Annotated in this window: 28 protein-coding genes, 1 tRNA gene and 1 pseudogene; 28 read left to right on the top strand and 2 right to left on the bottom strand. The window is 62.3% G+C overall.

The annotated features are described in order from the left end of the window. The 4 genes from AC1P6P_RS02910 to AC1P6P_RS02895 form a co-directional block, all read left to right on the top strand. Nucleotides 1-365, top strand: a 365-nt coding sequence (locus AC1P6P_RS02910; protein ID WP_481400932.1) for a C40 family peptidase, incomplete at its 5' end; no start/stop codon positions are given. A gap of 18 nt (nt 366-383) precedes the next feature. After that, a complete protein-coding gene (locus tag AC1P6P_RS02905) occupies nt 384-4223 on the top strand; it encodes a baseplate multidomain protein megatron (protein ID WP_481400931.1) in 3840 nt (1279 codons plus the stop codon). Beyond that, nucleotides 4213-5820: a DUF2793 domain-containing protein gene (locus AC1P6P_RS02900; protein ID WP_481400930.1), complete on the top strand. Its 1608-nt coding sequence runs from the start codon at nt 4213-4215 to the stop codon at nt 5818-5820. The genes AC1P6P_RS02905 and AC1P6P_RS02900 overlap by 11 nt, the downstream gene beginning before the upstream one ends. A gap of 36 nt (nt 5821-5856) precedes the next feature. Beyond that, nucleotides 5857-6315: a hypothetical protein gene (locus AC1P6P_RS02895; RefSeq protein ID WP_481400929.1), complete on the top strand. Its 459-nt coding sequence runs from the start codon at nt 5857-5859 to the stop codon at nt 6313-6315. 38 nt (nt 6316-6353) lie between these two features. On the opposite strand, the gene AC1P6P_RS02890 is transcribed toward AC1P6P_RS02895, so the two are convergent. Both AC1P6P_RS02890 and AC1P6P_RS02885 read right to left on the bottom strand, forming a co-directional pair. Continuing rightward, nucleotides 6354-6827, bottom strand: a complete 474-nt coding sequence (locus tag AC1P6P_RS02890) for a hypothetical protein (RefSeq protein WP_481400928.1) — start codon at nt 6825-6827, stop codon at nt 6354-6356. A 185-nt stretch (nt 6828-7012) separates the two neighbouring features. Further along, a complete protein-coding gene (locus tag AC1P6P_RS02885; protein ID WP_481400927.1) occupies nt 7013-7426 on the bottom strand; it encodes a hypothetical protein in 414 nt (137 codons plus the stop codon). A gap of 156 nt (nt 7427-7582) precedes the next feature. Here AC1P6P_RS02885 and AC1P6P_RS02880 point away from each other — a divergent pair, with 156 nt between their 5' ends. From AC1P6P_RS02880 to AC1P6P_RS02765, 24 genes and pseudogenes are all read left to right on the top strand, one after another. After that, entirely contained in the window at nt 7583-8122 is a 540-nt protein-coding gene (locus AC1P6P_RS02880; RefSeq protein WP_481400926.1) for a PepSY domain-containing protein, read from the top strand. A gap of 3 nt (nt 8123-8125) precedes the next feature. Further along, the gene (locus AC1P6P_RS02875) at nt 8126-8803 is read left to right on the top strand and encodes a response regulator transcription factor (protein ID WP_481400925.1); all 678 of its coding nucleotides are present in this window, start codon (nt 8126-8128) and stop codon (nt 8801-8803) included. Beyond that, nucleotides 8760-10169 (top strand): ATP-binding protein, encoded by a 1410-nt coding sequence (locus tag AC1P6P_RS02870; protein WP_481400924.1) that lies wholly within the window; start codon nt 8760-8762, stop codon nt 10167-10169. The genes AC1P6P_RS02875 and AC1P6P_RS02870 overlap by 44 nt, the downstream gene beginning before the upstream one ends. A gap of 78 nt (nt 10170-10247) precedes the next feature. Next, nucleotides 10248-11645, top strand: coding sequence for a hypothetical protein (locus AC1P6P_RS02865; RefSeq protein WP_481400923.1), 1398 nt, complete (start codon nt 10248-10250; stop codon nt 11643-11645). Between the two features lie 89 nt (nt 11646-11734). After that, nucleotides 11735-13168: a CoA transferase gene (locus AC1P6P_RS02860; protein WP_481400922.1), complete on the top strand. Its 1434-nt coding sequence runs from the start codon at nt 11735-11737 to the stop codon at nt 13166-13168. Continuing rightward, nucleotides 13137-13478, top strand: a complete 342-nt coding sequence (locus tag AC1P6P_RS02855; RefSeq protein WP_481400921.1) for a hypothetical protein — start codon at nt 13137-13139, stop codon at nt 13476-13478. Before AC1P6P_RS02860 ends, AC1P6P_RS02855 begins: the two co-directional genes overlap by 32 nt. Before the next feature lie 254 nt (nt 13479-13732). Beyond that, nucleotides 13733-15292: a DegQ family serine endoprotease gene (locus AC1P6P_RS02850; protein ID WP_481400920.1), complete on the top strand. Its 1560-nt coding sequence runs from the start codon at nt 13733-13735 to the stop codon at nt 15290-15292. Nucleotides 15293-15414: 122 nt separating this feature from the next. Further along, a complete protein-coding gene (locus AC1P6P_RS02845) occupies nt 15415-16092 on the top strand; it encodes a response regulator transcription factor (RefSeq protein ID WP_481400919.1) in 678 nt (225 codons plus the stop codon). Further along, on the top strand, nt 16079-17494 hold the full coding sequence (locus tag AC1P6P_RS02840; protein ID WP_481400918.1) for a sensor histidine kinase: 1416 nt from the start codon (nt 16079-16081) through the stop codon (nt 17492-17494). Before AC1P6P_RS02845 ends, AC1P6P_RS02840 begins: the two co-directional genes overlap by 14 nt. A gap of 239 nt (nt 17495-17733) precedes the next feature. After that, the gene (locus AC1P6P_RS02835; RefSeq protein WP_481400917.1) at nt 17734-20631 is read left to right on the top strand and encodes a bifunctional [glutamine synthetase] adenylyltransferase/[glutamine synthetase]-adenylyl-L-tyrosine phosphorylase; all 2898 of its coding nucleotides are present in this window, start codon (nt 17734-17736) and stop codon (nt 20629-20631) included. A 159-nt stretch (nt 20632-20790) separates the two neighbouring features. Further along, nucleotides 20791-20865: transfer RNA gene (locus AC1P6P_RS02830), tRNA-Gly, on the top strand. Nucleotides 20866-21650: 785 nt separating this feature from the next. After that, nucleotides 21651-22244, top strand: a complete 594-nt coding sequence (locus AC1P6P_RS02825) for a sigma-70 family RNA polymerase sigma factor (RefSeq protein ID WP_481400916.1) — start codon at nt 21651-21653, stop codon at nt 22242-22244. Continuing rightward, nucleotides 22219-22356 (top strand): annotated as a pseudogene (locus AC1P6P_RS02820) (FecR/PupR family sigma factor regulator); the annotation flags it as partial. The gene AC1P6P_RS02825 and the pseudogene AC1P6P_RS02820, both read left to right, overlap by 26 nt. A gap of 18 nt (nt 22357-22374) precedes the next feature. After that, the gene (locus tag AC1P6P_RS02815; protein WP_481400933.1) at nt 22375-23202 is read left to right on the top strand and encodes a FecR family protein; all 828 of its coding nucleotides are present in this window, start codon (nt 22375-22377) and stop codon (nt 23200-23202) included. 86 nt (nt 23203-23288) lie between these two features. Further along, entirely contained in the window at nt 23289-26795 is a 3507-nt protein-coding gene (locus AC1P6P_RS02810; RefSeq protein ID WP_481400915.1) for a TonB-dependent receptor, read from the top strand. A 268-nt stretch (nt 26796-27063) separates the two neighbouring features. Further along, nucleotides 27064-29361 carry a GH92 family glycosyl hydrolase gene (locus AC1P6P_RS02805; RefSeq protein ID WP_481400914.1) on the top strand — a complete coding sequence of 766 codons (2298 nt, stop codon included), beginning with the start codon at nt 27064-27066 and terminating at the stop codon, nt 29359-29361. Between the two features lie 40 nt (nt 29362-29401). Beyond that, nucleotides 29402-30340 carry an ROK family protein gene (locus AC1P6P_RS02800; RefSeq protein WP_481400913.1) on the top strand — a complete coding sequence of 313 codons (939 nt, stop codon included), beginning with the start codon at nt 29402-29404 and terminating at the stop codon, nt 30338-30340. Nucleotides 30341-30415: 75 nt separating this feature from the next. Beyond that, nucleotides 30416-31708: a sugar MFS transporter gene (locus AC1P6P_RS02795; RefSeq protein WP_481400912.1), complete on the top strand. Its 1293-nt coding sequence runs from the start codon at nt 30416-30418 to the stop codon at nt 31706-31708. A gap of 112 nt (nt 31709-31820) precedes the next feature. Continuing rightward, nucleotides 31821-32882, top strand: coding sequence for a glycosyl hydrolase (locus AC1P6P_RS02790; protein ID WP_481400911.1), 1062 nt, complete (start codon nt 31821-31823; stop codon nt 32880-32882). A 16-nt stretch (nt 32883-32898) separates the two neighbouring features. After that, the gene (locus tag AC1P6P_RS02785; RefSeq protein ID WP_481400910.1) at nt 32899-34107 is read left to right on the top strand and encodes a glycoside hydrolase family 130 protein; all 1209 of its coding nucleotides are present in this window, start codon (nt 32899-32901) and stop codon (nt 34105-34107) included. 27 nt (nt 34108-34134) lie between these two features. Beyond that, complete coding sequence (locus AC1P6P_RS02780) at nt 34135-35550, top strand: glycoside hydrolase 5 family protein (protein WP_481400909.1); 1416 nt, start codon at nt 34135-34137, stop codon at nt 35548-35550. Nucleotides 35551-35588: 38 nt separating this feature from the next. Further along, nucleotides 35589-36839 carry an AGE family epimerase/isomerase gene (locus tag AC1P6P_RS02775; protein WP_481400908.1) on the top strand — a complete coding sequence of 417 codons (1251 nt, stop codon included), beginning with the start codon at nt 35589-35591 and terminating at the stop codon, nt 36837-36839. Between the two features lie 37 nt (nt 36840-36876). Next, entirely contained in the window at nt 36877-38829 is a 1953-nt protein-coding gene (locus AC1P6P_RS02770) for a sodium:solute symporter family protein (protein ID WP_481400907.1), read from the top strand. Nucleotides 38830-38844: 15 nt separating this feature from the next. Beyond that, nucleotides 38845-40554 (top strand): GH92 family glycosyl hydrolase (locus tag AC1P6P_RS02765; protein WP_481400906.1); only part of this gene is annotated, 1710 nt, incomplete at its 3' end.

Below are 40554 nucleotides of genomic sequence, written 5' to 3'. Positions count from 1 at the left end.
TGCATCAGGCCTCGCTGAAAGGGGTGGGCTGCGATTGCCTCGGCCTGCTCGTCGGCATCTGGCGCGAACGTCACGGCACGGCGCCCGAAACCATCCCGCCTTATCGTTCCGATTGGGATGAGACCGGCGAGTGTTTGCGCGATGGCCTGGCGCGGCATCTGACGCCGGTCGCGCTCGACGCCATCCTGCCCGGCGATGTCGTGCTCTTCCGCATGGTGCCGCGCGCGGCCGCCCGCCACTGCGCCATCGTCGGCGAACAGGGCGGCGCCCTGACCCTGATCCACGCCCGCCAGAACAAGCGCGTCGGCGAAGAACTGCTGTCGCCATTCTGGCGCCGCAAACTCGCTTACGCCTTCCGTCTCTAACCAGCCAAAGGTCTGCTCATGGCTTCTCTCGTTCTCGGCGTTGCCGGTGAAGCGGTTGGCGCCTCGCTGGGTGCGTTCTCGGCGTTCGGATTCGTCGTCAGCGGCGGCGAGCTTGGTGCCATTGCCGGCGTCAGCCTCGGCCTGATGATCGATGGCGCGCTGACCCCGCCGATCCGGCGCACCGGCTCGCGCCTGTCCGACATTTCCATCCAGTCCTCGGTCGAAGGCAAAGCCATCCCGCGCGTCTATGGGCGGGTGCGCGTCGCCGGCCAGATCCTCTGGGCCTCGCGCGCCAAGGAGACGAGCGCCACCTCCGGCGGCAAGGGCCTGGCGGCGCGCAGCGTCGAGACCACCAGCTATGCCTATTCGATGTCGTTCGCGGTCGGGCTGTGCGCCGGGCCGGTCACCCGCATCGGCCGCATCTGGGCCGATGGCAATCTGATCGATCCCTCCGCCTACACCTTCCGCACCTATCTCGGCAGCGAAACCCAGATGCCCGATGCCGCCATCACCGAGATCGAAGGGGTTGGCAATACGCCGGCCTATCGCGGGCTTTGCTATATCGTGTTCGAGGACATGGCGCTGGCCCCGTTCGGCAACCGCATTCCGCAATTGCAGTTCGAGGTCGTCCATGCCCTGGCGCTCGATGATCCCGACGCGCTGGAAAACCGTCTCGCCGCCGTGGCGCTCATTCCCGGCGCTGGCGAGTTCGTGTATGCGCCCGATCTGGTGCAGGAAAACGACGGCCTCGGCACCACCGCGCCGCTCAACGCCCACAACGGTGCCGGCGGAGCGGATTGGACCGCGTCGCTCGACGAATTGCAGGCGTTGGCGCCGAATTTGAAATCGGTGTCGCTGGTGGTCGGCTGGTTCGGCACCGATCTCAGGGCCGATCATTGCACGGTGCAGCCCGGGGTCGAGGAAAGCGTGCGCCGCACCACGCCCGAAACCTGGAGCGTCGATGGCACGGCGCGGCGCGATGCGTACGTGGTCTCGCGCCAGAACGATCGCCCGGCCTATGGCGGCACGCCCGCCGACGACAGCGTCACCGCGGCGCTGGCCGATTTGAAGGCGCGCGGGCTCGCCGTCACTTTCTATCCCTTCGTGTTCATGGACATCGCGAGCGGCAACACGCTGCCCGATCCATGGTCGAACAATGCCGCCACGGCGGGCCAGCCGGCCTATCCTTGGCGCGGCCGCATCACCATCAGTCCGGCGCCGGGTTTTGGCGGCAGTCCCGATCAGACCGCTGCTGCCGCGACCCAAGTGAACGCGTTTTTCACCAGTGGCTACCGCCGCATGGTGCTGCATTACGCCCAGCTGTGTGCGGCGGCGGGCGGCGTCGACAGTTTCCTGATCGGCTCGGAATTGCGCGGCCTCACCCAGTCGCGCAGTGGCCCGGCGACTTATCCCGCGGTGGCGGCGCTAAAACAGCTCGCCGCCGACGTGCGCGCCATCCTGCCGGCCGCCAAGATCGGTTATGCCGCCGATTGGAGCGAGTTCCCGCCGCATCAGACCGGCAATGGCGCCCTATGCTTCAACCTCGATCCGTTGTGGAGCGATGCCGCTATCGACTTTCTTGGCATCGACAATTACCTGCCGCTCAGCGATTGGCGCGATGGCAGCGCGCATCTTGATGCGAGCGCCTATGCCTCGATCTACGATTCCGCCTATCTCACCGCCAATATTCGCGGCGGCGAGGATTACGACTGGTACTATGCCTCCGACAGCGCCCGCGCCGCGCAAACCCGCACGCCGATCAGCGACGGCAAGGCCAAGCCGTGGGTGTGGCGCGCCAAGGACATCTGGTCGTGGTGGGCGTCGGCGCATTTCGACCGCCCCGGCGGCATTGAAGCGACTTCGCCCACCGCCTGGGCGCCGCAGTCGAAACCGATCCGCTTCACCGAGCTGGGATGTCCCGCCGTCGACAAGGGCGCCAACCAGCCCAACGTGTTCCACGATCCCAAGTCGGCCGAAAGCGCGTATCCCTATTTCTCCAGCGGCGTCCGCGACGATCTCATCCAGCGCCGCTTTCTCGAAGCGCATCTGAATTTCTGGCGCCAGACGGCCAACAATCCGGTGTCGTCGGTCTATCACGGCGCCATGCTCGATCCCGACCGGATGGCGGTATGGTGCTGGGATGCGCGGCCTTATCCCTATTTTCCGGCGCTCGGTGATGTCTGGGGCGATACTGCCAATTACGCCACTGGCCATTGGCTGAATGGTCGCCTCGGCGACGTCCAGCTTGCCGATCTCGTTGCCGCGCTCTGTGCCGACAGCGGCGTTACGGTGGATGTCAGTCAGCTTCACGGTGCCGTCACCGGCTTTGCCATCACCGACACCATGAGCGTGCGCGAAGCGCTGGCGGCGCTGATGGCGGCCTACTTCTTCGATGCGGTGGAAAGCCAGGGCGTCATCCGCTTCGTGCCGCGCGGCACCGTCCCGCCGCTGGGCGTCAACGAGGACAATCTCGTTCCGGGCGAGGATTCCACCTTCGCCCTGACGCGGGCGCAGGAAAGCGATCTGCCGGTTGCCGCGCGCCTCGTCTATGTCGATGCCGACACCTCCGAGCAGGCGGTCAGCGAGGCGCGCCGGCTGGTGACGACCTCGGATCGCATCGCCACGTCGACCCTGCCGCTGGTGCTCAGCGCCGACGAAGCCTCCGCGATCGGCGAGCGCATGCTGCAGGATGCCTGGGTAATGCGCGAGAGCGCGCGGTTCGCGCTGCCGCCGTCGCTGCTGGCGCTCGAGCCGACCGACGAAATTCAGCTCACCGCCGCCGGCCGCGTCCGCCGCTTGCGCCTCTCCTCGATCGAAGATGCCGGCGCGCGCAGCGTGGCGGCGGTGGCGACCGATCCCTCGCTGTACGACGCTTTCACGGGCGCGGCGCGCTCGGTCGCAGCAACGGCGAGCCTGCGTCCGCCGGGGCCGGTGCTGGCGGTGTTTCTCGATCTGCCGCTTCTCGCCGACGGGCAGAATCCGAATGCGCCTTACGTCGCCGCTTTCGCCGATCCCTGGCCCGGTCGCGTCGCGCTCTACAAGGATCAGGCGCCGTGCCTGACGCTCGACCGCGCCGCCACCATCGGCGAGACGCAGTTCGATTTCTGGCCCGGCCCGGTCGCCCACTGGGATGGCGTCAACGCGCTGTATGTCAAGCTCTACGCCGGCACGCTCGGCTCGGTGAGCGATGGCGATGTCTTCGCCGGTGCCAATGCGCTGGCGCTGCAGAACGCTGATGGTGATTGGGAAATCGTGCAGTTCGCCAACGCCGAGCTGACCGCGCCGAGCCAATGGAAGCTGACGCGATTGCTGCGCGGCCGCCAAGGCACGGAACAGGCGATGGCTTCCCCGCTGGCGGCCGGGGCGCGCGTGGTGCTGCTCGACGACAGCATGCAGCAGATCCCGCTCGGTCAGGGCGACGCGCGCCTGCCGCATAGTTTCAGCTATGGCCCGTCCGGCGCCCCGGTGGCGGGCACGAGTTTCCAATCCGAGACCCTCAGCTTCACCGCGGCCGGATTGATTCCGCCAGCGCCGTGCCACGTCGGGTTCACCTGGAACGCCAATGGCGATCTGACGCTCTCCTGGATGCGGCGTGACCGCGCCCCGGCGGCGGGCCAGATTCTCCTCGCCGAAACCCCGCTCAGCGATGCGGCGCTGTTCGATGTGGAAATCCTCTCCGGCACCAGCGTCGTGCGCACCTATGCCAGCGTGGCCGGCAATACGCAGATTTACAGCGCCGCCCAGCAAACGTCTGATTTTCCCGCCGGAGTTCCCAACCCCCTGACGGTCCGCGTCACCCAGCGCTCGAGCGTTGTCGGCCGCGGCCGTTCCAAGACGGAAACCCTCTATGTCCGATGATACCGCCCGCCTGCATCTCGCGCAGCTCCTGTCGTTGCAGGAACTCAACGCCGTCACCTGGAACGAGGCGCTGGCGAGCCTCGATGCGATGGTCGATCTCTATCTGCTCGGCCAGTTCGTCAACACCCCGCCGGCGTCGCCGCAGGATGGCGATGTCTATCTGATCGGCGGCGCCCCGACCGGCGCCTGGAGCGGCTATCCTTATAAGCTCGCCGCCGCGCTCGATGGCGGCTGGCGCATTCATATGCCGTTCAACGGCCTACGCGCCTATGTCGCGCCGACTGCGGCGTTCCTTCTCTATCTCAACGGGGTGTGGAGCGATTGCAGTGCGCTGATTTCGGCAAATGAGATTTCGATCGCCTCGGCGGCGACCTGCGATCTCGGCGCCGCCAACGCCCTGTTCGTGCAGGTCACCGGCACCACGACGATCACTTCGTTCGGCAGCGGCACCAGCAAGCTGCGCTACGTCCGCTTCGCGCAAAACCTGACTCTCACCCATAACGCCACATCGCTGATCCTGCTCGGCGGCGCCAGCCGGATCACGGCGGCGGGCGATCTCGGCGTTTATGCGTCGGACGGTTCCGGCAACTGGCGCGAACGCCAGTACTGGCGCGCCGCCACCAATCCCGGCGATGTCGCCACCAAGAGCGGCACGGAAACGCTGACCGGCAAGACCCTCGGCGCCACGGGCCTGCCCGGCAATGGTGCCATTACCGCGTCGGGCTGGATCGGCATCGGCACCTCGCCGAGTTACGGCCTGCATGTCGAAACCGGATCGATCAAGATCAACAACGGCATCACCGGCGCCGGACAATCGGGCACGATCTATCTCGCCGATGGCTCGTTCACCAAAGCTTATGGCGGCGGCTGGACCTTCAACGGCGGCATGCAGGTTTCGGGCGGCCTCGGCTTGAGTTCCCTGATGGGCGACATCCGGCCCTATTACGACAACACCAATGCAATGGGCGTCGCAGCGTACCGTTGGAGCGTCGTCTATGCCGGCACCGGCACGATCAACACCTCAGGCCGCACCACCAAGACCGCCATCCGGGCGCTGAACCAAGCCGAGATTGCGGTCGCCCGGGCGCTGGCGCGTTCTGTGCGGGTGTTCCAGTTCATCGATGCGGTGGCGAAGAAGGGCGATGCGGCGCGGTTCCATGTCGGCATGGTCTACGAAGATGTCGTCGCCGCCTTTGCCGCCGAGGGTCTCGATGCGATGCAGTACGGCATCGTCTGCCGCGATCCGGCCATGACGGCGGTGGAGAAGGTGCGGACGGTTTCGCGCCCGAAGAGCGAAACGGTGGCGGTGCAGGTCGAACGCGTCAGCGTCGAGGACGGCCACGCCGTGCTCCGCCTCTCCGAGGAACGGCGCGAGGTCCCGGTGGTCGCGCGCATGACGGTGGTCGACGACACCGGCCAGCCGGTGCTGGCCGCGGACGGCACGCCGCGCTTCCATGACGAGCCGGTGATGGAATGCGTCGAAGAGCGCTTCCTCGAAGACGTGCCCGACCGCGACGCGGCCGGCCAGCCGAAATGGATTCTGGGCCTGCGCTACAGCGAGTTGGCGCAGTTCCTTGTCGCCGGCATGGCGTCATAACGGCGCTCCGGCGCCACGAACAAAGGAGTATGTGCAATGGATATCGGTTCTCTGTTCGATACCGGCCTGACCGGCGGCCTGTTCGGCCTGCTCGGCAACGTCGCCGGCAAGGTGATCGGCATTTTCGAATCCCGCGAAGCCTTCGCGCAGAAGAAGGAGGAATGGGGCCACGACGAGCGCGTGCTCGACATGCAGACCAGGGCCAAGGCGGCGGAGACCGAACAGGCGCTTGCCGTCAGCGCGTCGTCGGGCTCGTGGAGCGGCCTCGGCGACAGCCTGAAAGCGGAAACCGCGATCGGCTCGACCTATGCCTGGGTCAATGCGGTGCGCGCCTTGGTGCGGCCGGCGCTGACCTTGGGGCTCGGCGGCTTTTTGGGTGCCGCGTTTTTCGCCACCAGCGGCACGACGCGCGAGTCGATCTCGCAGTCGCTGGTGTTTTCCGCCGTCACCGCGATCGTGTGGTGGTTCGGCGACCGCGCGCCGAAGAAGGCGTAAAGGCCCGCGGGTTTCCTCGCGGGCCTTTCGAGGCGGACTCAGAAGCGCAGGACGCCGATGAATTCGCCGGTATAGGGATTGAGTTCGACGATCACCGGGCGGCCCCAGCGGTCGAAGGACTTGACCACGAAGTGGCCGCGGAACCAGTAGGGTTCGCCGTCGAAGCGATTGTAGTTGTGCTGCCGCAGGACGATGAACAGGCGATCCATCGGCACGAACCCGCCGCGGAAATCGGGACGCCAATAACGGTCATGGTCGCGATGCCAGCCGCCGTGCTCGTCCTGCCACTGCCAGTCGCCCGGCCCTTGGTTCCAGCCCGGTCCGCCGCGGAAGACGGGTCCGGCGTGCGGGCCGTTGACCGGTCCAGCGTGCGGGCCGCTCATCGGGCCGGACATATGTTCGTCCATGCAGTGTTGTTGCCCGGGCGGGCATTTCGGATGCGGCGGTTCGGCCGCGGCACTGACAAAGACCAGCGCAGCCGCGCCGGCCAGAAGCATGAGTCTGGATGTCATGATGTGGTCCCCTAAGAGTCCCCTCGTGCGCCTGTTTACCACGCTGGCTGCGATCAGCCCGGGAAACATCGTAACAAGCTGTATCAAAGGCCCGCGACGGCAAGATCGCGGGCCTTCGCTTGATCACCGTGCGGCCCTGCAGGGAGGGGCGAACTGCGGTCCGCACGGCCCAAGAGCAATCCAGTTCAGAAGCGGATGACGCCGATGAAGGCCCCGGAATAGGGGTTCATCTCGACGAACACCGGCCGGCCGAAGCGGTCATAGCTGCGGACCACGTAGCGGCCCTGGTACCAGTACGGGGCACCGTCCCAGCGATTGTAGTGATGGCGGCGCAATTCGAAATAGACGCGGTCGGGCGCGACATAGCCGCCGAAGCCCTGGTGCCAATAGCGGTCGTGGTCGCCATGCCAGCCGCCACGGTCGTCGCGCCAATGCCAGCCGGGGTGGCCGCGCCAGGCGTCGTTGGTGCCGTCGTGGTCGTGGCGCTCGGCCCAGCCATGGTCGGGGCGCCCGTCGTGATCGCGGTCGCTTGCCGCGGCGGCGGTGGTGCTCAGGATAACGGCAGCGACGGCCGTCAAAAGAAGTTGCTTGATCCTCATTGTCGTCTCCTTTTTTCGGGCCGTCCCGGCCCCGCTAACCGTCGGCGCGATTTGGTGCGCCGATGGGATGGGAGTAAGACTAGGATGGGCTGGCTGAACGCGCCGTGGATGGGGCGTTCATGACGGGTTCATGTCCCGTGGGGTAACAAGACAAGCATGCGCGCGCGACTGGCGAGTTCCCTGATCTTGGTATTTGCGCTCGCGCTTCCGGCTTTGGCTCAGGATCGGCGCGGCGCCCCTTCGCTTGACCGCGTCCTGCCGCATGTCCGCCAGACGGTACCCGGCCGCTTCTATGACGCCGAAGGTCCGTTCTTCGGCCCCAATGGCCGGGCGACCTATCGCATCAAATGGATGACTCCCGACAACCGCATCATCTGGTTCAGCGTTGATGCCCAGAGCGGCCAGATCGTCGGTGGAACGCCGATGGGCCCGCCGCCGCCGCGGTTTCGTGATGACGCGCCGCGGCGCAACAACTGGCAGGATAATGGCGGGGGCGGGCAAGGCGGCTGGGGCAGCCAGGGTGGCAATCCGGGCGGTAACCAGGGTAACCAGGGCGGCGGCTGGGGTGGCCGCGGCGGTCAAGGCGGCGGCCAAGCTGGCGGCGGTCAAGGGGGTAGCGGCCAGGGGGGCGGTCACGGGAGTGGTGATCGCGGTGGCAATCGCGGTGGCGGGCGCCATCGCCCCAATGGTGGATAAGGAATGCGGATTCTGCTGGTTGAAGACGATGCCGATTTGCAGCGCCTGTTGAAGAAGGCGCTCAGTGATGCCGGCTATGTGGTGGATCAGGCGCTCGACGGCGAAGAGGGCCATTTTCTCGGCGATACCGAACCTTATGATGCGGTGATCCTCGATCTCGGCCTGCCCAAGATGGATGGGGTCACGGTGCTGCAGAAGTGGCGCAAGGCCGGGCGCACCATGCCGGTGTTGATCCTGACCGCGCGCGACCGCTGGAGCGACAAGGTGGCGGGCTTCGATGCCGGCGCCGACGATTATCTCGCCAAGCCGTTCTACACCGAAGAATTGCTGGCGCGGGTGCGGGCGCTGCTGCGCCGGGCCGCCGGTTTTGCCACGTCGGAAATCGAAATTGGTCCGCTCACCATCGACACGCGCTCGAGCCGTGTCAGTCTCGACGGCAATCCGGTCAAGCTGACCAGCCTGGAATATCGCCTGCTCGCTTATCTCGCCCATCACAAGGGGCGGGTGGTGTCGCGCACCGAACTGGTCGAACATCTCTACGATCAGGATTTCGATCGCGACTCCAACACCATCGAAGTCTTCGTCGGCCGCTTGCGCAAGAAGCTCGAGGCCGACCTCATCCAGACGGTACGCGGCCTTGGGTATTGCCTCGACGATCCGAACGCTCCCCGCAAGGTTTAGGCTTTCGCGGCCGAACTCGCTTGCCGGGCGGCTGATCCTGGCGGCGGCGGTGTGGGCGGCGCTGGGGCTGGCGGCCGGCGGCTGGGTGCTGTCCGAGACCTTCGGCTCGGCGATGCGGGACAATTTCGACACCACGTTGCAGCTCGACCTCGACGGATTGATCGCGGCCGCCGATCCCGATGCCAACGGCTCGATCTCGATGCGGGCGCAATACCTGAACCGCCGTTTCGAGCGCGCCTATTCCGGCCTCTATTGGCAGATCGAAACCGCCGGCCTGCCGGTGACGCTGTCGCGCTCGATGTTCGACCACACCCTGCACCCGGCGGATTTGAAACAGACCCAGGGCGCCTCGTGGGGCTATGCCGAAGGTCCGCTCGATCAGCGCCTGCGGGTGGTGGTCAAGCACGTCAAATACCCGGTGACGGCAACCGCGACCCCGGACGACTTCAAGGCCTACACCTTCATCGTCGCCGGCGACATGGCGAGCGTCGACATCGCCATCAGCGAATTCAATTCCACCATCTTCTGGTCGTTCACGGCGCTGTTCTTCGGCTTCGTGGCGGCGGTGTTCATCCAGGTGCGGGTGGGCTTGCAGCCGCTGCGCAAGGTGGGTCAGGCGCTGGCGCGCATCCGCGACGGCTCGGCTCAGCGTCTGGAAGGCCAGTTCCCGGCCGAGATCGCCCCGCTGGCGACCGAGCTCAACAGCCTGATCGAGCATTCCTCGGAAGTGGTGGGGCGGGCCCGCGCCCATGTCTCCAATCTCGCGCATTTCCTGAAAACGCCGCTGACCGTCTTGGCCGCCGAAGCCGAGGCTGCGCCCGGCCCGTTCGCCGATACCGTCAAGAAGCAGGTCGGGGTGATGCGCCGGCAGGTCGATCACTATCTCACCCGGGCCCGCACCGCCGGAGCGCTCAACGTGCTCGGCAATCGTACGCCGGTCGCCCCGGTGCTGGAGGATCTGGCGCGGGTCCTGCGCCGCATTCATGCCGACCGCGGCATCGCCATCGCGGTGGAGTGCCCCGACGAGCTTTATTTCCGCGGCGAGCGCCAGGACCTCGAAGAGATGGCCGGCAATTTGATCGACAACGGCTGCAAATGGGCGCGGTCGAAAATCGTGGTGACGGCGGAGCGCCTGGAAGGGCGCCACTTCCGCCTCATCGTCGTCGACGACGGGCCGGGGCTGGCGCCCGAAGACCTCGGCCGCGAGCTGGAGCGGGGTGAGCGGTTGGATGAATCCGTGCCCGGGACCGGCCTCGGCTTGTCGATCGTGCGGGACATCTCCAAGTTGTATGGCGGCGGTCTGGCGTTGGAAAGAGCCGGTTTGGGCGGGCTTTCGGCCGCTCTGACCCTGCCGGCGGTGGGCTGAACCGGACTGCCGCGTTCGGAAATTGCCCATTAACAATAAAACAGTAGGCTGACGACCCGCTCACTGGTCGGACGTTGCATGCTGTCGCCTGAGAAGACCGCGCTGCTCCAGATGTTCCTCGGCACTCTGCCGCGGGATGTGGCGGCGCGTCTGGCGACTGCGATTGAACTCGACCGTCTCGCCGACGGTTCGGCACTGCCGCACGAACTCATTCTCGAGGGGCTGCGCCCGGTTTTGCGCAACGATGAAAGCCGCCGCCGTACGCCGACGCCGCTGCGCCTGTTCTGCCGCCCGTTCGAGGATCTGCTCGTCAACGTCCCGCGGCGTGAAAAACAGAAGGGCCGCATTCTGCGCGCCCACGTCGTTCCGATCTGGCATTGGGTCAGCCACACCGTCATTCCCGCGCAGGCCGCGTCCTATTCCGCCGACATCCGCACCAGTGCCCTGACCGCCCGGCACAATCAGGCGCTCGATCTCGCGCAGCGCTTCTGGCCGATCGCCGGTCAGGCGATGAGCGAAGCCTTGCAGAAGAACCGCAAGGCCGCCGCCGCCGCGCTCGGGGGCGATGCGATTGCCGACGACGCCGTCGATGTCGCGCTGGTGCTGCAGTGCGCCGCTTCGATGATCGCGGTGCAGGCGTTGCTGCCGAAGCCGACGCCGGTGCTGACCGAAGAACTGCTGTGGGGCCTGCGGAGCATTTTCGATACCGTTCTGGAAATCAGTGCCGATGCCGCGCCGTTGGTGTCGGTGGTGGCGATGCGCCGCCTCGCCAAGCCGTGGGAAGCGCTGAAGCTGGCGCTGCTGGTGGCGCGCCAGAGCCACGATGCGCTGATTTCCTCGACCGACATGGGATTGGCAGGCGACGTGCTGTTGGCCGACATGGAAGACTCGCGTACCGCGATCATCAACATCCGCCATCCCAATTTCGACGCCGATGCGCTGATCCGCCATCTCGCCTCGTTCACCGACATTTCGAGCGCCATCGTCAAGGAAGTGGAGATCCTGCGCACCGGCCGCTGGGGCCAGCGGTTGTTGAAGGACCGCTCCGCCGTCGGCGGCGTGATGGACACTTTCATGGAGAAGGCGCCGAAGGAGATCGCCGGTGCGCTTCCGACCCACAAGGCCGGCTATTCCGGCGGACCGAAGGTGCCCGACCTCGGCCGTCCGATCGATCCCGAGCGCGCCGACCGGGCGCTGCGCTATGCCGCCGTGTTGAACGGCACCAAACATCTCGCTGCTGCCGGCTCGTTCGGCGCCAAGCACCAGAACGCGATGGATGAAGCCTGCCTGTGCGTGCGCAGCTACAGCGAAGACCTGCTGAAGGAATTGCGCACGGCCGAAGGGCCGCGCCGCGAGGTGGTGGAAAGCCAGTTCGTGCTGGCGCTCGAATTGACCAAGCGCCTGTTCGACGACTCGGAAGCCGAATTCCTTCGCCGTCGCGGCAAGGCCGCCGGGGCGCAGTCGCTGCCGGCGTGATTGCCGCGTCGTAATCCCGACACTTTGCGGGCGCGGGCTACTGAAGACGTTGCAGCTGCTACTATCCGGGCCTAACAATGGGATCGTCCATGACCCCAGACGCCGCCTTCGATTCGCTTCTTCGTGCTGCCGCCATCGCGCCGCTGTCGCGGCCGCATTTTGACGGGCCAGACGCCATTGTGCCGTCGCCGTTCCGCGTCGCTATGGCTTCGGCCGCAGCGCTCGGCTTCGCCGCCTCGACGGCGGCCGAGGTTTGGCGCTTTCGCGGCGGCGATCGCCAGGAGATCGGCGTCGATCTGCGCGCTGCCGCCGGCCTGACGATGCCGCAGGTCCGTCTCAACGGCACCACGATTCGTCCGGCGCTGGCGCCGAACGCGGCCACCGGCTTCTATCAGAGCGCCGACCGCCATTGGCTCTATCTTCATGGCGGGTTCCCGCATCTGAGTGGTCGTACGCTTGAACTTTTGAACGCCAAGGACGAAAGCGCGGCGGTACTGGAGGCGGTCGCCAAATGGAATGCGCTGGCGCTCGAGGATGCGATGGCATTCCTGTCGCTCAGCGGCGCCATCGTGCGCAGCGAGGCCGAATGGAGCGCCTCGGTGCCGGGGCGCCTGGTCGGGGCGCCGATCGTTCTGACCAAAGTCGCGCCCGGTCCGCCGGCCCGCCTCGGCGATAGCGCCACCCCGCTCGGCGGGCTCAAGGTGCTCGACCTCGGCCGCGTCGTGGCGGGGCCGTTGTGCGGCCGTCTTCTCGCCGAGCAGGGCGCCGAGGTGCTGGCGGTTTCGGCCGAGCATCTGCCCGCGGCCGACAGCCTCGATGCACCCTACGGCGCCGGCAAGCGGCGGACCCGGCTCGATCTGGCGACGCCCTCGGGTGCCGAAACGCTGCGCCAGCTCGCCCGCCACGCCGACGTGTTCGTCGAGTCCTATCGGCCGGGCGCGCTGAGCGGGCTCGGCTTCTCGTCCGCCGCCCTGGCCCATAGTGCGCCCGGGATCATCACGGCGTCGCTGTCCGCCTACGGCTTCGAAGGCCCCTGGGCCGGTCGTCACGGCTGGGAGGAAACGACGCAAGCCGCGAGCGGTCTGGCGGCCGAGCAGGGGGCCTTTATGGCGGCGCGTCATGGTGGAGCCGCCCAGCCGGAGCTGATCCCCGGGGCTGCCCTGGCGACCATCACCGGCATGCTGGCGGCGGCAGGCATCACCGCGGCGCTGCTGCGCCGGATTCGCGAAGGCGGCAGCTGGCACGTCGAGGTCAGTCTGGCGGCGACCGCGTCCTGGCTCGCCTCCCTGGGCCGGATTGACGCTGGCGCGGTGCCGGAGCGGTTCGAGGCGCTCGCCGGACTCGACCAATATCTGCAATCGTGCGAAACGAAGGATGGCTGGTTCGAATTCCTCGGGCCGGTAGCCCGAATGTCGAAGACGCCGCCTCGCAGCGGCCGTCTGCCGGACGGGTTTGTTTCACCTCACTGGGCGTCCGCGCACGAGGAAGCCAATGCCGCCGAAATCCAATCCGCTCAAGCTTAACGCCCTTCAGCTTCGCACCCTGACGATTCTGCAGGGTCTGGCCACGCTGCCCGACTTTGCGGTGCGCGAAGCCAATGGCGAGATCACCATCACCCGCTTCCCGCAGCCGCACGGCGACCATTTCCACCTCGGCAACGCCGTGGTGGCGACCAAGGACACGACGGGCCTGTTCAACGAAGCGGTTTGGCATGCCCTGGCGCGCAAGAACCTGGCGCGGGCCGACTGGCCGCACCGGCTGACGCTGACGCTGGACGGCCTGCAGTACAATACCGGCTTGGCGCAGGACATTTTCCACCTCGCGCAGCACTGAGCTGTTCGCTTCGGGCATAAAACCGCCGGCTCGCTTGGGCGCGCGCCGGCCATTTTTGCGTGCACGCCCAGCATGCGCCGTCACCATGACGAGAAATACACGCCTCTCGGCGCCTCAGGCGCGCTAAATCGCTCGGTCGCCCGTCAGGCTCGGCGAAAATGACAGCATTGCTTGTTTTTCATGTTTGAGAAATAATATCGCAAGATTTTGGTCGTATCTCAGGCATACTCCCCGGTGGATGGAGAGTGGGACCAATGAACAAAGAGCAGGTCGTGGCATACATGAAGCGCAACAAAGCGGTGCTGGCCGCGTCGTCGGCCGCGGCAGTGATCCTCGTCAGCGTTGGAGCCTATGCGCTCCTGCCCCAGCATGCGGCCGAGCCCGGTACCGCGTCGCGCTATGAAGCGCCCGAGCGCGGCCAGGGTGCGCCGCCGCGGATGATGGAGAACGGCACGCCGTTCAGCTTCGCCGATCTGGTGGAGCGGGTGAGCCCGGCGGTCGTCAGCGTTACCGCCGAGGAGCGGGTCACCCAGCCGGATGGCGATGATGTGCCCGAGGGCTTCAAGGAATTCTTCCGCCAGTTCGGCGGCCGTGGCATGCCGCAGATGCGGCCGCAGCCGCGCCGGGCGACCTCGATGGGCTCGGGCTTCATCATCGACAAGTCCGGCCTGATCGTGACCAACAATCACGTCGTCGGCGGCGCCACGGTGATCAAGGTGAAACTGCCCGACGGGCGAACGCTCGATGCCAAACTGGTCGGCACCGATCCGGCGACCGACGTGGCGCTGCTGCGGGTCAAGTCCGACAAGCCGCTTCCCACCGTCGAATTCGGTAATGACCGCGCCCTGCGCGTCGGCGATTGGGTGGTGGCGGTCGGCAATCCGTTCGGCCTGTCGAACACCGTGACGGCGGGTATCGTTTCCTCGATCGGCCGCGACATCGGCAATGCCGAGCAGCCCTATACCGACTTCATCCAGATTGATGCGCCGATCAACCAGGGCAATTCCGGCGGTCCGACCTTCGACCTTCGGGGCCAGGTGATCGGCATGAATTCGATGATCTATTCGCCGACCGGCGGCTCGATCGGCATCGGCTTCGCCATCCCGGCGTCCACCATCAAGGACGTGGTGGCGGCGCTGCAGGCGCACGGCAAGGTCGATCGCGGCTGGCTCGGCGTGCAGATCCAGCCGGTGACGCCGGAGATTGCCTCCTCGCTCGGCGTGACCGATCCCAAGGGCGCGATGGTGGTGTCGGTCGTTCCCGACAGCCCGGCGGCGCGTGCCGGCGTGCGTCAGGGCGATGTCATCGTTGCCATCAACGGCAAGGACGTTGCCGATGCCCATGACGTGACCCGCCGGGTGGCGTCGTTGTCGGCCGGCAGGTCGGCCGCCTTCACCATCCTGCGCGATGGCCGCCGCGATACCGTCAACGTCACCATCGGCGCCAAGCACGAAACGCAGGTCGCGTCGAATGGCGATCAGTCCGGCAGCGGGCCCGCCTCGATTGCGCCGACCGGCAAGGCGATGGGCCTGGGGCTCACGGCGCTGAGCCAAGATGTACGTCGTGCGTACAATGTCGACGACGGCGTTCAAGGCGTGCTCATCACCCAGGTCGATCCGGATTCGAATGCGGCCGAAGAGGGCTTGCAGGCGGGCGACGTGGTGGTGTCGGTCGGCAACAAGGCCGTCCACAGTCCGCTGGATATTCAGAAAAGCGTTGCGGCAGCCCACTCGAGCGGCCGCAAGAGTGTGCTGTTGCTGGTGTCGTCGAACGGCATGTCGCGCTTCGTCGCGATCCCGATCGACCGCACTTGAATCTTTCCTGCCGGGCTTCAGCTGCAACGCTGAGGCCCGTACTGGCGGCTGCCGTTGGGGCCGTCTCTCACCCAAAGCGACCCGCGATCGGGCGCTGCATAGAACATAAATGGAGGCTGGGCATGCGCATCCTCGTCGTGGAAGACGATCTTGAGGCGCAGCGCTATCTGGTGAACGGATTGAAGGAGGCCGGCCATGTGGTCGACGATGCCGCCGATGGCGACACCGGGCTGACGCTGGCGCTTTCCCGTCCCTACGATTGCGCGATTATCGATCGGATGCTGCCGAAACTCGACGGCTTGAACGTGGTGGCCGAGATGCGCGAGCACGGCAACACCATGCCGGTCCTGTTCCTGTCGGCGTTGTCGGAGGTGGACGACCGCGTCAAAGGCCTCAAGGCCGGCGGCGACGATTATCTCACCAAGCCGTATGCTTTCGTCGAACTGCTCGCCCGCATCGATGCCTTGATGCGCCGGCGCGCGCCGGCGGCGGTCAAGACCAAGCTGGCGGTCGGCGATCTCGAACTCGATCTTTTGACCCGCACCGCGACGCGCGAGGGGCAGGCGATCGATCTGCAGCCGCGCGAATTCCGTCTGCTCGAATACCTGATGCGCCACGCCGGCCAGGTGGTGACGCGCACGATGCTGCTGGAGAGCGTGTGGGAATACCATTTCGATCCCCAGACCAACGTGATCGACGTGCACATTTCGCGGCTGAGGGCCAAGATCGACAAGGGCTTCACGACGCAGTTGCTGCATACGGTTCGCGGCGCGGGTTACATGATCCGTGCGGCGAAATAGCGGAACATTCCATTGGGCGCAGCGGGTCCTGCACACGCAGGCTTTCCGCATCACCCTGATATTTGTCTTTTTCTACGCGGTGACGGCGACCGTGCTGGTCGCATTCACCTGGTGGAACTCGCAGCGCGTCCTCGATTCCCAGACCGACCAGACCATCGAGGCCGAGGTCAACGGCCTCAGGGATATCTATCTGCGCCAGGGCGTGATCGGGCTCTCCGACGTCATCACATCGCGCGTCGCCCAGCACGGCAACGGCATCTATTATCTGCAGAGCCCGGCTGACGCGGTGATCGCCGGCAACCTGCTTGGCGTGCCGGAGTCGGCGAAATCCGTCGGCGGCTTCTTCGAGTTCGAATACCAGCGTGCCCAGCAGAGCGAAACCGTCACCCGCACCGCTCGCGGCGAAGGCTTCACGCTGCCCGGCGGCTACATCCTGCTCGTCGCGCGCGACATCACCGATCAGAAGGTGGCGCGCAAGAAATTCCTCACCACCATTCCGTGGAGCGTCGGCTTGATGCTGCTGCTCGGCATCGCCGGCGGCATTCTGTTGAGCCGCAACATTCTCCGCCGTCTCGACGCCATCACCCGCACCAGTTCGGCCATCGTCGCCGGCGATTTCTCCCGCCGCGTGCCGCTGACCCAAAGCCACGATGAATTCGATACGCTGGCGGAAAACCTCAACGTCATGCTCGAACGCACCGAGCGGCTGATGAAGGGCATGCGCGAGGTGGTGGATTCGGTGGCGCACGATTTGCGCACCCCGCTCAACCGCTTGCGCAACCGCCTCGAAGACATGCAGCGCAAGTTGAACCCCGACGATCCCCATCTCGACGATATCGATTCCGCCATCGCCGAGACCGACCGGCTGATCGGCACCTTCAACGCGTTGCTGCTGATCGCCGAAGCCGATTCCGGCATGACCCGCGGTTCGATGGCGGCGATCGATCTGTCGGCCATCGTTGCCGATGTTGCCGATCTCTACGCGCCGCTCGCCGAGGAGAAGGAAATCGCGCTCGATGTGGCGCCGTCGGGCGTTCTCACGGTCGAAGGAAACCGCAGCCTGGTCAGTCAGGCGCTGGCGAATTTGATCGACAACGCCATCAAATACACCCCCTCGGGCGGCCACATCTGGGTCTCGGCTGGCGAAACCCCGGCCGGCGTCGAACTGACGATTGCCGACAACGGCCCCGGTATTCCCGAGGAGGACCGCCCCCGCGTGCTGGAGCGGTTCGTGCGACTGGAGAAAAGCCGCAACTCCCCCGGCACCGGGCTGGGCCTGTCGCTGGTCGCCGCCGTCGCCCGCATGCACGAAGCCAAACTCACGCTTGGCGACAATGCGCCGGGCCTGAAAACGACGATCACCTTCCCGCGGACGTTTGTGAAGAAGCAGTCGCGCGAATAGCCTCCTCTGTCATCCCCGGCGAGCCCGCGCCGCACAGCGTCTGTGGTTTGGCGACGCCTCATCAGCGCGGGCGAGGGAAGGGGACCCAGGTGGTCGCGCCGCACGCTGGTCGCGGATGAGGCCGGCGCTCATTCTTTCGCATCAACCGAACGTCTGCTCCTGGGTCCTTCCCTTCGCTGCGCTTGCTCAGTCGGGGATGACAGTTTTGGTTTGATCGCTATTCGCTCTACTATCTCCCCATGTTCGCGATTTCGCCCGCTTCGCTTCCAGCCCCGTTCGACCGCGCCCGCGCGGGGCGGACGTTTGAGCAGTTGGCCGAAACCGGTTACATCCCCGACGGCGAGATCCGTGCGCTTCTGGAATCCGCCTTCGGCAACAGCCCGTATCTCGCCCGCCTCGCGGTGCGCGAACACGCGTTGCTGCCGCGCCTCTTCATGGATGGTCCCGACATTCTCCTGGCGCAAGCGATCACGGCCTCGCTTGCGGCGGCCGGCGCTCCGAGCGAGAGCGTGGCGATGCAGGCGTTGCGCGAAGCCAAGCGGCAGACGGCGCTGGTCGTGGCGCTGGCCGATATCGCCGGAGTCTTCGCGCTTGAAGACGTCACGAGAAGCCTCACCCGTTTCGCCGACGCGGCGGTGAAGGGCGCGCTGCGCTTCGCCTTGAAGAAGGCTGCCGCCGGCACCGAATACGAAAGCTGGCCCGCCGCCGACCTCGAGGCCGCCACCGGTCTCGTCGTTCTCGCCATGGGCAAGTACGGCGCCTTCGAACTCAATTATTCCTCCGACATCGATCTCGTCATCTTCTACGAGGCGGAAAAATTCCCCTTCCTGAAACGCGATGATGCCCGCGGTGCCGCCATCGACATCATCAAGCATGTCGTCAAGCTGATCGCCGACGTCACAGTGGATGGCTATGTCTTCCGCGTCGACCTCCGCCTTCGGCCCGATGCCGGCGCCACCCAGATCGCGATTTCGACTGAGGCGGCGGAAAGCTATTACGAAGGCATGGGCCAGAACTGGGAGCGCGCCGCCTTCATCAAGGCGCGGCCCTGCGCCGGCGACACCACCGCGGCAGCCACCTTTCTCAAGCGCTGCCTCGATCCTTTCATCTGGCGCAAGAATCTCGATTTCGCCGCCATCGAAGACATCCAGTCGATCAAGCGCCAGATTCACGCGTTTCACGGCCATTCCGAGATCGCGGTCGCCGGCCACAACATCAAGCTCGGCCGCGGTGGCATCCGCGAGATCGAATTCTTCGTCCAGACCCAGCAGCTCATCCTCGGCGGCCGCGATCCGTCGTTGCGGGTGCCGTCCACCCTCGGCGCGATGGAGGCGTTGCGCGCCCGCGGTCATGTCAGCGATGCCGCCGCGGGCGAACTGACCGAATGCTATCGTTACTTGCGCACCCTCGAGCATCGCCTGCAGATGACCGATGACGAGCAGACCCACACCGTGCCGAAGAATCCGCACGACCTCGCCGCCACCGCCTGTTTTGCCGGCTATGGCGACGTTGCCGCCTTCGGTGCGGCGCTGCTGGCGCGGCTGCAGACGGTGCAGGGCCATTATGCCCGCCTGTTCGAACGCGCCGCGCCCTTGGCGGGGGAGGGCGGCAGTCTGGTGTTCACTGGTGTGGAGGACGATCCCGAAACCCTGGAGACGCTGCGGCGCATGGGTTTCAAGGACCCGGCGCATGTCTCCGGCGCGATCCGCGGCTGGCATCACGGCCGCATCCGCGCGACCCGCTCGGCGCGCGCCCGCGAGCTTCTTACGAAGCTGATTCCGCCGCTGTTGGCTGCGCTCGCCGCCACCGCCGATCCCGATGCCGCGTTCGCCCAGTTCGATCGTTTCCTCACCAACCTGCCGTCGGGTGTGCAGTTGTTTTCGCTATTGCTCGCCCACTCCGAGCTGCTCCATCTGATTGCCTCGATCATGGGTTCGGCACCGCGGCTGGCGACGCATCTGTCGCGCGCCCCCGCAACCCTCGATGCCCTGCTCGATCCCGGCTTCCTGATGGCGCTGCCCGAGCGGGCCGAGCTGGAGACGCAGTTCCAGTCCTTGCTGGCGCGCTCCGCCGGCTACGAGGCCGTGCTCGATACCGCCCGTCGCTTTGCCCACGAACAGATTTTCCGCGTTGGGGTGCAGGTGATCGAGGGCCTCGCCAAGCCAAACGCTGCCGGTCCTGCCTTTGCCGCGATTGCCGAAACCGTGATCAACGGCCTGCTCGTTCGCAGCGAAGACGAACTCGCCGAAACCGCCGGCCGCGTCCCGGGCGGGGCGTTTGCCGTGATCGCCATGGGCAAGCTCGGCGGCGCCGAGATGACCGCCGGCAGCGATCTCGATCTCATCTTCGTTTATGACGCGCCCGCCGGCGTGGAAGCGTCCGACGGCGGCAAGCCGTGGGCGGTCAGCCAGTATTATGCGCGCTTGGCGCAACGCTTCATTGCGGCCTTGACGGTGCCGACCGCCGAAGGCGGGCTCTACGACGTCGACATGCAGCTTCGCCCCACCGGCAACAAGGGCCCGGCGGCGGTGAGCCTGGAATCCTTCACCCGCTATCACGCCACCGAAAGCTGGACCTGGGAACGGCTCGCCCTGACGCGCGCCCGCGTCATCGCCGGGCCTGATGCGCTGGCGGCGAAGATCATGGCGGTGGTGCGCAGCACGCTCGCCCAGCCGATGGCGTGGGAGAAGCTCTCTGCCGATGCCAGCGCCATGCGCCGCAAGGTGGCTGAGAACATCGGCGCCAAGAGCGCCTGGGATTTGAAATACGCCCGCGGCGGCTTGATGGATATCGAGTTCACCGCCCAGACGCTGCAGCTGCGCTATGGTCCCGCCGATCCATCGGCGCTGAACCAAGGCACGCTCGCCGCCCTTGACGCGCTGACGGCCGCCGGTCATCTGCAGGTTGCAGATGCCGCCGTGTTGACGGAGGCCGCCGCGCTGCAGCTGGCCCTGATGCAGGTGTTGCGCATCGCCCTTGACGGCACCCTCGATCCCGAGGCCGCCACGCCCGGGCTCAAGCTGCTGTTGACCCGCGCCGCCGATGCGCCCGGCTTCGCCGCGTTGCAGCAGCGTTTGGCCGATTTGCAGGCTCGCGCCCACCAGATGTTCATCAAACTGGTGGAAGGGCAGGTCTGATCCGGCGCCCGCCAACCCGCTCTGACGCCCGGGAAATCCACCTTTTGCCGGGGGGCGTCAGTCCGCCGCGCGGTTTCTGCCCCTTCCGCTTTACGCCCCGCGGAAAAGCCGCTTGAATCCTGGCCGAGGACGGGCCATAACCCGCCTCCCACTTGGAACGCGGGCGTAGCTCAGGGGTAGAGCATAACCTTGCCAAGGTTAGGGTCGGGCGTTCGATTCGCCTCGCCCGCTCCAAAGTGGATAGGAAAATCAGGTGCTTACGACAGGGCCGCGCAAGCGGCCTTTTTGCTTTTAGTCGTGGTGTCCACATGGTGTCCACCATGCTGGCGGCGGGCCGGTAGGAATTCTCGAAGTTGGCTTGCCAAGGTTAGTTGGAACGTCGCCGCCGAGCCCGTTCAGCCCGAAGACGCGATCAGCTTCCTCGACTTGAAGCAGAGGCGTCACCATAGGCGCAGCATAAACGTGAGGCGATCGGAGCCATCGAATCGCTCAGCTAGCTAGCAGCAAGTTCGGGACTTGCTGAAAGGTCCAACCCGCAATGGAATTACTCTGATCAACGATCCGGATGAGGTCACAGCGGTTCTCTGATCAGATTGATGGACCAGCTTTCGCCGTTCCCAAAATCCAAGCAGCGATATGCGGAAGGCATCCTGTGTCCAGCAGATGAGGAGGTTCTCCTTCAGCGCCGGCGTCGAGGTCAACAGCTGGAATCGATGTTTCGCTTATCGCGCGTATGTCCGAGTCCGAATGTCGAGCACGACCCGGGGGCGATCTTGACGTACTAAAGAGTTAAGCACCCCTTTCTGCGTGCGCCTCAGCGACAGCCAGCGCGTAGCGCTACCAAGCGCCCAGCGCTCGTTGTTCGGCATTGCGAGCAAAACGACAGAAGACGAACAATCGAGCGATATCCCTCACGCGAATTCTGGCTCTTTTTCCATATTGCCACACCCTGTCTGAATCTGAACAAAGTTGACCGCAAACGTATTTGCAAATTTGATACGCAGTGATTTTCTATTGACATGTTGGATGACCTCAGTGAGCGGGCGGCTTGGCTTGCGTGCAATGTGTTGCCGCACGAGGCGCTACTCCGTGCCCGATTAAGGGGCATTCGGGTGTTCGGCCTCGACATCGAAGACGTCATCCAAGAGACCTACACCCGCATATTGTCTGGTCCCCCACTGCAATCGATAAAGCATCCCAAGCAATATGCGGTTCAAACGGCTCGCGGCATCGTTATCGATCATGTGAGGCGTTCGCGAGTCGTGTCCATTGCGGGCACCGGGCGTCTCGAGGCCCTGTCGGTACCGGTACCGGAGGCCAATGCTGAAGAACGGCTTGAGTTCCAAGAGGAAGTAGAAGCTGTTGTTGATGTATTGGCGAGCATGCCGGTGAGATGCCGGCAGACATTAATAATGCGTCGCGTAGAAGGCTTATCCCAGAAAGAAGTGGCTCGTCGGCTCAACGTCAGTGAAAAGTCAGTCGAGAGATACCTAACAGAGTCGGTACGCGTGCTCATTGCCCTATTCGGAAGGGGAGGGAAAAATCGGGCGAATTCGTCCTCTATGGCGATGGAAAGTAGTGGCGAAGATGTCATCGACAAGCCGGGAAGTTGATCAGCAGGCAGCCAGGTGGGCGGCTCTCCGGGACTTGGGAGTACTAACTCCCGAGCAACAGGAGGAATTTGAGCATTGGCTTTCGGCTGACAAACGCCATCTGGGCGCCTACGCCCGGGCGGAAGGCTCGATGGTGCGCGTATCGCGCGCGTGCAGCAGCGGTCGCGACATTCTGCTGGAGACGCCGGCAGCGGACATTCCCGGCTGGAGCCGCCGCCGGCTCATCATGACCGGTTCGATTGCGGCAAGTCTGGCGGCGGCCGGCGTCTTTGGTGTCGATGTTTGGCGGCGTAGTCGTGAGCAGGTCTTTGCGACAGGTGTCGGTCAGGTGCGGGAAATTCCCCTGACGGATGGTTCGTTGGTCACGCTCAACACCGGCTCCCGTATTGCCGTCAAGTACACGCCTGAAGCGCGTAACATACGCCTGCTTCAAGGCGAAGCGCTCTTCGACGTTGCAAAAAACAGGAACCGCCCGTTCGTCGTCCAGGCCAACGGCACGCTTATTCGGGCCATTGGCACGAGCTTTACCGTCTCGGTGCTGCCGCAGAAGCCAACACAGGTGCTTGTGAAAGAGGGGGTCGTGGAGCTGAGGCGTTCAGACGCTTCTTCTTCGGCTCCGCTACGCGTGAGCGCTAACACGAAAGCGGTGGCGCCGCACAACGCGCCCATCAGCGCCATCCCGATTCCGCCAGCAAAGGTGGTCCGCGATTTGGCGTGGCAGCACGGGCAAATCGCTTTCGATGACGAAACACTTGAAGATGCTGCGATCGAATATGCGCGCTATAGCGATGTCCGGATCATTGTGGATCCTGCGGTCTCCCAGAAGACGGTCACAGGCGTTTACATCTCTCACGATCCGATAGGGTTCGCCAGGGACGCCGCTGCAGTATTGGGATTGGATGTCGAGGTCCGTGGGCTCGAAGTCAAAATATCTCGTCGATCGAGCTCAAATGGCTGAGGGAAATTTGGTGGTCGCCCGTCTTCTGCTCCGCATCAGGAGAGGGCAATAACAGTCAATAAGAGCGGGGACTAAAGCGGGGAGGCGTGGGAACCAGAGTAATCTGGGCTGCTGCAGGTGGGTGCATTGCGCTCGTCTGTGTGTTGTGCAGCTCGCCAGCATCCGCACAGGCTAGACAATTCGACATTCCCTCAGAAGAAGCTGGAAGGTCGATCGAGGAGTTTTCGCGCCAAGCCGGCGTATCTGTTCTGGCTCCCGGCGAGAAGCTTCGCGGTGTGGTTCTGCCTGCAATTAAAGGCGATTATGACGTTATTGCTGCTCTCGAGATGATGCTGAAGGGGACTGACCTGAGGGTCAGTCGTTCGGTTGGTGGTGGGCTCGTTGTCTCCCCGGCCGAACCAAAAAAACGAGAGGAGCAGGAAGGTATGTCACCAAGAAATTCAGCCTCTATTATTGCGCTGCTGTTCGGCATGACCGCCGGATCGGCGTACGCGCAAGATGCCCAGACGATGGAAACCGTGGTCGTCACCGGTATCCGGGCTTCGGAGAGGAAGGCTGTTGAACTCAAGCGTGGCGCGAGCGGGATTCAGGACAGCATCGTTGCCGAAGACATCGGCAAGCTGCCAGACACGACGATCGCCGATTCGCTGCAACGCATTACCGGCGTCCAGATCGACCGTTCCAGCGGTGGCGAAGGCGGCGGCGTCAATATTCGCGGTTTGCCGGAAGTTGGTTCGTTGCTGAACGGCGAAGTGTTTTTGTCGAGCAGCTCGATCACCGGCGTGCAGCCGAACTATGGCGACATTCCCTCTCAGCTGTTCGGCGGGGCTGACGTCATCAAATCGGCGACTGCGAATCTACTGAATGCGGGCATTACCGGTACGATCAACCTGAAAACCCGCCGGCCGAGTGACCTCAACGACGGGTGGACGGTTACGGTCTCGGGCGACACCGTGCATGGCTCGACCTCGAATTCGTGGGACCCCGAAGTAAACGGTCTGGTCGCTTACAATGGCGGGCGTTGGGGCATCTTGATCTCCGGCACGTACAGCGATGTGACGGAAGCCAACAACTACAACGGCGGTGGCACTCTCGCGCTTGAAGGCGAGAATTCGGCAGCCGCAACGAACGCGGACAGCAGGGGCTTCTTGAGCGGCTACGGGTACAGCAATTACCCGATACCCAGTGCCGTGCATATCCTCAACCCGGCGGCGTGCACGCGCAATGCGAACGGCACGTTCCCGTACCAGGCAACCGGGTGCGACGTCGACGTCGACGGCGACGGCCACGCCACGCACGCCTATACGTTTTTCCAGGACTGGGACGCCGACGTCGATATGGTCGAGCGCACCCGCCAGGGCTTCAACGCGTCCGTCCAGGGCGAACTTGGCTCGGGCCTCCGGGCGACGATGGATTTCTTCTATACGAACATGGTGGCAAACGAACGCGACCAGATGTTCGATTATAGCAATGTCAATTGGCAGGCTGCCACCTTCGTTCCCACCGTCGGTCACGATACCGGTGTTGCGGCGCCGGCCGGGTGGGAAAATTCGACGGGCGAACTCTTCTGGACCGAAGCTGCCACCAAATACGGCGGCCAGACCCAGATGACCGCCAACAACACGCTTTCCAAGACGCAGTCACGCAATTGGAACTTCCAGCTCGATTACGACAACGGTGGAAATTTCACAGGTGACGTGCGTGCGATCTATGCGGATGCCGCGTCCTTCAATACCAAGGGATACATCAACTTCTACGTCAATGACGGTTCACAGTGGAACCATCAGCCGAGCCTGGTCCCCGCCGGTACAGACATCTTCCCGGCTGTGATGCCGGTTTCCGGCATTCCGGGCGGCAACCGCGTTTACAATGCGCTCGGCCTTGCGCCGGCCGCCACGTCCATGGCCGCCGACTTCCGTGGCAGTGCCGTTCAGTACAAGCCGTCCGACAATCTGGCGGCGGTGATGGCCAACGAAAATGCCTGGGGTATCGGCACCCTGTCGGACGATTGGGCGAACCAGAGCAAGTCCGACATGCTCGTGCTGCGCGCTGACGGGCACTATACCTTTGGCGAATCCGGTGTTCGCTTCGACTTCGGCGTTCGCACCAGCCAACGCACGGTTGACCATGAGGGCTTCCAGGAAGTCTACCCGGTGTGGGGCGGTCACGGCGCCTATTCCCAAGACGCGTCTGGCAATTACGTTGCGAATTCCACCGGATGTTACGTCAAGTGGATCGCGTCGGATATGCAGATGAACGCCGGGAGCTGCATTGCCGGCAACGGGACCACTCCCGCCAGCGACGCGGCGAACGGCTACTACATTGCCAACTACTATGCGGGTATGAACGCATCCACTTTGCCCGCCGTGTTCGGCAAGAACTTCAAGTACTACAAAAACATGGCGGGTACCGGCATCAACGCGTGGGGTCTCAACCCGAAAGTGCTGGATGATCCGATCGCGTTCATCAACTCGCTGTATCCGGGCGGCGTTCGCAGCGACAACCCGAACGACACCTACCATGTGTCGCTCGATCAGCGCAGCGCTTACGTTCAGGCCAATATTGCGGGCACGACCGATCTTCCTGAGGGCCTTGCATTCCCCTACAGCCTGAGCGCCGGCGTGAAGGTCATCGAGACCGACTTGCGGGTGAGCAACTACTCGAACGGCTCGGGTCTGCCTTACGGCATGTCCGCGCTTCCGGGGCCAGCGATCAAGACCAACACGACCTTTACCGATGTGTTGCCGGCAGTCAACCTGAGCGTCGATCTCAAGGACGATCTGAAGCTGCGCATGGCTTATGCCAAGAACATGCAGCTTTTGGATCTCAGCCAATGGGGCGGCGGCTTCAGCGTCGGGTATTCGATCGACAGCGCAACGGGCATTTTCCATGTCTCGAGCGCCAACGAGGCGGGCAGCCCCAATCTGCTGCCGTGGCGTTCCGACAACTATGACATGTCGCTCGAATATTACCTGGGCGCCAACAGCATGGTGAACCTCGAGCTGTTCTACATCGACGTCGCGAGCTTCATCAAAGGCGGCAGCTTCCAGCGTTGCGATCTTCCGGACCTCGATGGTGTCGTGCGTTCCTGCATCACCGTCACCGGCCCAGTTCAGGGCAAGGGTGCGGCGTTGCGTGGCGCGGAAGCCGGCTGGAAGCAGGGCTTCGATTTCCTTCCGGGACTGTTGGCTAATACCGGAATGGAACTCAACTTCACTTACTCGCCGAGCAATGTCGGCAAGGACATGTTGGGCCATTCGTACGGCTTCCAGGACAATTCCAGGTATCAGAGCAATATGGTGCTCTGGTACCAGGACGACACCTTGGAGCTTCGTGTCGCTGGCAATTATCGCTCCAAGATCGCAGTGGCAGACAATTTCGGCGGCGTGTCCGGCGCGGAAGAATACCAGGCGAGTACGTTCTACCTGGACGCTTCGGCCACCTACAACATTACGTCGAAGTTGCAGGGTTACGTGCAGGGCTCGAACCTGCTCGGAGAAGGCAAGCGCTTCTATATCAACCAGGCCTACGCGGTCGTCGGCAACAACGCGTTTGAGCCGCGTATCACTATGGGTGTTCGCGCTAAGTTTTAGGTCCAACTTCGCGTGAAGTGAGAGCAGGATGATCCCCTCCCCATCATCCTGCTCTTAAGTTTCGGGCGGGCGCGATGCTGACGGCAATGCCGCTCAGAGCGCGCCTGCCAGGAACCTCCGCCAGTCTCGCTTTGCCACCCGACTCAGGATCGATGGCTCTGCGCATGACGGCCCGAGATTTGCGACCTGAACAACCCGTACTTGGCGGCAGTCCATCCCGATGTTGATGCGGCACACAAAGCCGGTCACCGGCATGTGAGATAGAGCAATGGAATCCAATTCAGGAAAGACATCGTTCCAGCAGGGTCGGAGAACCTTTCTCAAGGGGTCCGGCCTCGTGGCGGTTGGCGTGACTCTTGCGGGCGAACTGCATGGTGCAGCTGCTGCCGCGAATATTGCTCAGGATGGGGCGAACCTCGCCACTGGTCCGCAGTCCTATGTCGACCTTGTAAATGTTTTGCAGGGCACGAATTCGACGTTCGAATATTCGCGGGGAAACACGTTGCCTTTGACGGCTCTCCCGTTCGGGATGGCGCATTGGACGTTGCAGTCGCGCGCCGACTCTCCCTGGCTGTTTCAGCCGGAGAACCGCCGCATCCAGGGCATTCGGTGCACGCATCAATTCACGCCGTGGAGCGGCGCCGCTGGCGATTACGGTTACGCGACATTTCTTCCGTTCAGCGGAGAGGCTCAGCCGGATCCTGCCACCCGCGCATCGTCGTATCGACCGGAAGATGCCCGTCTGACGCCGTATTCGATCAAGCTTTTCCTGATGCGATACCGCGCCGAACTGGAGCTTGTGCCGACGGAACGATGTGCCATGCTCGTCGTCGCATTCGATGCGACCCAGGATGACAAAACCCGCGGCCTGCTGTTCGATATCCCGGGTCAGGGCGGCGCCGTCAGGACCGATCCGGAAAATAGGCGCATCCTGTTCGCGTCGACGATTCATGGGCACGGTGTTCCAGACAACTTTGCCACCTATTACGTCCTCGAATTCGCGCATCCTTGGACTAGCTTCGAGGTGAAGGACGTAGGTGATCATCGCGTCGGAGTAGTCCGCTTTCCGCCCAAGTGCCAGATCGAAGTCAGGATCGGCACGTCGTTCATTTCCTTCGAGCAGTCGGCGCTCAATTTGGCGCGGGAAGTCGGAAGCCAATCGATTTCATCGCTCCGTGTAGACGCTCGCAAGCGTTGGAACGAACATCTCGGCCGCATCGAAGTGCAGGGCGGCAGCCACGATCAGTGTCGAACGTTCTATTCGTGCCTCTATCGTGTGTTCCTGTTTCCGCGCATTTGGCACGAGCCGGATGCGCACGGCAAAATGCACCATTTCAGTGCCTTCAACGGCAAGGTGATGCCCGGCGTGATGTATGCGGATCACGTCTTTTGGGATGTCTACAGGGCGTGGTATCCGCTCATGACAATTTTGCTGCCGGATCGACTCGGAGAAATACTTCAGTCATGGGTCAACGCGTATAGAGAGGGGGGGTGGCTTCCACAGTCCCCGGTTCCCGGCTATGGCGCCGCGATGACGGGGAGCTTCGTCAGCTCGCTTTTTGCCGATGCTGCCGTCAAGTCGATCGGCGGATATAATCTCGCTGAGGCCTACAAGGCCATGCGGCAGCAGGCGACCACGCCCGGCGATCCGAGCACCGGGCGTGGACGAGTCGGGCTCGAGCTTTACCTGCGCTATCGCTATCTGCCCGTTGAGAATGTGCATCAGGCCGTGACCGAGACCGTAGACGCGGCGTATTGCGATTTCTGCGTCGCTCAAGTGGCGAAGACACTTGGCAAGCATTCGGACCAGACGCTGTTCCTGGAGCGTTCACGCAATTGGAAAAACGTGTTCGACCCGACCGTAAAGTTCATGCGTGGAAGGAAGGCGGACGGCTCGTGGCTTTCGCCATTTGATCCTCTCGCGTGGGGCCATCCGTATGTCGAGGGTGGTGCCTGGCAGCACCGCTGGGATGCGCCGCATGACATCCCCGGACTCATCGCGGCCGTTGGCGGCAAGGCCGCTGCCGCGAAGATGCTTGAAGAAATGATGACAATCTCGCCTGAATTTGAAGTGGGATATTACGGGTCCGAGATCCATGAAATGTCGGAAATGGCGGCCGTTCCGTTCGGCCAATACGCGCATTCCAACCAGCCCGTTCATCATCTGCTTTACATCTTCGCACATGCCGATCGTCCTGACCGCACGCAGTTTTGGGTCCGCAAAGTGCTCGACGAGCTCTACACCCCCGACAGCTTTCCAGGCGATGAGGACACTGGCTCGATGTCGGCGTGGTACATTCTCAGCGCGCTCGGCTTCTATCCCGTCTGTCCCGGACGGCCGGAATATACGCTGGGAAGTCCGTTGTTTTCGGGCGTGAAGCTCCATCTGGCAGGACACAAGGTTTTCCATATCGAAGCGCCGGGCAACGGCGCCAATACGCCATTTGTCCGTGGCACGGCCCTGAACGGTCAAGTTCATCGCAACTGCACGATTGATCACAACGCGATCGTGAACGGCGGGACGCTGAGGTTCGATATGTCGGCTTACGCGGCGTCTCCAGCATAATCCGAGGCTGAACGGTGTTGGCTATGTTGGGAGCGCATTGATGTCGGACTCAGTTCTCGCCTTCGATCTTGGTGGTACCCATGTCGCGTCGGCTGTTGTCAACGGTGCCGGCTGGCAAGACGCTGTGGCCTGTTCCAACTTGATCCAAGCCGCGAGCCGCGACGAGTTGTTGGAAGAAATTCAAAAAGCAGGTCTACGCGCGGTTGTGCGGTCGGGACAATCGCTTAGTGCCATCAATGGAATTGCGATGGCGGCTCCCAATCCATTTGACTACGCCAACGGCACTTCGTTCATGCAGCACAAGCTCGAGCCGCTCTTTGGCGTGAACATGAAGGAACAATTCTCGTGGATGTTTAAGATGGCGCGAGAGAATGTCCTATTTCTCAATGATGCGGACGCATTCCTGTTGGGAGAGATCGAAAACAGCGAAATACGTGAACCAAAAGTGATCGGTATCACTCTGGGCACCGGCGTCGGATCGGCATTCTCCGTCAGTGGCAAAATCGTTACCGATGGTGAAGGCGTGCCGCCCAACGGAGAAATTTACAATCTGCCGTGGAACGACGGAACGATCGAGGATGTGATCAGTACACGGTCGATCTGCGATGCCTACAAAGGGATTTTCGGTCAGTGTAGAACCGTCAAGGAGATTTCGGCTTTGGCGGCAGACTCTCGCGTCAGAAGTGTATTCGAAGCGTTCGGCCGCAATCTCGGGCTCGTGCTGAGCGGACTGTGCCAGGCGTTCCAACCGGATTTGGTCATCATTGGTGGCGGCATCGCTCGAAGCGCGCCACTTTTCCTCGAGCAGACGCGCGCCTCCATCGGCGGATTTTGTCCGGCGTTGCGCGTCTCTGGCCTGTTTGAAAATGCGGCATTGTCTGGGGCTGCGAGACATTGGCGATATGAGCAACGAATGCGACGGGAGGAGACGCGGGAAGGCCAGCGCGACCGCTCCGTACCTGGAGAATTACTCCGATAAAATGTTCAACGGCGGAGGGCCGCGCGATGGCGTGGCATCAGGCATTTCATAGCAGTAAACGAAGGGACTATGCGTATGATCATTCCCATGGCCAAGGCGACCGTCAGTGGGCCCGCCGCAAAGCCGAAGCAGACCGTCGCCCTTGGGTTGGTAACGTCGCTGTTCTTCATGTGGGGGTTTTGCACCGTCCTGAACGACGTGCTCGTACCGCATCTGAAAGCGGTATTCGAAATGAATTATGTACAGACAATGTTAATCCAGTTCACGTTCTTCGGTAGCTATCTCGTCTGGTCGCTGCCTTCCGCAAAACTGGTTGAATGGGTCGGGTATCGCCACGCGATCGCCATTGGACTTGGCGTGATGGGCTTGGGGTGCGTGACCTTCCTGCCAGCGGCACAGGTTCCCTCTTATCCGATGTTTCTGTGTGCGCTGTTCGTCCTGGCCACAGGCATGACCATTCTGCAGGTAGCCGCAAATCCATATGTGGCGGTGCTCGGCCCGGAGAAAACGTCTTCGGCACGACTGAACTTGGCCCAGGGGTTCAATTCGGTCGGTACACTGCTTGCGCCGTTGTTCGGTAGCCTCCTTATCCTGTCGCAGACCAGATCTGGAACAATGGCGCGGGGAGCTGTCGCTTCGCTGGCCGACCGCGTGCACGACGCACGGGCCGTTCAGATGCCATATCTCGGCATCGCCGTGGTATTGCTCGCACTTTCGGCGCTGATGTGGATCGTCCGATTGCCGAACGTTCCGATGCAGTCGACCGACGAAGTGAAGACGAAAGATAGTCTGTGGCGCTACACCGCCTTAGTGTTGGGAGTAGTGGCAATATTTTTATACGTCGGCGCTGAAGTATCGATTGGCAGCTTCCTTATCCCCTATATCGTTTCGCCCCACATCAGCCAAATGACGACGACGGAAGCATCGAGCTATTTGAGCTTTTATTGGGGCGGCGCCGCCGTCGGCCGTTTCTTGATCGGCGCAGTACTATTGCGCTTCGTTCAGCCGGCAAAAGTGCTCGCTGTCAACTGCACCGTTGCGATCGTCCTGGTCATAATTTCGATCGTAACCGCGGGATCTGTGTCATTGGTGTCCATCCTGCTGGTCGGACTGTGCAACTCGATCATGTTCCCGACCATATTCACGCTTGCGATCTCGGGTCTCGGCCCGTTGACCGGGCGCGGCTCAGGCGTTTTGGTCGCTGCCATCGTTGGCGGTGCTCTGATCCCCATGGTGCAGGCTCGAGCTGCCGACGCGATTGGACTGACGGTTTCGTTTGTCATTCCGATTCTCTGTTACGGCTATATCTGGTTTTTCGCCAAATGGAATCAAAACCGTGTCGCCGCTCAGCCACAGATTCCGGCGTAGCTCGCAAGTCGTTGCGACAAAAACAGGCAATGGCAAAACGATGCGTATGAGCCGATCCAATCCGCATATTCTAGCGCGCCTAAGGGCGGCGTTGTTCTGTTTGGTCGCGTCCATGGTCCCTGCTGCAGCACATGCGCGCGGCGCAGCAATCGCCACCAAACGAGCAGAAATTCTGCGCTTCATTTCCGATCTGCAGAAACAGCACAAGACGCTCACCGGAGTGCAGGTGAACGAGTACGAAGTTTATCTCGATTGCACGTCGCAGGACCGGTTATTTGACATGACCGGAACGCGCCCGGCAATTCTCGGCCTCGAACTGATGAACGTCATCGCTCAGCCGCCTTACGCATCGTACCTCGTTAGACGAGCGGTGGCGCAGACAGCGTCCGGCGGCTTAGTGACAATGTCCTGGCATGAGCGCAACCCAGTGGAAGTCTGTGCCCGCGGAGAATTTTTCGATTGCGTGAAAAAACCGATGAGTGCGGAAACGCTGAAAGCCCTTCTCACGCCGGGAACAAGGGAACACCAGCTGTGGCTTGCCGACGTCGACGCCATTGCAAAGGTGCTCAACGCTCTTCAGTCCAAAGGCGTCGTTGTCTTGTTTCGACCCTACCACGAAATGAACGGTGGTTGGTTTTGGTGGGGAAAGCAGAACGCCTATCCCGAGTTATGGGATGCGCTCCATGACGAACTGGTTGGCCGGGACAAACTCAACAATCTGATCTGGATCTGGTCGGCCGATCGCGATGTGCCCGACGCGTCCCGATATTTTCCCCGTCGCAACAAGCCGGACGTGGTGGGCATCGATGTATACGAGGATGATCCTGATAGTTCCAAATATACCGACGGCCATTCCAACGTGAAGCAGGCGGGCGGGACCGTGCCATTTGCATTGTCCGAGGTCGGCTTTCTGCCGAGCAGAAAGACGGTCGATGCCATAAATCCTGCGTGGGCTTTGCTGTGGGGAGGGGAATTCCTCAATGGCGCGTGGGCATATCCAAACAGTTGCGACGCTTGCAATCGGCCCGCTCGTGTGGCGGCTTTCATGCGTGAGGATCGTATGGTCCCGCTGGACAAAATGCCGGTGAATATCCGTGCTCTGGTATCAGCCGGCTTCGTCAACCGTCGGCCGGCACCAAGCGCGACGCCCGTTTGCAAAGAAAAAGTCAATTAGCACCGGAGTCCTTTCTATGCCGAACGAATTCGATCACCGACTCGAAACACTTCAACTCGGCCACAGCAACTTGCTCGAGCGTCGAAACGTTCCTCAGGTGGAATACAATGGCATCTATCGTCGTTGGCACTATCCAGTGCTTACAGCGAGACACACCCCGTTGTTCTGGCGCTACGACCTCGATCCACAGACCAATCCGTTTCTACTGGAGCGGCTTGGGATAAACGCCACGTTCAACGCGGGCGCCGTTTTTCGCGATGGAAAGTACCTTTTGGTCGTGCGGGTTGAAGGGGCGGATCGGAAATCCTTCTTCGCAGTAGCCCAAAGCCGGACTGGGGTCGACGAGTTCTCATTTTGGGAATACCCGATCGAAATGCCGGGGACCGGCGAAGTGGACACGAATGTTTACGACATGCGGTTGACGCAACACGAGGACGGCTGGATCTACGGATTGTTCTGCACGGAGCGAAAGGACCACAACTTACCCAGCGACGCTTCCGCGGCCGTTGCCCAATGCGGTATCGCCCGAACGCATGATCTGGCGAATTGGGAGCGACTGCCGGACTTGGTGAGCAATTCAGGACAGCAGCGAAATGTCGTTCTTCATCCCGAGTTCGTGAACGGAATGTATGCATTGTATACGCGCCCTCAGGACGGCTTCATCAGCGTTGGTAGCGGTGGGGGAATCGGTTGGGGGCTTACGGCGGATATGACGCGAGCCGCCATCGAAGAAGAGCTAATTGTCGACGGCAAGGTCTATCACACTATCAAGGAAGTGAAGAATGGCCAGGGCCCCGCTCCGATAAAGACGGAACAGGGCTGGTTGCATCTGGCGCATGGCGTCCGAAACACGGCGGCCGGCTTGCGTTATGTCCTTTACATGTTCATGACGGATTTGCAGCGCCCGTGGATCGTAACGCACGCACCCGGCGGGTATTTTCTTGCGCCGGAAGACGAGGAGCGGATCGGCGATGTCGCAAACGTTGTGTTCTCGAACGGCTGGATTGTGAACGGCCAGGGGGAAGTCTTCATCTATTATGGCTCTTCGGACACGCGTGTGCATGTTGCAACGACGACCCTGGCCAGGCTTATCGACTACGTGATCAACACACCTCCGGATGCGCTGACGTCGGCCAGCTGTGTAAGCCAACGCGTAGCGCTGATTCGAAAGAACCGCTCGTTGCCAGGTGTCGCAGGCTTGAGTCTGCGTGATGGTCACGGGTGAGCAGAAATGGTTGGTCGCGTGTGGAGGATGCTGCGGACGGCAAACGTCACCGGCGATCATGGGGCGATTTCGGCTCCAGAAACATCGGCACAACGTGGATTGGCGGAAAGACAAGCAATGCTTTCAAGGCGGGGAGTGATGGTTGGCGGGACCGCGGCGACCTGCGCAGCGGCCCTTGGCGGGGTGTCTGGCAAGAGTGGTTTTGTTTGTGTCGACGGACCGCGCTTTGTCCTCGACGGCTATGGGTACAGATATGTCGGCACCAACCTTTGGTACGGTGCCTATCTTGGTTCCGCTAGCGCAATTGGTAATCGCGACAGGCTCAAACGGGAACTCGACCGGCTGCATGCGATCGGCATAGACAATGTGCGCATTCTCGGCGCCTCCGAGCAGTCGCCACTGAAAAATTCGCTGCCCCTTGCGTTTCATGGCGTGAAGCAAGCGATCAACAAAGAGTTGCTGGCGGGGCTCGACTACGTGTTGGTCGAAATGGGCCGCCGCGGCATGAAGGCTGTCATCTATCTCAACAATTTCTGGGAGTGGTCAGGCGGCATGGCGACATACCAGTACTGGACCAACGGCGGCCACTACATCGATGCCGGCGATCCCAAACATCCCTGGCCGGAGTTCGCCGACTTCAGCGCTCGGTTCTACACCAATACCGCGGCTATCGCTCTTTACGAGGAGTACGTCGCCGCACTGGTTCGTCGCACCAACTCGATAACCGGCGCAAGATACTGCGATGATACTGCCATTATGAGCTGGCAGCTTGCCAATGAGCCCAGGCCCGGTGGCGTTCCTTCGGTGACATCGGAACAAGCGTTTTATGCCTGGGTGGCGCGTTCCGCCGAGTTCATCAAGATGCACGATCCCAACCACCTCGTCTCAATTGGCAGCGAAGGCACTCAAGGTTGCTTCGATTCATCTGGGTGCTTTGCCAAAGCCCACATGATCAAGAACGTCGACTACGTGACCTTCCACCTGTGGCCACTGAACTGGGGATGGATCGATCAACATGACGTTGACGCCACGTTCGATGCCGGCTGCAACAAGTGTCGTGCTTACGTCGATGCGCATGTCGGACTGGCGGCGGGCTTGAAGAAGCCTCTGGTTCTTGAGGAATTCGGATTTCCGCGTGATGGCGGGGGATACGGGCCAGATGTGCCCACCACGTACCGCGATCGCTTCTTCAGGATGGTGTACGAGAGCGTTGAGGCCGGCGGAAGGGACAGTTGCTTCGCCGGAACGAACTTCTGGGCTTGGGGCGGCGAGGGCCGTGCGGAGCATCCCGATTCGGTGATGAGGCCCGCCGATACGTCTTACGTGGGCGATCCTCCGCAGGAGCCGCAAGGCGCAAATTCTGTTTTCGACCGTGATCGTTCCACCATCGCAGTCGTCCAGGATCACGTGGCCATTCTGCGGGCCCGTTCGCGGTTGAAATGACGCTTTAACGACCCCCACTTCAAATCAACGAAGGCACCATGTGTCCAGATAACAATCCTGTGATGCGCTCCGGCGGCTCGGATGCGTGGCGGTCCCAGATAGCTGCGGAATTGCAAGCCAATATCCTCTCATTTTGGGCGAACAAGGCGGTTGACCATGAGAGAGGTGGCTTTTTCGGCGCAATCGACGCCGATGGCCGGCCTGTTCCGGACGCGCCGCGCTCGGCGGTTCTGAATACGCGCATTCTGTGGGCATTCTCTGCTGCAACGCGCGCGTTAGGCGAGCGGTATCGCACGGTGGCGGATCGCGCGTATCGTTACGTGACCGGCCAGTTCTATGACCGCGAAACCGGCGGCCTGTACTGGATGCTGGACGCTGAGGGCCGGGTGTTGGCCCCTCACAAGCAGATATACGCCCAGGCCTTCGGCGTCTACGCACTCTCAGAATATCATCGTGCTACCGGCACGCCGGAAAGTCTGCTGCTGGCGCGCCAACTTTTCGACTGCATTGAAATGCACGCGGCGGATGCGGTCCGTGGCGGATATTTCGAGGCACGGGCGGCGGACTGGTCCACGTTGGCCGATGTCCGGTTGAGCGAAAAAGATCTCAATTGTCCGAAGTCCATGAATACGAACCTTCATGTGATGGAGGCCTATACCAACCTGCTGCGGGTGTGGCCCGACGGTCGGCTTCGCGAAAGGCTTTCCAGCCTCTTGCATATCGTGATGTCAAATGTCTTCGACGGTCGCAAAGGGCACCTCGACTTGTTCTTCGATGAAGCGTGGCGACCGGTGAGCGAGCAAGTATCCTACGGGCACGACATCGAAACGAGCTGGCTGCTGGTCGAGGCGGCAGAAGTGCTCGGCGGCGCAGACACCATGCGGCAAGCGCGCGAATGCGCGTTGGTGCTGGCTCGAAATGTGAGCCGACACGGCGTCGATGAGGATGGCGGCGTTTTCAACGAAGCCGATGCACAGCATAACCTCATCGACGACACCAAGCACTGGTGGGCGCAAGCCGAGGCCGTCGTTGGCTTCTACAATGCATTCAAAATCTCCGGACGCGCCGAATACTTGCAGGCTTCGCAACGGAGCTGGGCGTTCATAAGGGACAAAGTAGTGGACCGCGTACACGGCGAATGGCACGCGAAGCTCTCAGCCACCGGAACGCCATTGGGGGCGGCAGAGGATTCCGACGTCTGCCTCACGGGGCCATGGAAATGTCCGTATCACAATTCGCGAATGTGTTTCGAGATGCTCGATCGCCTCGGGGCCGGGCGCAGCGGTTGAGAAAATTAGGCACCAGGTGCAGGAGCGGGAGGAGTTCGTGAGTCATTTTCGGTTGAGCCCCATAGACATCGCTGTCATATGCGCATTCATCGCCACGTCGGTTATCGTCGGCTATCGAGTGTCCCATCGCGCATCGCGCGATACGCGGTCCTACTTTTTGGGAGGCAATGTACTGCCCTGGTGGGTCCTCGGCGTCTCCAATGCCTCCGGCATGTTCGACGTCGCCGGCACCATGCTGCTCGTCTACTGGATGTTTATCTACGGCCTGAAGAGCATCTGGATTCCGTGGATGTGGCCCGTCTTCAACCAGATATTCCTGATGGTCTATCTGTCGGGATGGCTGCGACGCTCGGGCGTAACCACCGGCGCAGAATGGATCAAGTTTCGCTTTGGCAACAATCTCGGCGCGCAGCTTTCACACGTCATCGTGGTCATCTTCGCTCTCGTCTGCGTGATCAGCTACTTTACTTACGGCTTCAAGGGCATTGGTAAGTTCGCGGTCGAATTTATGCCCTGGCACATATCCAGCGACCCGCGGATCAACGCCAATCTCTATGCTCTGATTTTGATGGGCATCACTGCAATCTATGTAGTGAAAGGCGGTATGTTCAGCGTGGTGATCACGGAGGTGCTCCAGTTCGTGCTGCTATCAATCGCCTCGGTTGCAATCGGCGTGATTGCGATGACGACTGTATCGCCAGAAACAATTCGCGCTGCTGTGCCGGCCGGTTGGGATAGCATATTCTTCAGCTGGCACACCGGGCTGGATTGGTCGCACCGCATCGCCGCCGCCAATGCCAAGATCGCCGAGGACGGCTCGAGCCTTTTCGGCCTGCTTTTCATGATGTTGCTGTCAAAAGGAGTGTTGGTGTCTGCCGCTGGACCGGCACCGAACTACGACATGCAACGCATTCTCTCGACCCGCAATCCGCGCGATGCCAGCAAGATGAGCGCGGTGGTGAACGTGGTGCTGAACGTCCCGCGTTATTTCATGGTCAGCGGGCTTACCATTCTGGCGCTTGCCTACTATTCCGGAGCGATCAATGCGATGGGCGCCAAGATGGATTTCGAACAGATCCTTCCTGACGCGTTGGCGCGCTTTGTGCCCTCCGGCCTTCTTGGGATTACCGTGGCGGGCCTGCTTGCGGCATTCATGTCGAATTTCGCAGCTACGGTGAATTCGGCGCCGCCCTATATCGTCAACGACATTTATCGCCGCTTCATAAATCCGCAAGCCAGCGAGAAGACGTGCGTACGTCTGAGCATTGCCTCTTCGATCGCCATCGTGGTGATCGGAATTTCGATAGGGTGGTTCGTCACGTCTATCAACAATGTGGTGGGCTGGATCACGGCGGCACTGTGGGGCGGCTATGCTGCTGCCAACCTGATCAAGTGGCATTGGTGGCGTTTCAACGGTTATGGCTATTTTGGAGGCATGGTGGCAGGCATCCTGTCGGCGCTCGTACTGCCCTTCGTTCTGCCTTCCTGCCTCCAAGCAGGTTGGGCGACTGATCCCGAACTTCCGGCGTTCATTCGCGACTTCATGACGTTGCCGACGGCGCTGGTGTGCTTTCCCGCTATTCTTTGCGTCTCTTTGGGAGGTTGCGTTCTAGGTGCACTGCTAAGCCGTCCTGAGGACGATAGAGTGCTGATGACGTTCTACAAAAAAACGCGCCCATGGGGTTTCTGGGGGCCGGTGCTCAAGAAGGTGCAGGCGGAGGATCCTGCGTTCTCGCCGAATCCGGACTTTCGGCGGGACATGTTCAATGTCGCCGTGGGGATTGTCTGGCAGACATCGCTAGTTGCGTTGCCCGTATATGTCGTGATCCGCGAGTATGATCGTGCGGTGATTGCATTTGCGGTCGTGCTGGTGACCAGCCTGATCTTAAAAATCACCTGGATGAACCATCTCAAGGTGGCATATCCGGACGAACCCGCTGAGGCATCCTCGGGACGCCATGAAATGGCTGCCGCGGCTGAGCTACGGTGAATGGGGGAGAAGAACATGGTTCGACTCGGCATGGCTGCTATCGCAGCTGCGATGTTCTCAGGGCTCGCAAATGGAGCGTATGTCGATCAGGTCAACCCTTTTATCGGGAGCACAAACGGCGGCAACACATACCCCGGCGCAACTCTTCCTTTCGGCATGCTGGCGTTCAGTCCGGAGGGGACGCCGTTGCCAGGATTGCCGTATCCGATTGCGTCGCCCAGCGGCTATGAGTGGCGGTCGAATGGTATTCGCGGCTTCAGCCTGACACATATGTCCGGCGTTGGATGCATTGGCGCCAGCGGTGACATACCCATTATGCCCGTAACGGTTCCGGTGGAATTGTCCCCATCCAGTGCGCCGTTCACGATGTATGCCAGCATGTTTAGCCACGCCGACGAATCGGCCTCGCCTGGGTACTATCGAGTGAAACTCGATAACGGCGTTGATGTTGCGCTCAGTGCCACGCTTAGAACCGGTTTTGCACGGTTGTCCTATCCGCAGCGTAGGCCAGCCAACCTGCTCATTCGGACTTCGGATTCGGCAGTCGGTTCCAGCAACGCGACAGTGCATGTCGATCCCGATCGTGGCGAGGTGTCCGGATCGGTCACCAGCGGCGATTTTTGTGGTTATCTTTCGGCTAACCGTCGCGAGAGTTACTACACGCTGTACTTTGTCGCGAAATTCGACAAGCCGTTTGCTGCCGGTGGCTCTTGGCACAATGCCGATATACGTCCAGGGCAGCGCGATGCGGAAGGCGGAACGGGCTATGGTGATCGTGGTTTTCCGTCGGGCGGAACCGGCTCCGGTGCGTGGATCGCATTTGCGCCTGGCTCCGATGTGGAAATGCGTGTCGCGATTTCCTACGTAAGCCTGACCAATGCGCGAGCCAATCTTGCCGCTGAAGCGGGGGCGAATCTCACGTTCGAGGCTGTTCATCAAGCCGCGCGCGAGACGTGGAACGGGAAGCTCGGACAAATCGCCATAACCGGTGGCACGCCAGACGAGAGAACGGTGTTCTACACGGCGCTCTACCATGTGCTTCTGGGTGAAAACCTTTATAGCGATGTGAATGGCCAGTACTTGGGCTTCGACGGCAAGGTGCATCGAGTGCGGGCGCCGCAGCAGGCGCAATATTCCAATTTTTCCGGTTGGGACGTCTATCGTTCGCAGCTGCAGCTGGTGACGTGGCTCGACCCCACAATCGGATCCGATATTGCCGCATCGCTGCTCAATCAGGCCGAACAGAACGGCGGCGTGTGGGATCGTTGGACGCACCTGACTGGGCGAACCGGAGTGATGAACGGGGACCCATCAGCGCCGGCGATCGCCTCGATATACGCCTTCGGTGGCCGCAATTTCGATGTGAGGCGAGCGTTCGCCTCGCTATTGCGGGCCGCCACGACGCCGACAGACGACGATCTCAGCCGCAAAGGGTGTCCGACCCAGTGTGTGGGCGAGCGGCCGGGACTCGACCAATGGCTGAAATTGCATTATTTGCCCGTGGACGCGCCGGGCTGGGGCAGCGCTGCAGACACTTTGGAATTCACAACGGCCGATTTTGCGCTGTCGCAATTGGCGCGCGGATTGGGGGATCGGAGGAGGGAACGCCAATTCTTGGAACACGCGGGTTGGTGGCGCAACCTCTTCAATCCCAATGCCTCTCCAGAGGGCGGCTACATACAACCGCGTTTCGCCGACGGTCGCTTTAAGGCCGTCGCCTTCAAC

The organism is Rhizomicrobium sp. (assembly GCF_056722145.1).
The sequence above is the reverse complement of the archived record's forward strand: the minus strand, read 5'-3'. Positions and strand labels throughout refer to the sequence as shown.

Coding starts and splice junctions, on each gene's coding strand:
- AC1P6P_RS02780 (WP_481400909.1), top strand. CDS start 34,135: ATGCTGCGGACGGCAAACGTCACCGGCGATCATGGGGCGATTTCGGCT.
- AC1P6P_RS02790 (WP_481400911.1), top strand. CDS start 31,821: ATGGTCCCTGCTGCAGCACATGCGCGCGGCGCAGCAATCGCCACCAAA.
- AC1P6P_RS02895 (WP_481400929.1), top strand. CDS start 5,857: ATGGATATCGGTTCTCTGTTCGATACCGGCCTGACCGGCGGCCTGTTC.
- AC1P6P_RS02885 (WP_481400927.1), bottom strand. CDS start 7,426: ATGAGGATCAAGCAACTTCTTTTGACGGCCGTCGCTGCCGTTATCCTG.
- AC1P6P_RS02845 (WP_481400919.1), top strand. CDS start 15,415: ATGCGCATCCTCGTCGTGGAAGACGATCTTGAGGCGCAGCGCTATCTG.
- AC1P6P_RS02775 (WP_481400908.1), top strand. CDS start 35,589: ATGTGTCCAGATAACAATCCTGTGATGCGCTCCGGCGGCTCGGATGCG.
- AC1P6P_RS02785 (WP_481400910.1), top strand. CDS start 32,899: ATGCCGAACGAATTCGATCACCGACTCGAAACACTTCAACTCGGCCAC.
- AC1P6P_RS02795 (WP_481400912.1), top strand. CDS start 30,416: ATGATCATTCCCATGGCCAAGGCGACCGTCAGTGGGCCCGCCGCAAAG.
- AC1P6P_RS02835 (WP_481400917.1), top strand. CDS start 17,734: ATGTTCGCGATTTCGCCCGCTTCGCTTCCAGCCCCGTTCGACCGCGCC.
- AC1P6P_RS02890 (WP_481400928.1), bottom strand. CDS start 6,827: ATGACATCCAGACTCATGCTTCTGGCCGGCGCGGCTGCGCTGGTCTTT.
- AC1P6P_RS02900 (WP_481400930.1), top strand. CDS start 4,213: ATGTCCGATGATACCGCCCGCCTGCATCTCGCGCAGCTCCTGTCGTTG.
- AC1P6P_RS02905 (WP_481400931.1), top strand. CDS start 384: ATGGCTTCTCTCGTTCTCGGCGTTGCCGGTGAAGCGGTTGGCGCCTCG.
- AC1P6P_RS02880 (WP_481400926.1), top strand. CDS start 7,583: ATGCGCGCGCGACTGGCGAGTTCCCTGATCTTGGTATTTGCGCTCGCG.
- AC1P6P_RS02805 (WP_481400914.1), top strand. CDS start 27,064: ATGGAATCCAATTCAGGAAAGACATCGTTCCAGCAGGGTCGGAGAACC.
- AC1P6P_RS02800 (WP_481400913.1), top strand. CDS start 29,402: ATGTCGGACTCAGTTCTCGCCTTCGATCTTGGTGGTACCCATGTCGCG.
- AC1P6P_RS02825 (WP_481400916.1), top strand. CDS start 21,651: ATGTTGGATGACCTCAGTGAGCGGGCGGCTTGGCTTGCGTGCAATGTG.
- AC1P6P_RS02815 (WP_481400933.1), top strand. CDS start 22,375: ATGGTGCGCGTATCGCGCGCGTGCAGCAGCGGTCGCGACATTCTGCTG.
- AC1P6P_RS02875 (WP_481400925.1), top strand. CDS start 8,126: ATGCGGATTCTGCTGGTTGAAGACGATGCCGATTTGCAGCGCCTGTTG.
- AC1P6P_RS02850 (WP_481400920.1), top strand. CDS start 13,733: ATGAACAAAGAGCAGGTCGTGGCATACATGAAGCGCAACAAAGCGGTG.
- AC1P6P_RS02855 (WP_481400921.1), top strand. CDS start 13,137: ATGCCGCCGAAATCCAATCCGCTCAAGCTTAACGCCCTTCAGCTTCGC.
- AC1P6P_RS02860 (WP_481400922.1), top strand. CDS start 11,735: ATGACCCCAGACGCCGCCTTCGATTCGCTTCTTCGTGCTGCCGCCATC.
- AC1P6P_RS02865 (WP_481400923.1), top strand. CDS start 10,248: ATGCTGTCGCCTGAGAAGACCGCGCTGCTCCAGATGTTCCTCGGCACT.